This window comes from Pseudomonas sp. NPDC078416 (genome assembly GCF_050268485.1).
GTDB lineage: Bacteria > Pseudomonadota > Gammaproteobacteria > Pseudomonadales > Pseudomonadaceae > Aquipseudomonas.
In genome coordinates this window covers 230,510-273,609 of record NZ_JBNNGV010000003.1, presented here as the reverse complement: position 1 = coordinate 273,609, position 43,100 = coordinate 230,510, and the positions used below count along the sequence as shown (strand labels likewise).

Here is a 43,100-nt window from a genome sequence, read left to right as displayed (position 1 = left end):
CCAGTATCAGATCGTCACCTGACGGAGATGCCCTCGATGACTGCCACATCCGTTTCTTCCACCGCGCCCGACGCCCGTAATCCAGGTCAGCCATGTGGGTGCACACGCTGTTGAGGAAGTGACGGTCGTGAGAAATGATGATCATCAGGCTGGAGCGCTGGGTCAGGATGTTTTCCAGCCAGCGAATGGTGTTGATGTCCAGGTGGTTGGTCGGTTCGTCGAGCAACAGCACTTCAGGATCGGAGAACAGCGCCTGGGCCAGCAACACGCGCAGTTTCCAGCCCGGCGATACTTCGCTCATCGGGCCGTTGTGCTGCTCGATGCCGATGCCCAGACCGAGCAACAGCTCACCGGCACGGGATTCGGCGGTGTAGCCGTCCATTTCGGCGAACTCGGTTTCCAGCTCGGCGACAGCCATGCCGTCTTCTTCAGTCATTTCCGGCAGCGAGTAGATGCGATCGCGCTCGGCCTTGACCTTCCACAGCTCTTCGTGACCCATGATCACGGTGTCGATGACGGTGAAGTCTTCGTAGGCGAACTGGTCCTGGCGCAATTTACCCAGACGCACGTTCGGCTCGAGCATTACCTGGCCGCCGGACGGCTCCAGGTCGCCGCCGAGGATCTTCATGAAGGTGGACTTGCCACAGCCATTGGCGCCGATGAGGCCATAGCGATTGCCACCGCCGAATTTGACCGAAACGTTCTCGAACAGCGGCTTGGCGCCAAACTGCATGGTGATGTTAGCTGTGGAAATCAATTACCTTACCTATTAATGATTTGCGGGTTGCTGGATGTGACCGTGGGCCAATCCTGAGACATTTCCGAGTTTTTCCATTTCCTCCCAGTCGCCGCTGGAGCTGAGCCAGCGCGCATATGTCGAGAGCAGCATCTGGACCGGGCGTCCGAGCTGTTGGGCGATAAAGGAGGGATTCGTTCCAGACATTGCGCGTAGTGTCGCATAAGTATGACGACAGTTGTATGGCGAACGCTGGAACAAATGTCTGGAGGACCTGTCAGCTAAATGCGTGAAGGTGGCTCTGCGCTGGGCTCTGTACTGGCCAGAGTCGCTTGAATCTCCCTGTGATCATTTCTGGAATTGACTATGTTGAATAAATGGAATTTACCCTCCGCCACGAACCGATTGATGAAACAAGCCGCGCTAAGTCTGACTCTGGGGCTGGCCGTATCAATGACCGTTGGCGTCACGGCCGCTCTGGCGGCCTCACCGCCTGCAGAGGCGCAGAGCAGTTACACCGCCCAGCAAGTCTCGATGCTAGGGGGCAAGCTTTCAGTCAACGTACCGGCCGGGTTTGTCAAAGATCCCACGCCGATCGACCCTAGAGCGACTGCCCTGGGCATGACCGGCGCCAACTACCTCAACAAAGCAGAAAAAAGCGTGCTGATTACCGGGCAGGTTCCCCTTGCGACAGCCGTCGACTCCGACAACGACGAAACCGCCTTGAACGGTCTGCTGACCGGCACGGCGCTGCAACAACGTACCGATTACCAGGACTATAAAAAACTGGGGGAAAAAAGCATCGTTAAAGCCAGTGGGTTGGGCTTGCGTCAGCTCGATGCCTCATTCATTGCGGGCGGCAAGCCGATGCTCGCGACTACCGTGGCCGCTGCTTCTGGTACACAGTCCGCAGTCGTCACAGTGATCACCAACGCGGACAACCCCAAAGGCCACGCTGCACTTGTGAAAACTGTTACCGGGGAGTGAGTAAAGGCCATCGCTGGCGCTCACGAGCCAGGACGCCACGTCACCGATGAGGTGACGTGGCCTGATGAGGATGGATAATCGAGAGCGGCAATGACCCCGCCGAACTGCATCACCTGCTCAAGCGTGCTCGACCTGCGTCCTGACTTTGTTCACCGTGCTGTAATGGGAGAACACGATGCAGCCGATCAGTCGGGAGAACAGGCCCAGGGTTTCGACCAGGTCGGGGTTTTCAAAGGTGCTGGCTTTGGAATCAAGCAGGCACAGCGCGCCGAACAGTTGGCCGTCGGGCAGGCTGATCGGTACGCCGATGTAGCTCTCGATCGCGTATCGCTTGACCACCGGGCGACCCGCATAGCGCTCGCTCTGGCTGATGCTGGGGATGATCAGCGCCTTCGGGTTTTCGATCAGCTCGTTGCACAGGGTGGTTTCCAGCTCCAGCACTTCGCCTTCCTGGATACCGATGTGAATTTCATCATAGACCGCGCAGGCGACCCACTCGGCGTCGGTGAACTTGGCAATGCCGGCGAAGCGCATGCCGGTCAGCCGGGTCACGAGCCTGAGGATGTTCGTCGTCGCTTCAACCTCGGCGATCGCCGAACGCTCTGCAATGGTCAGCAAATCCGGGCAGAGCAGGGAATCCAAAGCCATTGTCGGCTCCATATCGATGTGTAGTGGCGTACTGGCCTGGGCCATGCATAGGGCGCAGATTAGCATTTTGTAGGGCAAGCGTATCTTCCGCTCGGCATGCTGCGACCATTTGTCATGGGGCACACGAGCCCAAGGCGCGGGTGGCCGCTGTCAAAGTTGGTGGGTAAAGCGCTGCACCGCCCCAACAACTTGCCGCGCGCCTTCCTGAATTTCCACGATCACGCTGCCGGCCTGGTTGGCCAGCGACAGGCCCTGTTCGGCCTGGACCCGCGTGCTGCCCATGTCCTTGACCACGTCATCCACCAGTTTCTGGTTCTGTTGCACCACGGCGACGATTTCTTCGGTCGCGGTGCTGGTGCGCCCGGCCAGTTGACGCACTTCATCGGCGACCACGGCAAAGCCACGGCCTTGTTCACCGGCGCGGGCGGCTTCGATGGCGGCGTTGAGGGCCAGCAAATTGGTTTGTTGGGCGATGCCGCCGATGGTTTGCACGATGGTGCTGATCAACAGCGACTGCTTGCCCAGCGCTTCCATGCCATGGGAGGCGGAAAGCATCTGGTCGGCGATGCCGTTCATGGTTTCCACGGTGTTGTTGATCACCGCCGCGCCGCGCTGCGCTGAAACATCGGTGCGCTGGGAAATCTCGAATGCGGTGCCCGCAGCGATGCTGATGTCCGCCTCGCGGCGTACCTGATCAGTGATGACGGTGGCGAATTTCACCACTTTATAAAGCTCGCCCTGGGTATCGTGCACCGGGTTGTAGGTCGCTTCGAGCCAGACCTCTTCGCCCCGGCTGTTGATGCGCTTGAACCGGTCGGCGACGAACTCCCCATTGTTCAGGCGTTTCCAGAACGCTTTGTAATCTTCGGTACCGGCAAACTTCGGGTCGCAGAACAGGCTGTGGTGCTTGCCGAGTATCTGATCCTGGCTGTAGCCCATTTCCTTGAGGAAAGACTGGTTGGCTTTCAGCACGTGGCCGCCGAGGTCGAATTCGATGACCGCTGTCGAGCGCAGCAGGGCGTTGATGAACGACTCGTTTTCCCGGGCCTTGTTGATTTCGTTGGTGACGTTGGTCGCCAGGCATTTAAGTGCGAAGAGGCGACCTTGCTCATCCTTCAACGGTGACCAGGTGGCGTGAATCCAGATCAGAGAGCCATTCTTGCTGATGAACCGGTAGTCGTCGGTCACTGCCGTGCCGCTGGTGGCTGCCGCCTTGAAGTTGCGGAAGCACGGCAGGGTCGCCACATAGGAGGGCACGAACTGGGCAATGGGCTTGCCGACCAGTTCGTCGTGGGCGTAACCGATTGCTGCGCAGAACTTGCCGTTCGCGTCCGTGATGCGCAGGTCGGAATCCACTGTCAGCGACAGCATTTCCTGCATGAGGGCGTCGTGAAAATTTTTAAGTGTGACCAGCTCCGAGCTCAGTGTGGACACTTGCTTTTTGATTTTGGAATTAAACATCTGCCGCTCCTTGGATGTGCTCACTTAAATGTCGGCGTCCGAATGCCGAAATTAAGCCCGGTCGTCAGAATGTTTATAGATCATGGGCGGGCAGAAGGAAGGGGCTGACAAGGAATTTTGGACAAGAAAAAGCCCGCGATGGGGGGTGCGGGCTTAAAGTCAGTCTTGGAGGAGCAAATGAAGCCTACCGCCCTCGATGTGAAAAACCTGTGAACGCCTCTCAACAACAGCTAATAAATAGCGTTGGTCAGAAACGCCTTCACGATGGACTTCGCCGCCGGGCTGACTTTCTGATCGCCCAGCTCTTTGCTGGTGAACCACTTGCAGTCGGCGATTTCGTTGTGGGGGGCAGGGGTGGCGATCATCGTGACCGATACTTCGAACACGTGATGCAGCACGGTGCCGCCTTCAAAGCGTGTGATGTACGCCAGGTCTTCGAGAATCAGCCCGGTCTCCTCACGTAATTCGCGGGCAGCCGCCTGCGCAGGCGATTCATCGGCCTCAACCTTGCCGCCCGGCAGGTTCCAGCGGGCATTGGATTTGCGCACGTAGAGGATCTGGTTGTCCCTGCGGCAAATGACTGTGGCTCGTTCTTTCATTGGCGTTCCTCCAGCGTGAAACCCGTAAAAGCGCCTGCCGTCCGTGCATGTTTATACGGTTGTCACAAAACCTTCATAAAGACGTTTGAAGCAGTAACGGTGCCAATGTTCCCTTGACCCACATAAATCGGCCGGTATTTAAAAAACCATAGCTCGGTTGAGAGGCGTTTCGGGACAACCGGCCCAACGGCGTGCCGTGCGCGTGGGGTGAGCATGCCGAGAATACAAAATGCCACTACTTAAATGACGCGCTGATTGGGTTCTGCACCAGGCGAATCGTGCCCTTGGCGCGATGAGCGGTCCATCGGCACAACCGTGATGCGCGTTATTGGAGCGAGACGCCCATCGATGGGGCCCGTTGCTCATTGCGTGGGGTGATCCGTAGCGCTTCGGCCTGTTGGCCTGCGCGAGGTTTAACCCTGCTCGCACCCGCCTTTGAACCCATGTGATTGAAAACGCCGGCGATTTTTGCGGCTTCTTTTCCCGCCCGACTCTGTGGCACACTTTCTGCTGTCTATTCCGTTGTGGCACACAGCGTTCCGCTATAGCGGAATAAATACCATCGGCGGAGTTTCTCTCATGCGGCGCGGATCCCTTTCTTTGAAAGCTTGTGCATTGGCCCTGATAACGGCAGCAACGTTTGCAACAGCGGCGCACGCCGCCGACAGCAAGCTTGACAGCGTCCTGCAGCGCGGCCATCTGATCGTGGGTACGGGCAGCACCAATGCCCCGTGGCATTTCCAGGGCGCAGACGGCAAGTTGCAGGGTTTTGATATCGACATCGCGCGCATCGTCGCCAAAGGTCTGTTCAATGACCCGAGCAAGGTCGAGTTCGTGGTCCAGTCTTCCGACGCCCGGATCCCGAACCTGTTGACGGATAAAGTCGACATGAGCTGCCAGTTCATCACGGTCACCGCCAGCCGCGCCCAGCAGGTGGCGTTCACCCTGCCTTACTACCGCGAAGGCGTCGCGCTGCTGCTGCCGACCAACAGCAAGTACAAGGAAATCGACGACCTGAAAGGCGCCGGCGATGGCGTCACCGTGGCCGTGTTGCAAAACGTCTACGCCGAAGAGCTGGTGCATCAGGCGCTGCCCAAGGCGAAGGTCGATCAGTACGACAGCGTCGATCTGATGTACCAGGCCATCAACTCCGGTCGTGCCGATGCGGCGGCCACCGATCAGTCGTCGGTGAAATACCTGATGGTGCAGAACCCCGGTCGCTATCGCTCGCCCGCGTTCGCCTGGAGCCCGCAGACCTACGCCTGCGCCGTCAAACGTGGTGATCAGGACTGGCTGAACTTCGTCAACACTGCCCTGCATGAAGCCATGACCGGGGTTGAATTCCCGATGTATGCCGAGTCCTTCAAGAAGTGGTTCGGCGTGGACCTGCCGACCCCTGCGATCGGTTTCCCGATGGAATACAAATAACCCGCGTCGCTCACTGAAGGGGGCGAGGACGGCCGTGGTGCCGTCCCGTCCCAGGGACTGCTGACCATGAATTATCAGCTGAATTTTGCAGCGGTCTGGCGGGATTTCCCCAGTCTGCTGGCAGGGCTGGGGCTCGGTCTGGAACTGGCCCTGATCTCCATCGCCATCGGGTGCGTGATCGGCATGATGGCCGCGTTTGCGATGCTGTCGCGCTACCGGGCCCTGCGCATCGTGGCGTCGGTTTACGTCACCGTCGTGCGCAACACGCCGATTCTGGTGCTGATCCTGCTGATCTACTTCGCCTTGCCAGGGCTCGGTATTCGGCTGGACAAGATCCCGTCGTTCATCGTCACCCTGTCGCTGTATGCCGGGGCGTACCTGACCGAAGTGTTTCGCGCAGGCTTGTTAAGCATTCACAAGGGCCAGCGCGAAGCAGGGCTCGCGATCGGCCTCGGCGAATGGCAGGTGCGTGCGTACATCGTGGTCCCGGTAATGCTGCGCAACGTGCTGCCGGCGTTGTCGAACAACTTCATTTCGCTGTTCAAGGACACGTCCCTGGCCGCCGCCATCGCGGTGCCGGAACTGACCTATTACGCGCGCAAGATCAACGTCGAGAGCTACCGGGTGATTGAAACCTGGCTGGTGACCACGGCGCTGTATGTCGCGGCCTGTTACCTGATTGCCATGCTGCTGCGTTACCTCGAGCAGCGTCTGGCGATTCGCCGCTAGGAGCCCCGGACCATGTACGAACAACCCAGTTGGTTGCATGAATTGTGGATTGCCCGGGAGGCGCTGTGGGCGGGGTTTCTCACCAGCGTGCAGTGCGCGGGCCTGGCGATCGTGTTCGGGACGGTGATCGGCGTGTTCGCCGGGCTGATCCTGACCTACGGCAAATGGTGGGCGCGCCTGCCGTTTCGCGCCTACGTCGATCTGATTCGAGGCACTCCCGTGTTTGTCCTGGTGCTGGCCTGCTTCTATATGGCGCCGGCGCTGGGCTGGCAGATCGGCGCGTTCCAGGCCGGTGCGTTGGGGCTGACGCTGTTTTGCGGCTCCCACGTCGCCGAGATCGTGCGCGGTGCCTTACAGGCCATACCCCGCGGGCAGCTGGAAGCCGGAAAGGCCATCGGCCTGACATTCGGCCAGTCCCTCAGTTACGTCCTCTTGCCTCAAGCGTTACGGCAGATATTGCCGACCTGGGTCAATTCGTCGACGGAGATCGTCAAGGCCTCGACCCTGCTCTCGGTGATCGGCGTGGCTGAGCTGCTGCTCAGCACTCAGCAGGTGATCGCGCGCAACTTCATGACCCTTGAGTTTTACCTGTTCGCCGGCTTTCTCTTCTTCGTCATCAACTACGCCATCGAGCTTCTTGGGCGGCAAATCGAAAAACGGGTGGCCCTGCCATGACACAGACTCAAACTGCACCTGCCGCCCCGGCTCTGTTGAGCATCGAAGGGCTGCACAAATCCTATGGCCCGGTCGAAGTGCTCAAGGGCGTCGACCTGAAGATGAACAAAGGCAACGTGGTCACGCTGATAGGCTCCAGCGGCTCGGGCAAAACCACGCTGCTGCGTTGCGTCAATCTGCTGGAAGAGTTTCAGGGCGGGCACATTCGTCTCGAAGGTCAGGACATCGGCTACAGCGACGTCAGTGGCAAGCGCGTTCGCCATCCTGAAAAGCTCATCGCCCGGCACCGGGCGATGACCGGGATGGCGTTTCAGCAGTTCAACCTGTTCCCGCACCTGACAGCTCTGCAGAACGTCACCCTCGGCCTGCTCAAAGTGAAGAAGCTGCCCAAGGATCAAGCCATCGCACTGGCCGAAAAGTGGCTGGAGCGTGTCGGCCTGCTGGAGCGGCGCAATCACTTTCCTGGTCAGTTGTCCGGCGGCCAGCAGCAGCGCGTGGCGATTGCCCGGGCCATTGCGATGAACCCCAGCCTGATGCTGTTCGACGAAGTCACCTCGGCCCTGGACCCGGAGCTGGTGGGTGAGGTGCTCAGCGTGATCAAGGGCCTGGCCGAAGAGGGCATGACCATGCTGCTGGTGACCCACGAGATGCGCTTCGCCTATGAGGTGTCCGATCAGATCGTGTTCATGAACCAGGGCCGCATCGAAGAACAGGGCCCGCCCAAGGCATTATTCGAACAACCCAAGTCAGCGCGTCTGGCTGAATTCCTCAAGAACATTCGTTTTTAAGACGCTCGATCAAAGGAGATTTTCATGAGCATTACTCGTTACGGCGCCGGCAGTACCGCAGGTGGCGGCCAGCCACGTCCCTTCGCCCGCGCCGTCGAAGCCGATGGCTGGCTGCATGTGTCGGGTCAGGTGCCGGCCGAAAACGGTGAGATCATCAACGGCGGGATCGTCGAGCAGACCCACAAGACCCTGCAGAACCTGGTGGCGATCCTGACCGAGGCCGGTTATGGCCTGGAAGACGTGGTGCGCGTCGGCGTGTGGCTGGAAGACCCGCGTGATTTCTGGAGCTTCAACAAGGTCTTCGGCGAGTACTTCTCCCCGGAACACGCCCCGGCCCGCGCCTGCGTGCAGGCCAACATGATGGTCGACTGCAAGGTCGAGATCGATTGCATTGCCTACAAGAAGAAGGCGTAAGTAAAGTCAGGCACGCATCCTTGTAGGAGCGCGCTTGCCCGCGATTGCGATGTGTCTGCAAACGAATTATTGCCTGACCCACGGCAATCGTCCGGATGCGGCCCAGACCAAGCGCGCTCCTACAGCCAGTGCCATGCCTGTAAATTGCGCGCCAGGAATTAACCGCCTCAATGGACAACCCCCACCATGACCGAAGACACCATCAAACGCCGGGCCCGTGGTTTAGACCGGGCGTTCGATATTCTCGATTTTCTCAAGGAAACCGGCACGCCGTTGCGGCCAAACGAGATCGCCAGCGGCATCGACAGCCCCAAATCGACGGTGTATGAGCTGGTCAGTTCGCTGCTGGAGCGGCGCATTCTCGAGACCGTCGGCAAAGACGGCCATGTGTACCTGGGCCGGCAGTTGTACTTCCTCGGGCAGGCGCATCTGCGCCATTTCGACTTCACCCGCGAGGCTGAAGTCAGCCTGGGTGAGATCGTCGAGCAGACCCGGGAAACCGCGCAGATGTGCCTGCTTAACGGGCGTAAATACACCGTTGCGCTGATGAAAGAGGGCGCACGGCATTTTCGTATTTCGTCGGACATCGGCGAGGACGCACCGATTCCGTGGACGGCCTCGGGCCGTCTGCTGCTCGGGCACCTCACCGATCAGGCGATCATCGACCTGATCGACGACGAGGATTTCATCCTCCCGGACGGCAAGCGCCTGCCGATCGAGACGTTTCTGGCCGAGATCCGCAAGGCCCACGACGACGGCTTCTTTTCCTTCGACAGCATCGCCGACACCTTCACCCATTGCTTCGCCGCCCCGGTGCGGGACAAACAGGGTATCTGCATCGCGACCCTGTGCATCGTCGCCCCGCGGGCCGACGCCACGGCCCACTACGACCATTACCGGCGTGTGCTGATCGACAGCGCCAACGGCCTGGCCCGGCGCGTCATCGAATAGCCTCGCCGCACACACGAACAAAAAATTTCAGGGGAACAGAGATGAGCATTGCCGCGATTGAAAAGGGCGCCACGCAACCCGGCGACCACCTGGTGCGCGACGTCAGCCTGCCCGCGCTGGTGATCCACGACACGGCGCTGGAGCACAACCTGCGCTGGATGCAGAAGTTCGTCAGCGACAGCGGTGCCGAGCTCGCGCCCCACGGCAAGACCAGCATGGTGCCGGCGCTGTTTCTGCGGCAGTTGCAGCATGGCGCGTGGGGCATGACCCTCGCCACGGCAGTGCAGACCCGCGCGGCCTATGCCCACGGCGTGCGTCGGATACTGATGGCCAACCAACTGGTCGGCGCACCAAACATGGCGATCATCGCCGAGATGCTCACTGACGGCATATTCGACTTTCACTGCATGGTCGATCACCCGGACAACGTCAAGGCGCTCGGCGAGTTCTTCGCCGCCAAGGGCCTGAACCTGAATGTGATGATCGAGTACGGCGTGGTCGGTGGACGCTGCGGCTGCCGCAGTGAATCCGACGTCATGGCTCTCGCCGAAGCCATCGCGGCACAACCGGCGCTGAAGCTGACCGGCATAGAAGGCTACGAAGGCGTGATCCACGGCGACCAGGCCGTGAGCGGTATTCGTGCGTTTGCTACATCGCTGGTGCGGCTGGCCGTGACGCTGCAGGACAAGGGCGCGTTTGCGCTGGAGCGCCCGATTGTCACGGCCTCAGGCTCGGCCTGGTACGACCTGATCGCCGAAGAATTCGACAAACAGCAGGTGCGCGAGCGTTTCCTCAGCGTGCTGCGCCCCGGCAGTTACGTGGTCCACGACCACGGCATCTACAAAGACGCACAATGCTGCGTGCTCGACCGCCGCCACGACCTCAGCGAAGGCTTGCGGCCGGCGATGGAAGTCTGGGCCCACGTGCAGTCGATGCCCGAGCCGGGTTTTGCGGTGATTGCCATGGGCAAGCGCGACGTGGCGTTTGACGCCGGCATGCCCAACCCGATAAAGCGCTACGCGCCGGGGTCGGTGCCGGCGATTGGCGAGGACGTCAGCGCTTGCAAGGTCACAGCGGTAATGGACCAGCACGCGTTCATGACCGTCGCGGCCGGTTGCGATTTGAAGGTCGGCGATATCATTTCGTTTGGCACCTCGCACCCGTGCCTGACCTTCGACAAATGGCGCACGGGTTGCCTGGTCGGCGATGACCTGCGCGTCATCGAATCCTTCGATACCTGCTTCTGACAGGAGTCTGCGATGAGTGAAATGGTCAGTCACAGCTATCCGCGCGTCGCGCTGATCGGCGAATGCATGATCGAGTTGCAACAGCACGCCAACGGCACGCTCAAGCAGAGCTTCGGCGGCGACACGCTGAACACCGCGGTGTACCTGTCGCGCCTGCTGGGTTCGGCGGCGCAGGTGGATTACGTCACGGCGCTGGGCGACGACAGTTTCAGCGACGCCATGTGCCAGGTCTGGACGCAAGAGGGCATTGGCCTGAGTCGGGTACAGCGCTTGCCGGGGCGACTGCCGGGTCTGTATTGCATTCAGACCGACGCCAATGGCGAGCGGCGCTTCCTGTACTGGCGCAACGAGGCAGCGGTCCGCGAATGCTTCACCACCCCGGCGGCCGAGCCGGTGCTGGCCGCGCTGCCGGATTACGACGTGCTGTATTTCAGCGGCATCACCCTGGCGGTGCTGGGTGAAACGGGCAGGGCGCGGCTGTTGTCGACCCTTGGCGATGCCCGGGACCGTGGCGCGCGGGTGGTGTTCGACAACAATTACCGCCCGCGCTTGTGGCGCAGCGTTGAGCAAGCGCGGCAGGCCTATCGCGCGGTCATGCACGAAGTGGATCTGGCCCTGCTCACCGAGGAAGACGAGCAGGCATTGTTCGATTACGCCGACGGCGATCAGATTTTGCAGACCTATCGGGACTTGGGCGTCAGCGAGGTGGTGGTCAAGCGCGGTGCCCAGAGCTGTCTCGTCAGCGTCGATGATCGGCGCTATGAGGTGCCTGCCCATGCCGTGCAGAAAGTCATCGACACCACGGCAGCGGGGGATTCGTTTAGCGCGGCCTATCTGGCCCGGCGTTTAAGGGGTGGCAGCCCGAAAGATGCGGCCGACGCCGGGCATCAACTGGCGAGCCTGGTGATTCAGCACCCGGGGGCGTTGATCCCGAGGAGTGTGATGCCGGTCTGAAGAAGCCCATTATGTCCACGCGTACTCTGTGGGACCGGCTTTAGCCGGGAAGGCGTCGGGTGTCACACCGCGAAATCGAGGGTGTGCATTCGGGCATCTTCCCGGCTAAAGCCGGTCCCACAAGGGGGCCGCGTTTCTTCAGCTGGCCCTTACCACCCATCCCACTGAATGCACGCCATGCTTTAGTGGGACCGGCTTTAGCCGGGAAAGGGCCCGGGAGATCGCTGCCAGGGTTGCGGCTGTACCCCTCAATCCCGATAAAAGACCTGCACCAAGTGATACCCGAACTTGCTTTTGACCGGACCATGCACGGTCCGCAACGGCTTTTTGAAGATCACCTGGTCAATCGCGCCGACCATCTGACCCGGCCGTACCTCACCCAGGTCGCCGCCGCGCTTGCCGCTCGGGCAGGTCGAATATTTCTTCGCCAGCACGTCAAACGCCTCGCCTTTGGCAATGCGCTGCTTCAGTTGCTCGGCTTCTTCAGCGGTCTTGACCAGAATGTGGCGGGCTTGGGCTTTCATGATGTGCAGGACGTCTCGATAAAAAAGCCGCGCATTATGCCTTTGCTGCGCGATTTCGGGTAATTTCCCACACATTGACCGGACGAACGTGTAAATCGGCGCTCAGACAGGCCTGACCCGGCTACTTAGACAGCCCTGACCCGGCCAGTCAAACATCCCTGACCCGGAGCGTTAAAGAGCGCGAACGTTAAAACCGGCCGAAGGTCGACACACTGTAGGCCTGCTGTCTCCTCAAATCTCTTGTGTGGTGTTGCCTTATGGATTTTCCGGCGTTGTTGAAAGTGCTTGCCACCCAGGATGGATCGGACCTCTACCTGTCCACCGGCGCGCCCCCTTGCGCCAAGTTCAATGGCGTGCTCAAGCCGCTGGGTACTGAAGCGTTCAAGCCCGGTGACGTCGCGGTGATTGCCAACGGCATCATGGATGCCGAGCAGCGCGTGGATTTCGAACGCGAGCTGGAGATGAACCTGGCGTTCTCCCTGTCCGGTGTCGGGCGATTCCGGATCAATATCTTCAAGCAGCGCAACGAAGTGTCGATCGTGGCGCGCAACATCAAGCTCGACATCCCCAAATTCGAAGACCTGCACCTGCCACCGATCCTGCTCGATGTGATCATGGAAAAGCACGGCCTGGTGCTGTTCGTTGGCGCCACCGGTTCGGGTAAATCGACCTCGCTCGCCGCGCTGATCGATCACCGCAATCGCCACGCCAGCGGCCACATCATTACCATCGAAGACCCGGTGGAGTTCATCCACAAACACAAGCGCTCGATCATCAATCAGCGCGAAGTGGGCGTCGACACGCGGAGCTTCCACGCGGCACTGAAGAACACGCTGCGTCAGGCGCCGGACGTGATTCTGATCGGTGAGATCCGCGACCGCGAGACCATGGAGCACGCCCTGGCGTTTGCCGACACCGGCCACCTGGCCATCTCGACGCTGCACGCCAACAACGCCAACCAGGCGCTGGACCGCATCATCAACTTCTTCCCCGAAGAGCGCCGCCCTCAGCTGTTGCATGACCTGGGCAACAACCTCAAGGCGTTCGTCTCCCAGCGGCTGGTCAAGACCACCGACGGCAAGCGCCGTGCGGCAGTGGAGGTGATGCTGGGCACGCCGACGATTCGTGACCTGATCCACCGCAACGAGCTGACCGAGCTCAAGGGCATCATGGAGAAGTCCACCAACCTGGGCATGCAGACCTTCGACAACGCGCTGTATGACCTGGCGGTGGAGGGCGCGATCACCGAAGACGAAGCCCTGAAAAACGCCGACTCGGCCAACAACGTGCGCCTGCGGTTGAAATTGCACAGCGAGGACGGGCCATCGACCATCGCCACCGCGCCGCGTGCGCCCCAGCCTGCCGCGCAGGTGAACGTCAAGGATTGGGGCCTGGTGGATGAGCGGGACGAACCGGGGAATTGAAAGATAAGTCTCGCGGCCTGCTGCGCGGCAAGCGGAAGATCACCCACGATCCGTAGGAGCCGGCTTGCTGGCGAACGCGGCGGGTCATTCACATTTTCGTATCTGACACACCGCCTTCGCCAGCAAGCCGGCTCCTACAGACCACGCATCAGCCAGCAATTGCCTGTGCCCGGGAGGCATTCGACAGAGCTGGCGCCTACCGCGCCAACCACCCCCCATCGATATTCCACGCCGCACCACGCACCTGCGCGCCCGCTTCACTGCACAGAAACAACGTCAGCTCACCCAGCTGCGAAGGCGTCACGAATTCCAGCGATGGCTGCTTCTCCGCCAGCAAGTCATGCTTGGCCTGTTCCAGGTCGCCAGTCTCGGCGGCGCGGTCATCGATCTGCTTCTGCACCAGCGGCGTCAGCACCCAGCCCGGGCAGATGGCGTTACAGGTGACGTGACTGGCCGCCGTCTCCAGCCCGACCACCTTGGTCAGACCAATGACGCCGTGCTTGGCGGCCACATAGGCTGCCTTGCCCGTCGAACCCACCAGGCCATGCACCGAGGCAATGTTCACGATTCGCCCCCAGCCCTTGGCACGCATGGCCGGCAGGCATAACCGCGTGGTGTGAAACACCGACGACAGGTTGATGGCGATGATCTTGTCCCAGCTCTCCACCGGGAAATCTTCCACCGCATCAACGTGCTGGATCCCCGCGTTGTTGACCAGGATGTCGACGCCGCCGAATTCGCGCTCGGCATAGGCAATCATGTCGGCGATCTGCGCCACATCACTGACGTCCGCGGGATGATGGCCGACCTTCCCGCCGTACTGTTTGACCTGTTCGATCACGGCCGACGCATCGCCGAAGCCGTTGAGCACCAGGCTTGCGCCGGCCTTGGCCAGCGTCAGCGCGATGCCCAGGCCGATGCCGCTGGTGGAGCCGGTGACCAGTGCGGTTTTGCCTTGCAGACTCATGTTCAATTCCTCATACGATGCCGGTTGCATAGAAAACGCCGATCACCACGAACACCGCCAGGGTCTTGATGATGGTGATGCCGAAGATGTCCTTATAGGCTTCGCGGTGGGTCAGGCCGGTGACCGCCAGCAGGGTGATGACCGCGCCATTGTGCGGCAGCGTGTCCATGCCGCCACTGGCCATGGCCGCGACGCGGTGCAACACCTCCAGCGGAATGTTCGCCGCGTGGGCCGCCGCGATAAAGCTGTCGGACATCGCCGCAAGGGCGATGCTCATGCCCCCGGACGCCGACCCGGTGATGCCGGCGAGCAGCGTCACGGTAATCGCTTCGTTGACCAGCGGATTGGGAATGCTCTTAAGCCCGTCGGCCAGCACCAGGAATCCCGGCAACGAAGCAATCACAGCGCCAAAACCGTATTCCGACGCCGTGTTCATCGCCGCCAGCAGGGCACCGCTGACTGCACCCTTGGTGCCCTCGGCCAGCTTGGATTTCACCGTCCTGAAAGCGAACACCAACACAAAGACGATGCCCACCAGCAACGCCGCTTCCACGGCCCAGATCGCGGTGATTTTGGCGATGTCGGTCTGCACCGGCGTGGCCATGCCCGGCAGCGCCAGGGTGTGAGTCTTGCCGTACCACTGGGGAATCCACTGTGTGAACAGCAGGTTCATGACGCCCACCAGCAACAGCGGCGCCAATGCGATCCACGGGTTGGGCAGCGCGATGTCGGCCGGAGTGTCCGGCTCGTTGCGCAGTTCGGAGCCGTAGCCTTCGCCCGCACGTTGAGCCCGGTTGCGCTGGCGCTGCAGAAACAGCATGCCGGCGCTGAACACGAACGCCGTGCCGATCAGACCCAGCCACGGCGCAGCCCACGCCGTGGTGTTGAAGAAGGTCGACGGGATGATGTTCTGAATTTGCGGCGTGCCGGGCAGGGCGTCCATGGTGAACGAGAATGCACCCAGGGCGATGGTCGCCGGAATAAGACGCTTGGGAATGTTGCTCTGACGGAACATCTCGGCGGCGAACGGGTAGACCGCAAACACCACCACGAACAACGACACGCCGCCGTAGGTCAGCAGCGCGCAGACCAGCACGATCACCAGCATCGCCTGGCGTGTACCCAGCAGGCGAATGGCAGCCGCCACGATGGAGCGCGAGAAACCGGACAGCTCGATCAGCTTGCCGAACACGGCGCCGAGCAGAAACACCGGGAAGTAGAGTTTGACGAAGCCGACCATCTTGTCCATGAACACGCCGGTGAAGGCGGGCGCTACGGCAGAGGGATCGGTGAGCAGTACGGCGCCGAGGGCCGCGATGGGGGCAAAGAGGATGACGCTGTAACCCCGGTAGGCAGCCAGCATCAGCAGCGTAAGCGCCGCTAAAGCGATGATCATACTCATCGAGTGTCTCCTGTTGTTTTTGTTTTGGGTGCGGCGAGGCCGCGCAACAGGAGGTATAGCTACTTTCGTGCCATTGCGCTAACTGGCTGATTCTTAAGCGATTTGTCCAATGTTGCTGAGGGGTGAATTTTGTTCCGTCCCAACAATGAGACTGTCGCGGCACGATCAAGGGGTGCTAAAGGCTGACTCTTCCAGGCCGAAACCGCTCTGGAACAGGCCTCCTAAAGGTTGATCCCGGATCGTAGACAATAAGTCTCTTTATTGAGACTCGACGATCCCCAGCGCGGCCATCTTCTTGTACAGCGTCGAACGCCCCAACCCCAATTGCCGAGCCGCGAGAATCACGTTACCCGCGCACTGCGCCAGCTTCGCCTGAATCAGCTCTCGGTCGAAATGCTGCCTGGCCTCGCTGTAGGTCTGATCATTGGACGCTGACCACGCCGCCACTGGAGGGCTGGCGACCGGTACCAGCGTGCCGATGGCGGCGCGGATGTCGGCGGGGCTGAGTTGCAGATCGTCGCCGAGCAGCGCGGCACGCTCCAGCACGTTACGCAGCTCACGGATATTGCCCGGCCAGGCGTGTTGAGCGAGGGCCACCACAGCAGCGGGCGCCAGTTCGTGATGGCTGTGGAGGTCCTCGAGAATCGCTTCGGCCAGCGCTGGAATGTCATCCAGACGCTCGCGCAATGGGGGCACTTTTATGGGCAATACACTCAGCCGGTAATACAGGTCGGCGCGAAACTCGCCCCGCTTGATCGCCGCTTCGAGGTCGGTGGAGGTCGCGGCGATCACCCGCACATCGCTTTTGATCATCACGTTGGAGCCCACCGGCTCGTACTCTTTTTCCTGCAGCACGCGCAGCAGCTTGCTCTGCAGCGGAAGGGGCATGTCGCCGATCTCGTCGAGAAACAGGGTGCCGCCCTCGGCCAGGTGCAATTTGCCGTTGCGCCCCTTGCGGTCGGCGCCGGTGAACGCACCCGGGGCCGTGCCGAAGAACTCCGCCTCCAGCAGCGCCTCGGGGATGGCAGCGCTGTTGATGCTGATGAAGGGTTTGTGCGCCCGTGGCGAGCTGTTGTGCACGGCGTGGGCGAGCAACTCCTTGCCGGTGCCGGTCTCGCCGAGCAGCAACACCGGGGAATCGGTACTGGCGCTGCGACGTGCGCGGCGTTTGACTTCCAGGCTGGCGGCGCTGGTGCCAATGAAGTGAGCAAAACTGTATTTGGCCTGGCGTGCGCGCAGCAGCGAGCGGGTAGAAGCCAGCTCTTGCTGCATGCTCGAATAGCGTTTGAGCAGCGGCGACAGGGCATGCAACTCATCGAACAGCGCAAAGCCGATGGCACCGATCACCGCGCCGCCGTCGTCGTGGATCGGAAGGCGCATGACTACCAGCGGGTCCTTCGCCGTGTCCATCATGTCCAGCAAAATCGGCTGTCCGTTGCTCGCCACCTGCCGCAGCAGGCTACCGGGAATCACTTGCTCACACGGCTGACCCACCGCGCGGCTCGGGTCTTCGAGGCCAAAACGACGGGCGTAGCGCTCGTTGATCCAGACGATGCGGGCGTCGCGGTCAACGATGACCGTGCCTTCACTGGACTGCTCGATGATCTCGAACAGCGAACGGATTGCCAGTCGCCGAACGCGCCGGTAATCCTTCAGGCTTTCGTTGTCGTTCATGTGCGGTTCCATCCTTCCTGTTCCTCGGCATCTGGCCGCACAGACTACTGTTTGGTAAGCGCGTCAATTGAAACCGGGGTGCGCCGCCGCCAGCAATTCCCGGGTGTAGGGATGCTGCGGCGCATCGAATACGTCGTGGCTCGCGCCGCGCTCGACCACTTTGCCGTCCTTGACCACGATCAGGTCATGGGCCAGCGCCTTGACCACGGCCAGGTCGTGGCTGATGAACAGGTAGGTCAGGCCGTGCCGTTCCTGCAATTGACGCAGCAACGCGACGACCTGCTTTTGCACGGTGCGGTCCAGCGCAGAGGTCGGTTCGTCGAGCAATATCAAGGCAGGTTTGAGCACAAGGGCGCGGGCAATGGCGATGCGTTGACGCTGCCCCCCGGAAAACTCATGGGGGTAGCGGTGCCGGCTCGACGGGTCGATGCCGACTTCCTCCAGCGCGCGAATCACTTCGGCCTCGCAACTGGCCTTGTCCAGGTCGCTGTGAACTTCCAGGCCCTCGCTGATGATCTGTGCCACCGACATGCGCGGGCTGAGGCTGCCATAAGGGTCCTGGAACACCACCTGCATCTGCTTGCGCCATGGGCGCATCTGCTTCTGATTCAGGCTGTCCAGCCCATGACCCTTGAAGCGGATACTGCCACGGGATTCCAGCAAGCGCAGGATGGCCTGACCAAGTGTCGACTTGCCCGAGCCGGATTCGCCGACGATGCCCAGGGTTTTGCCGCGCTCGATGCTCAGGCTGATGTCGTCGACGGCTTTCAGGTATTCGTGGTGCCGGTTGAAAATTCCGCCGCCGAGGGAGAACCAGACGCGCAGGTTATCAACCTCCAGCACCTTCTCGCGGGTGTCGCGGGGCAACGGCTCGCCCGCCGGTTCGGCGTCCAGCAGCAAACGGCTGTAAGGGTGTTGTGGGTTCTTGAACAGCGACTGGCAGTTGGACTGCTCGACGATTTCCCCGGCGCGCATGACGCACACCCGCTGGGCAATGCTGTGCACCAGATTCAGGTCGTGACTGATCAGCAACAGCGACATGTTCAGCCGTTGCTGCAGCTGTTTGAGCAGCAGCAGGATCTTGCGCTGCACCGTCACATCCAGCGCCGTCGTGGGCTCATCGGCAATCAGCAGTTCCGGCTCGCAGGCCAGGGCCATGGCGATCATCACCCGCTGGCGCTGGCCGCCGGACAATTCGTGGGGGTAGGCCTTCAGGCGCTTTTTCGGGTGCTGAATGCCGACCAGCTCCAGCAGCTCGATGATCCGCGCCTGGGCCGCCTTGCCCGCCAGGCCTTTGTGCAGCAATAAGGTCTCGCCGATTTGTCGGGACACCGTGTGCAGCGGGTTGAGCGAGGTCATCGGCTCCTGGAAGATCATCGCGATCTGATTGCCCCGCAGTTCGCGCATGACGTTGCCATCGGCGCCGAGCAACTCTTTGCCGCGATAGCGAATGCTGCCGGTGCTCAGCGTGCCGGCCTGGGGCAGCAGTTGCAGGATGGAGTGGGCGGTTACCGATTTGCCCGACCCCGACTCGCCGACCAGTGCCAGGCACTCGCCGGCCGGGATGTCGAGACTGAGATGCTTGACCACGGTGTGGCCGTTGAACGACACCGAGAGGTCGCGGATTTCGATCAGGTTTTCGGACATCTCAGGACCTCGGGTCGAAGGCATCCCGCAGGGCCTCGCCAATAAACACCAGCAGCGACAGTATCAGCGCCAGTGTGAAAAATGCCGTGAAGCCCAGCCACGGCGCCTGCAGGTTCTGTTTGCCTTGGGCGATCAGCTCGCCCAGTGACGCGCTGCCGGCGGGCATGCCGAAACCGAGGAAGTCCAGCGCCGTCAGCGTGGAGATCGCCCCGGTGAGAATGAAAGGCAAGTAACTGAGGGTCGCGTTCATCGCGTTGGGCAGAATGTGCCGCAGGATCACCTTGCGATCACTCAGTCCCAGCGCGCGCGCCGCTTTGACGTATTCCAGATTGCGCCCGCGCAGGAACTCGGCGCGCACCACGTCCACCAGCGCCAGCCACGAAAACAGCGCCATGATCCCCAGCAGCCACCAGAAGTTAGGCTCGACGAAGCCCGACAGAATGATCAGCAGGTACAGCACCGGCAGGCCGGACCAGACTTCCAGCAGACGCTGGCCGATCAAATCCACCCAGCCGCCGTAATAGCCCTGCAATGCGCCGGCAGCGATGCCGATCAGCGCACTGATAAACGTCAATGCCAAGGCGAACAGAATCGACACCCGCGCACCGAAGATGACCCGGGCGAGCACATCCCGGGCCTGATCGTCCGTGCCCAGCCAGTTGATCGAGGAGGGCGGGCTCGGCGCGGGCTTGTTCAGGTCATAGTTGGGTGTGTCATCGCTGAACGGGATCGGCGGAAACAGCATCCAGCCGTCGCCCTTGCTGATCAGCTGGCGCACGTAGTCGCTGCGGTAGTCCGGCTGAAACGGCAGCTGGCCGCCGAATTCCTGCTCCGTGTGGCGCTTGAACGCCGGGAAGTACAGCTCATGCTGATAACTCAGCACCAAGGGTTTGTCGTTAGCAATCAGCTCGCCGCACAGGCTGAGCACGAACAGCCCGCAGAACAGCCACAACGACCACCAGCCCCGGCGGTTATTGCGGAAGCGCTCGAAGCGACGGCGAGCGACCGGAGACAATCTGCGCATCACGCATTCCTCGCGCTGAAGTCGATTCGGGGGTCGACCAGGGTGTAGCAGATGTCCCCGACCAGCTTTATCAGCAACCCGAACAGCGTGAAGATGAACAGCGAACCGAACACCACCGGATAGTCCCGGGACACCGCAGCTTCGTAACTCATGCGGCCGAGGCCATCGAGGGAGAAGATCACTTCGATCATCAACGAACCGGCAAAGAACACACTGATGAATGCCTGGGGAATGCCGGCAACGATCAGCAGCATGGCGTTGCGGAACACGTGGCCGTAGAGGACGCGCCGCTCGCTCAGCCCTTTGGCGCGGGCGGTGACCACATACTGGCGGGTGACTTCGTTCAGGAAGGAGTTTTTGGTCAGAATGGTCAGCGTCGCGAAACCGCCGATCACCAGTGATGTCACCGGCAACACCAGGTGCCAGAAGTAGTCGGCGATCTTGCCCAGGGTGCTCAGTTGATCAAAGTTCTCGGACACCAGCCCGCGCACCGGGAACCAGCTCAGCGACGTGCCGCCGGCGAACAGCACCACCAGCAGCATGGCGAACAGAAAGGCCGGCATCGCGTAGCCGATGATGATGGCCGTGCTGCTCCAGATATCAAAGTGGCTGCCGTGCTTGACCGCTTTACGGATGCCCAGCGGGATCGACACCAGGTAGGTGATCAGCGTTGCCCACAGCCCCAGCGAGATGGACACCGGCATCTTCTGCAGGATCAGGTCCGTGACCTTGGCGCCGCGAAAGAAGCTGTTGCCGAAATCCAGTTGCGCGTAGTTCTTCAGCATCAGCCACAAACGCTCATGCAGGGGCTTGTCGAACCCGTATTGGTGCTCGATCTCCTTGATCAGCTTGGGATCGAGCCCGCGACTGGCCCGGGACTGACCGGCGTTCATGGTTTCGGTGTGGCCGGCGCCAATCGTGCCGCCCGCGACGCCTTGCAGCTTGGCGATGGCTTGTTCCACCGGGCCGCCGGGCGCGGCCTGCACGATGAAGAAGTTGACCAGCAGAATGCACAGCAGCGTCGGAATGATCAGCAGCAGGCGCCTCATCAGGTAGCCGAGCATTACTTGACCTCCGAGGGGATGGCCGAAGCGCCCCGTTGCTGGGCGAACTCTTCGTTGGTCAGTGCCTGGGGGCTGACTTCCCACCAGGTGTCGATGGCCTCACTGTTGCTGGCCTGCACCTTGGGAATGCCGAAGCGGTTCCACCACACCGTGGAAGAGCCGGGCGGGTAATAGTTGGGAATCCAGTAGAAGCCCCATTGCAGCACCCGGTCCAGGGCATGGGCGTAATCGATCATCGCCGGCTTGCTGTCGGCTTTGGCCAGGCCCTCGATCAGGGTGTCAACGGCCGGGTCGCGCAAGACCATGTAGTTGCTGGACCCGGGATCGGTGGCGACCTTCGAGCCGAAGTTGTTGTACAGCTCCATGCCCGGGGAGGTCGAAACGCCGTAGCCGGTGACGATCATGTCGTAATCCCGGGCCATGACCCGGTTCAGGTACTGCGCCGAGTCGATGCGGCGGATCTCGAAATCGATGCCGATCTGCGCCAGATTGCGCTTGTACGGCAACAATATTTTCTCGAAGCCGCTCTGACCGTTGAGGAAGGTAAAACTCAACGGTTCGCCCTGGGCGTTGACCAGCTTGTCACCCTGGGGCATCCAGCCTGCTTCTTCGAGCAACGCCAGGGCTTGCAGTTGTTTGTCGCGGATGAAACCGCTGCCATCGGTTTTCGGGGTATGGAATACCGTGGTGAAGACTTCCGGCGGCATCTGACCGCGCAGTGGCTCGAGGATCTTCAGCTCGGACGCGGTGGGCAATGCCGTCGCCGCCAGGTCGCTGTTGGAGAAGTAGCTGTTCTGGCGTACATAAACGTTGCGCATCATCTGTTTGTTGGTCCATTCGAAATCCCACAGCATCGCCAGCGCCTGACGCACGCGGCGGTCCTGAAACTTCGGGCGGTCCAGATTGAATATAAATCCCTGTGAGCTCTGCACGGCGCCCTTGGCCAGGTGCGCCCGCTGCAGACGGCCTTCGGTCAAGGCCGGGCTGTCATAGCCGATGGAATAGCCGGTGGCGGAATATTCGCGGTTGTAGTCGTAACCGCCACCGCGCAGCACCTGACGGGCGACGTCGGTGTCGCCGAAGTACTCGACGCTGAAGTGATCGAAGTTGTACTGGCCGCGATTGACCGGCAAGTCCTTGCCCCACCAGTCTGGGTTGCGTTCGAAGGTAACGCTGCGACCCGGGTCGACCTTGCCGATGCGATACGGGCCGCTGCCCACCGGAATCTCGAAGCCGCCGCCGTTGGCGAAGTCGCGGTCCTTCCACCAATGCTCGGGGAACACCGGCAGCGAGGCGAGATCCAGCGGCAGGGTGTGGCTTTCGTTGCTCTTGAAGTCAAAACGGATCTGCGTCGGCGACTCGACCTCCACGCCTTTGACGTCTTGAAACTCGGTGCGGTACGACAGGCTGCCCTGTGTCATCAGCAGGTTGTAGGTGAAGCGCACGTCTTCGGCGGTGATGGCCGAGCCGTCGGAAAATTTGGCCTTGGGGCTCAGGTAGAAACGCAATGACATGCCGTCGGGGGCACGTTCCATTTTCTCTGCGATCAGGCCATACACAGTGTACGGCTCGTCCAGCGACTTCACCGCCAGCGGCGAGTACAGCAATCCATTGACCTGGGCGACGCCGGTGCCTTTGTCGAGGTACGGCATGATGTGGTCGAACTGACCGATTTCCTGCGCCGAGCGGCGCATGCTGCCACCTTTCGGGGCGTCGGCATTCACGTAATCGAAGTGTCCGAAATTTGCCGGGTAGCGCGGCGCCTCGCCGTAAACGGTCAACGCGTGTTGAGGGGCGGCGGACAGAACCTGAAAACCTGAAACGAGAACGAGTGTTGCAACCATCAGCGATGACAAAACAAAACGCATTGCACGAATCCTGACTGACATTGGTGACCAATATCAGGGTTGAAGGTCATGACGGCGCGGGTGGCCGGTCCGGTTTTTTTATTGATTACCCCGGTGGCAAGGTACCGCAAAGCCGGGCTCTTTGTAACCGGACAATGCTGCACTGGAGCAAGGATCCCATAAACAAACGGCCCGCTTTCAAGGGCGGGCCGTTCGTGCAGCAGCGCGGGGGATCAGTCCTGGCGGCTGGTCACTTCCAGCAGGTGGTAACCGAACTGGGTTTTCACCGGGCCCTGGACAACGTTCACCGGTGCGCTGAACACCACGGTGTCGAATTCCTTGACCATTTGACCCGGGCCGAAGGAGCCGAGGTCGCCGCCTTGACGGCTGGACGGGCAGCTGGAGTTGGATTTTGCGACTTCGGCAAAATCAGCGCCGCCTTCGATCTGTGCTTTGAGTTCGTTGCACTTCTCTTCGCTGGATACGAGGATGTGGCGGGCAGTGGCTTTGGCCATTTGAGTGACTCCTGTGAAAAAAAGAAACGAGCGTACTCGAATAAGTGCCGCGTTTCCCGAGAAAGTTCAGGCGCCTTTGTCTGGTCGTGACCGATGACATCGTCGGTTAAAGACCTTTGCTGAACAGGAGGGCAGCGTGGTCCACATACAGCTTCACCGGATCGACCTGCTTGCGCACCAGGCCGGCACTCTGATTGATGGAGTCCACGTGGTCCATGGGGTAGTCGGAGCGGATCACCTTGCCCAGATGGGAGCTGAAGCGGCCGACCAGGCCGTCATTGGACGCGGCTTCCTTTTCGAATAGCAGCGCGTAACTGCGCAGCGCCAGGTGCAGCGGGTCTAGCGCATTGCGGCCTTCGGACAATAACGAACCGTCGATGCAGCCGCTCCAGGAGTAATAGTGAACGCCGTTGACCCGTTCAGCGCCTTCACCGCCCCACGTCGAGGGCAGCCCTTGGGAATACTTGCGATTAAATGCGGCTACGCCGTCGGTGGTCAGCGCATCCAGTGCCTGAATCGGGTCTTGAGGGAGCGCCGAGTTACCACTCAGTAGCGCAAGGAAGTGGGCAAAACCTGCGGTCAGCCGCGATGCCACCGCTTCAGGCATCTGCCCGGGCGTCAGCGCCCGACGCACCCGGTCGGCCACTTCCGAACCGTGATTGGGGCCGCTCACGGAAGTGACCGACGCCACGATATCCGGACGCAACGCAGCGGCATAGCGGGAGGTCAGCGCGCCCTGGCTGTGTCCGATCAGGTTGACTTTCAGGTAACCGGTGCGGCGCAGAAAGCGTTCGATCTGATCGATCAACTGCTCGCCGCGGGTTTCGTTGTCGTGGACGCCGGACAGCGCCGGCACGTGAACCCTGCAGCCGGCTTTCTCCAGTGCCTGGGGGATGCCGTGGAACATGTCCACCTTGCCGATCCGGTTAAAACCAAACAGGCCGTGGATCAGCAAAATCGGATACTTGGTGGTGACGTCCTGGTACATGCCGATCATTCCTTCGATATAAAAGAAGGATCGAGCTTAACCAGCGCAAATCATGGGCGGAGGGCCCGGCGGGGTATGGCGAAGGGCCGGTTGGTAAAGAGTGCGGAGAGCGTTGCGCCGCTGTAGACCTTGTGTGCCGGGGAGGCTGGAAAAGGCGCTGGCGGTTTGGTGCAAACGCGTCGGGTGCGAGAGACGATTTCCCACGATGGGCGTCTTCACGGTGACGGACCGTTGCTGACAACGACGACGATTCTTAGGGAAACCGGAGACATGACTGCCACCGGCTTCCTGTTTGCAAACGTTACTGCAAACGTTACTGCACAACTTACCTGTAGCGCCTTACCTTTAGCGCAGTTTGTTCACGGCGTCGCGCAGCAGACGCTCGGTGGAATCCCAGCCCAGGCACGCGTCCGTCACCGACACGCCGTATTTAAGGGAAGCACTCAGCGGCTGGCAGCCTTCGAACACATGGCTCTCCAGCATCATGCCGATCAGTGTCCGGTCGCCGGCCAGTCGTTGCTGCAGCACGTCGTTGAAGACCGCCGGCTGGCGCAGCGGATCCTTGCCGCTGTTGGCGTGACTGCAATCGACCATGATGCGCGCGGCCATGCGGTGCGTCGCCAGGCTGGCATTCACCGCTGCAACGCTGGCGGCGTCGTAGTTGGGACCGCCGTGACCGCCGCGCAGCACGATGTGGGTGTCGGGATTGCCCGACGTTTCGATAATCGCCGGATGGCCGTGGGAGTCCATGCCGAAATGGCGATGAGCGTGGGCCGCCGAGCGGATCGCGTCGCACGCCACGGAAATGCTGCCGTCGGTGCCGTTCTTGAAGCCGGTGGGCACGCCGAGGCCGCTGGCCATTTCCCGGTGGATCTGCGATTCGGTGGTTCTCGCGCCAATGGCCACCCAGCTCAAGACGTCATCGAAGTAGCCTGCCGCCATCGGTTGCAACAACTCCGTGGCGACCGGCAAGCCAAGGCGGACCATGTCACGCATCAACTGCCGCGACAGGGCGAGGCCTTCGGCCATGTCGTCACTGCCGTCCAGCGCGGGATCGTACGCCAGGCCTTTCCAGCCAACCGTGGTGCGCGGCTTCTCGACGTAGGCGCGCATCACCAGCAGCATCTGGTCGCTGACCTCGGCAGCCAGGCGCGCCAGGCGCTCGGCGTAGTCGAGGGCGGCGTGGGGATCGTGGATTGAGCACGGGCCGACAACGACCAGCAGGCGGGAATCTTCACCGTTGAGAATGGCGTGAATCGACTGGCGATGGGCAGCGACCTGTGCGGTCGAGGCAGCATCCAGCGGCAGCTGATGTTTCAGCGCGAACGGTGTTGGCAGGCGTTTCGGGGCAGGGCGGCTGTCACTTAGTGTGACGGCGCCGGACGGCAGATCGATGAGGGTGTTGCTGACGACGGGCGAATTCATGTGCTGGCTTCCTGGTCGGCGGGTATTCCCGCGCGGACCTACTGGGGTGTTCGACAATTGGCCGGATTGGCTGTGAGCAGGGCGATGCCACCTGTCAGTGACCGGTCGGAGGCGGCAGGCTGTCCCGAACGGAGGTTGCTAAATCGCCAGGCGAAGTCGGTGTCGTTGCGGTAATAGTGGTTGCGGTTCATGTGTTGCTCCTGGAATCAGTCAGTCAGAAATGTGTGGCCCAAAAAAACAAAACCCCCGGTCGGGAAGCCGACCGGGGGTGAGAGTTAACTCTGGTGGGCGACCCGAAGTTCAGGGCGCCGTTTGGGTATCAGGCGCGCCAGTGGCTAAACCAATACCCATAAAAATAAGAGGCAGGAGCGGTAGATGCCGTCGCATTCCAGGCAGCCGCACGCTCGGCCAGACGTGAACCGTCTGCAGCGTTGAACAACTGGGTGGAAAGCAAAGGCAACATGGTCTGTCTCCGTGGAATGCCGCCGAGCTTACTTCAGTCCCGTCGGGTTCTTCAATTGGAAATTGCAATGGGAGTGATTGGGGTGGCCTGCTTATAAGCAATGCCTAAACTGCGACAGGCCGACTCAGTCCTCAGGCATTTCCGAAGAGGCGACGGCAGGGGGGATCACGCCGATCTTCATGCCCAGCAGCACCGCGACTTTGTGGGATTCGCCCCGGCGCCCCTTCTTTCGGCCGGACAACACTTGATAGGTCGTCGCGGGGTCCACGTTGTGCTCCCTGGCAAACTCTTGAACCGATTTGCCCTGCTGTTCCAGCCAAGCCCTGGCTTGTGCGGCGGTACGGATTCCGGGCATAGTTCAAAACCGTTCAAGTTCGTTCAAATTATATCGATTCTATCACTCAAAAGAGTGATGTCAACAAGGCTATACATCCAAATGAGTGGAATAAGTGCCCGAATTAGGGAAGAGCGCGAGCGCTTGGGGCTCTCACAACGCGCATTCGGTGAAATCGGTGGCGTGGAAGCCAACGCGCAGGGCAAGTACGAAAACGGCGAACGCACCCCCAAGGCCGATTATCTGGCCCGCGTCGCCCATCGCGGTGTAGATGTGCTGTACGTGCTGACGGGGTCCCGCACCCCGGTGCCCATCGTCGGCCTGAGCGAAAACGAGGAGTGGATGGTGGGCAGTTACCGCACCCTGGGAAAGGAGGAACAGGATGCCATCTGCCGGTTGACCACGACCTTGGCGGAATACCAGAGCAGTTATGCCCCGGACAAGAAGTTATAAGGCATTCCGCGGGGTGCAGCAGTCGTGCGTTTGAAGATTTTTACCAAGTGTTGCGGTCGATGATGATAGGTTGTCGGCATCGTTGTAGATGAACTGTTACATATGCACAGCAGTGATCCAGTGCTGGTCGGTTACTTTCTTTTTGCTAACGTGGCGAGCAGTCGTCACGAATTGTTCGGTGAGGTGTCTGCTTGATTAGGGTGCTGGTTGTCGATGACCACGATCTGGTTCGGACAGGTATCACGCGCATGTTGGCCGACATCGAAGGCTTGCAGGTGGTGGGGCAGGCCGAGTCCGGCGAAGAGTCGTTGCAGAAGGCCCGCGAGCTGAAACCCGACGTCGTGCTGATGGACGTCAAGATGCCTGGCATCGGTGGACTCGAAGCCACGCGCAAACTCATCCGCAGCCACCCCGACATGAAGGTGGTGGCGGTGACGGTGTGCGAAGAGGACCCGTTCCCTACGCGCCTGCTGCAAGCGGGCGCGGCGGGATACATGACCAAGGGTGCCGGTCTGACGGAGATGGTTCAGGCCATTCGCCTGGTGTTCGCAGGGCAGCGTTACATCAGTCCACAGATCGCCCAGCAACTGGCGCTCAAGTCATTCCAGCCGCAGACCAGCAATTCACCGTTCGATCTCTTGTCCGAGCGGGAAATCCAGATTGCCCTTATGATTGTCGGCTGCCAGAAAGTGCAGACCATTTCCGACAAGCTTTGCCTGTCCCCCAAAACCGTGAATACCTACCGGTACCGCATATTCGAGAAGCTGTCGATCAGCAGTGACGTTGAGCTGGCCCTGCTGGCCGTCCGTCACGGCATGGTCGACGCCAGCGCATAAATGACCCAACCGTTTGATCCCAGTGCTTTTCTGTCCACCTGCAGTGGCCGCCCCGGCGTATATCGGATGTTCGATATCGACGGCAAGCTGCTGTACGTCGGCAAGGCCAAGAATTTAAAGAAGCGCCTCGCCAGCTATTTCCGCAAGACCGGCCACGCCCCGAAAACCGGTGCATTGGTCGCGCGGATCGCTCAGGTTGAAACCACCATCACCGCCAACGAAACCGAGGCGCTGCTGCTGGAACAAACCCTGATCAAGGAGTCGCGCCCGCCGTACAACATCCTGTTGCGCGACGATAAGTCCTACCCCTATGTGCACTTGTCCGACGGCGAATTTCCCCGGCTGAGCATTCATCGTGGTGCCAAAAAGGCCAAGGGCCGCTACTTCGGGCCTTACCCCAGCGCGGGCGCGATTCGCGAAAGCCTGAGCATTCTGCAGAAGACATTCCACGTGCGTCAGTGCGAAGACAGCTTCTATAAAAACCGCACGCGGCCTTGCCTGCAGTATCAGATCAAGCGCTGCAAGGCGCCGTGCGTGAACCTTGTCGAGCCGCAGATCTACAACGAGGACGTGCGTCACTCGGTGATGTTCCTCGAAGGCCGCAGCAATGCCCTCACCGACGAACTCAATGCGCTGATGGAAAAGTCGGCGATGAACCTCGATTTCGAGCACGCTGCCGAGCTGCGTGACCAGATCGGCCTGCTGCGTCGCGTTCAGGACCAGCAGAGCATGGACGGCGGCACCGGCGACGTCGATGTCGTGGCGGCGTTCGTCAACCCGGGCGGCGCCTGCGTGCACCTGATCAGCGTGCGTGGCGGGCGGGTGTTGGGCAGCAAGAACTTCTTCCCGCAGGTCGGGATCGAGGAGGAGGTGGGCGAAGTCATGTCCGCGTTCCTGGCCCAGTATTTCCTGGGCGGCGGCGAGCGCGAATTGCCGGGCGAGGTCATCGTTAACGTGGTCAGCGAGGATTTCCCCGCGCTGATCGACGCGATCGATGCCTCGCGCGGCCGCGAAATCATCATCAGCCACCGGGTCCGTGGCACCCGTGCGCGCTGGCAGCAACTGGCCGTGACCAATGCCGAGCAGGCGTTGATGGCGCGGCTCGCCAATCGTCAACACGTCACCGCGCGCTTTGAAGCGCTGGCGCAAGTGCTCAAGCTGGATGAACCACCGCAGCGCCTGGAATGCTACGACATCAGCCATTCCAGTGGCGAAGCAACGGTGGCGTCGTGCGTGGTGTTCGGTCCAGAGGGCCCGATCAAGTCCGATTACCGCCGCTACAACATTGAAGGCATCACGGCAGGGGACGACTATGCTGCGATGCATCAGGCACTGACGCGTCGCTTCAGCCGCATCAAGGACGGCGAGGGCAAGTTGCCGGACATCTTGCTGGTGGATGGCGGCAAGGGCCAGTTGAGCATGGCCCGCGATGTGATGAACGAACTGGCCATCCCCGACCTGATTCTGTTGGGTGTCGCCAAGGGCGCCACGCGCAAGGCAGGTTTCGAGACGCTGTACTTGAACGATGCGGCCCATGAGTTCACCCTCAGGGGCGATTCCCCCGCGCTGCACTTGATCCAGCAAATCCGTGACGAAGCTCACCGGTTTGCCATCACCGGACACCGGGCGCGACGCGGTAAAACCCGTCGAACATCAACCCTGGAAGGTGTAGCAGGCGTGGGCCCGACCCGGCGTCGCGATTTGCTCAAGCACTTCGGCGGCCTTCAGGAATTGTCCCGGGCCAGCATCGAAGAAATCGCCAAGGCGCCGGGAATCAGCAAAAAGCTCGCAGAGTCGATTTATGCAAACCTGCACAGCGAGTAGAATGCTCGCTCACCTCGTAGCCAGTTGTGCCGATGAATATCCCTAATCTGATTACCGTATTACGTGTCCTGCTGATTCCGATCTTCATTCTGTTGTTCTATCTGCCGTACTACTGGAGCTACATGGCCGCCAGTTCGGTATTCGCTCTGGCAGCCGCGACCGACTGGCTGGACGGATACCTGGCAAGACGCCTGGAGCAAAGCACACCGTTCGGGGCGTTTCTCGATCCGGTGGCTGACAAGCTGATGGTGGCCGTTGCGCTGGTGTTGCTGGTGCAAGCCCATGCCAATCTCTGGTTGACCCTGCCGGCCGCCGTCATCATTGGCCGCGAGATCGTCATTTCCGCTTTGCGCGAATGGATGGCCGAACTGGGGGCCCGGGCACAAGTGGCCGTGTCGAACCTGGGCAAATGGAAAACCGCTGCGCAGATGCTCGCGCTGGTGATTCTGCTGGCCAACCCGCCGGCGTTTACCTTCTGGGTCGTGTTGGGTTACGTGCTGCTGATGATCGCGGCGGGCCTTACGCTGTGGTCGATGGTGCAATACCTGCGCGCGGCATGGCCGCATCTGCGTACGACCACCGATGAAAAATAAGTATTTTTAAATCAAGGGGTTGACGGGGTCATTTGAGTGTATAGAATGGCGCCCACACAAAGCGGGAATAGCTCAGTTGGTAGAGCACGACCTTGCCAAGGTCGGGGTCGCGAGTTCGAGTCTCGTTTCCCGCTCCAGTTTGTATGCGTTTAGCGGTAGTGGTTGGATCGTTGAGCGTTTGAGGCCGAGTAGCAAAATGGTTATGCCGCGGATTGCAAATCCGCTTACGCCGGTTCGATTCCGACCTCGGCCTCCACATTTAAAGCCCGTAAGATCAACGTCTTACGGGCTTTTTTGTGTGCGGTGATTAGTGAATCACTTCCGCAATGCTGACCTTCGTTTCCGCAACACGCTAAGAAACGATTGATCACATCCCGAGCCACTCTTTTCTGTCACCGGTTCAGCTGAGCTCAGGCAGGTTTCAGTTCGGTCAGATAACCCCGCACGCCATGCGATCACCGCCACCGCCCAATGGCATGGGCATATCGGAGTGGTTGTCGCCGCCGACATGGATCATGAGCGCGTGACCTTTGACGTCGGAAATCTTCTTCAGGCGTGGTGCGAGCACAGGGTAGTTGGCCAAACCATCGGCATTGACGTAGACCGCCGGCAGATCGCCCATGTGGCCATCGCCGTACGGCCCCAGATGCTTGCCGGTGTTGGCTGGGTCAAAGTGGCCGCCTGCTGCAAGTGCCGCGACCTTTTTGCCGTCTTTCATGCCCGGATCGCAACTCGCTTTTTCGTGAACATGAAAACCGTGAATCCCGGCGGGTAGAGATTTCAGCTCGGGGGTGAAGACCAGCCCGTAAGCGGTCTCGCTGATGGTGACTTCGCCAACAGGCTGTGGGGCGCCATCAGCACTCACCAGGTTCATCGGGACATTCAGCGATGCCGCCTGAGCGCTCACCGTAAATGCTCCAATCAGGCCAAGCCACAAAGCGGATTTCATAGACACCTCATTGAGTTCGTCAAAAGAAAAGGGGAAGACGGCAACCCAAGCGAGTCACCCTGTGCTGGGAGAGAGCATAGACAGGGTATCGAGGTTGTGACGATAAACAAACGTAACCAATTGAATCCGAAAGCTTTGAACTTGCCTCCACGGCTGCGGGTGTATATATTCCCCACTCTTGTCAGCTGGCCCCGCGATACGACGCGCGAAGGTCTAGGTTGATATGTGCTACCGCCCTGATGGTGAAATTGGTAGACACACCGGACTTAAAATCCGTCGTCCGAAAGGATGTGCCGGTTCGACTCCGGCTCGGGGCACCATTCAGAATCAGGCGCTTACGGAGCAATCCGAAGCGCCTTTTTTGTGCCCAGATTTCCGCAATCGAGAATGCTTTCCGCAATTCACTTTGTTCAGGCATTCCTCCGCGCTCAAGGCTTCGAGTACCGCTTTCGCTGCCCCCGAGAAAGCTCCATCTGCTTTCTTGGCGCTGCGCCGCCTGCCAGCGATTCATGAAGCCCAAAGGGCCGATACTTTCGAGGTGCCGTGAGTGAGTGGCTTCGACAGGAGCTTGGTTCTGGTAGTGAATCGGGGTCACACGCAGCGAATGCCTAGGATCCCGTAAGCCGGCAGGCTCAAAGTGAAAGTGTGGACGCCGGCATTCGCAATGCAATACCGTCTGGTGACGACACTGGTATGGGTTGATCTGCGATGTTTGTGCTGCTGGGGATTGCCCTGTGGGCCATGGCTATTTACTTGCTCTCCATTGACTTGAATGCTTCAGCGGCAGCCCTGTTCCTATTCGGTCTGGCCATGATTTGGCCAAGCACGTTCTATGGCCGCGCCGGTAGTTCCCGCTTCGTAGGCTGGTACGAGTCCTTGAAGATCCTCCTGAGAGGCTGGCTCTGAAAGTCGGTAAGTTCTCCGGCGGAAACCGATAGGCGTCCGGACAGATGGCCAATGGGTAGTCGTTGCAAACCAGCTTGCCGTTCCAATTGCCCAGAGAGTTACGTGCATGTTCGTCGGCCCCTTACCGACTTGGCGCACCCTCGGTTGTCTAAGGCCGGAGCGTTCCAGAGGACTGTCTCTCAGGTAGAGCTACTACGGGCAAATGGATTTGTAGGAATTAGTCGTAGATCCCTGTTTTCCTGGCTTTTCCAGCAGCCTGACGGTTTGTATGGCACGACTAAGCGCGTAACATCCTTGCTCGGAAATCACTACACAACGGAATGCGAAGATGCATTCAGAGCTTCGCATTGTCGCCTCGGTGTCGGGGGCGAGCGTGTAGGGACACATCAGACGATCGGCAGCGCGAGCCTCTATGCCGAAGATAAGGTTTGATTAACATCAGTTTTCCACGCCATCAGGATTGCCACGCTCTATCACTCATAAGGATGTCGAAGTGTTCGTATATAAAATGGTGCAGGTTCCGCCAAATGTCGAAGTCCAGGCGAAGAATCAAAAAGGGAATGAAGCCGCTGCGTATCTACAGAATGTGGTCAATCAGCACGCAGGGGACGGCTGGGAGTTTTATCGGATCGACACGATTGGGGTAGCGGTTCAACCCGGATGTTTCGCAGGACTTTTCGGGCAAAAAGCTGAGCTTTCTCAATATTATGTCATTTCTTTCCGGCGCCCTGGTTGATGGCTCGACTGTCTGTATCTGCGATTCACCTCTACCAGCGCTTTGCTCCACATCGCCTTAGATCCACCTGCCGATATGAGCCGTCTTGTTCTAACTACGCAATATTGGCAATTGAAAAATATGGCGCTGGAAAAGGGTGGCGACTGGCTCTGAATCGCATCTATCGGTGCAAAGCCCCTAACGGGGGAACTGACTATCCGTAAATTAACACCCGCTCGGGCGGGGTTTTTACGCCCGGTGAAAAGCATGGGCTCAGCTGAAAACCGACACCCGTGGCGCCGAGGGCAGCGATAGCCCAAAGCGCCTATCTCATCAGCCGACAGGCTTACCCCCGCAACACCTTCCGCAAAAACGGCGCCGTCCGGCTCTCTTCCACCTCGGCAACCTGTTCAGGCGTACCACACGCCACAACATTCCCGCCCTTGTCCCCAGCCCCTGGGCCGATGTCGATCACCCAGTCACTTTGCGCAACCACGCGCATTTCATGCTCCACCACAATCACACTATGCCCCGCATCCACCAACGCATTCAGCTGCGTCAGCAGCCGATCCACATCGGTGGGGTGCAGGCCAGTGGTCGGCTCATCAAGCACATACAAGGTGGCGCCGCGCTGGCTGCGCTGCAGCTCGGTGGCCAGTTTGATGCGCTGCGCCTCGCCGCCGGACAACTCAGTCGCCGGCTGGCCGAGTCGAAGATAGCCCAACCCGATATCACGCAGCACGGTCAGCGAGCGCAGCACGGCGGGCTGCTCGGCGAACACGTCCACCGCTTGTTCAACTGTCAGCTGCAGCACGTCGGCGATGCTCAAACCATTCCACTTGATCGCCAGGGTGTCTGGGTTATAGCGCGCGCCATGGCAAGTCGGGCAGGGCGCGTAGACGCTGGGCATGAACAGCAATTCAACGCTGACGAATCCTTCGCCTTCGCACACCGGGCAACGGCCCTTGGCGACGTTGAACGAGAACTGCCCGGCGTCGTAGCCGGCCTTCTGCGCGTCGGGCGTCGCGGCGAACAATTTGCGCACGTTGTCGAACAGCCCGGTGTAGGTCGCAAGGTTGGAGCGCGGGGTGCGGCCGATGGGTTTCTGGTCAACCTGCACCAGACGCTTGATCGCGCTCAGTCCGCCCGCAATGTGGCCGCCAGTGGGTTGCGGTGCATCGTCTTCCAGGCTGGACTCTTCCGCGTCGGCCTGCGCAGCAGGTCGGCCCAATTCTGCCCCCACCAACTCCAGCAATGCCTGGCTGACCAGGCTTGATTTGCCCGAGCCGGAGATGCCGGTCACCGAGGTGAAGCACCCCAGCGGAAATTCAGCGCTCAGTTCGTTGAGGTTGTTGCGGGTGATGCCTTCCAGGCGCAACCAGTCAGTGGGCTGCCTTCTCGCGACGCGCAGTTCGGTGTGTTCAGCGAACAGATGCCGGCGGGTTTGCGACGCTTCGATCTCCGCCAGGCCTTCGGGAGGGCCGCTGTACAGCACGTGTCCGCCATGCTCGCCGGCAGCCGGGCCGACGTCGATGAGCCAGTCGGCACGGCGCATGGTTTCCAGATCGTGCTCGACGACGAACAGCGAATTGCCGGACGCCTTCAGCTGTTGCAACGCGGTGAACAGAGATTCACTGTCTGCCGGGTGCAGGCCCGCCGACGGTTCGTCCAGCACGTAGATCACGCCGAACAGTTGCGAGCCCAATTGCGTCGCGAGGCGCAGGCGCTGCAGTTCACCGGACGACAGTGACGGCGTGCTGCGATCCAGCGCCAGGTAACCGAGGCCCAGATCGGTGAGGGTGCTGACCCGCGCCAGCAGATCCTGAGCAATGCGCTGAGCGGCGAGGCGTTTTTCGACGGACAGGTTCGGCGTCGCACGGACATCGGGCGCGGCATCGTGGGCCGAGCCGCCTGCAGTGACGCGCTTCTTTTTCGCCTCGGCCATCTGCTTGCGATCAAGCACCGCGGTTTCGCGACGCTCATCAGCGAAAACGCCCGCTGCCACGGGCCGCAGGACCTCGGCCAGCCGCAGCAGCGGCATCTGCGCCAATTCGCCAATATCGAGGCCGGCAAAGGTCACCGACAACGCTTCGCGCTTCAGGCGTTTGCCATCGCACAACGGGCACGGGCTGCCGCGCATGAACCGCGAAACCCGCTTTTTCATCAGTGCGCTCTGGGTGGTGGCAAAGGTGTGCTGCACGTAGCGGCGAGCGCCGGTGAAGGTGCCGTGATAGCTGGGTTCGAGTTTTCGCTTGATCGCCAGACGGGTTTCTTCCGGGGTCAGGCCCGCGTAAACCGGCACGTTAGGCTGTTCGTCGGTGAACAGAATCCAGTCGCGGTCCTTTTTCGGCAGATCGCGCCAGGGGGTGTCGACGTCGTAGCCCAGGGTGACCAGGATGTCGCGCTGGTTCTGGCCGCCCCACGCCAGGGGCCAGGCGGCGATGGCGCGCTGGCGGATGGTTAGCGAATCGTCCGGCACCATCAGTTCTTCCGGAATTTCATAGACCCGGCCCAGGCCGTGGCACTCAGGGCAGGCGCCCTGGGGCAGGTTGGGCGAGAAGTCTTCGGCGTAAAGCATGGGCTGGCCCGGAGGATAAGTGCCGGCGCGGGAATAGAGCATGCGAATCAGACTGGACAGCGTCGTCACGCTGCCGACCGAGGAGCGCGTGCTCGGCGTCCCTCGTTGCTGCTGCAGCGCGACGGCGGGCGGCAAGCCTTCGATGGAATCCACGTCGGGCACGCCCACCTGATCGATGAGGCGTCGGGCGTAGGGCGCGACGGACTCGAAATAGCGGCGCTGGGCTTCCGCATACAGGGTGGAGAACGCCAGCGAGGATTTGCCCGACCCCGAGACGCCGGTGAACACCACCAGCGCGTCGCGGGGGATGTCGACGTCCACGTTTTTGAGGTTGTGCTCACGGGCACCACGAACCCGGACGAATCCGGGGCGGTTGGCATCGACGGTGAAGGAAGAAGGGCGGGCGTGGTCTGTCAGGTGCGGCGGTGTGGTCATGGGTGAGGCCTTTGAATCCTTGAAAGCGGGAGCGGTTTACTCGGCGAGGGGCACTTTGGGCGTGTGCCCGGCGTCGTCGTGATCGCCGCCGGTCAGCGGCTCGTCTTCACGCACGTCGTCGGTGCGCTCGCGATCATCGGCCACATCGGCAGGGCGTGCGTCCGGGTCGTTGAGTTTTTCGCCCGGGATGTGAGCGTCGTGGCGGGTCATGCTGTTTCTCCTGTCAGTTCTTCGGATGCTTCACGAATGACCTCGGCGGCCTGCAGGCCCTGGAGGAAACCGGCCAGCGCCACTTCCTCCAGACGCAGGCCTTTGCGCTGGCGGATGCGCGGCAGCTTGGCCAGTTCGCCCATGGCGAAGGCTTCCAGCACGGCCGGGTGGATGTAGCACTTGCGGCAGACCGCCGGGGTATTGCCCAGCAGCCGCGCGACTTCCTTGACCATGGACACGACGTGCTTCTTCGCGTCCGCTTCCGGCTCCCAGTGCAACTTGCGCAGGGTCGCCAGCGCCATGGCGCTGCCGGCCCACGTGCGGTAGTCCTTGGCGGTGAAATCGGCACCGGTCAGTGTGTGCAGGTACTGGTTAATGTCGTGGGAGGAAACGGTATGTCGCTGGCCGTCGTCATCCAGGTACTGGAAGAGGTTCTGGCCGGGCAATTCCATGCAGCGCTTGATGATGTTCGCCAGGCGGCGGTCAGTGACGCTGAGCCGGTGCTCGACGCCGCTCTTGCCACGAAACTCGAAGTAGATCTTGCTGCCTTTCACGTCGACGTGTTTGTTGCGCAGCGTGGTCAGGCCGTAGGAGCGGTTGTCCCGCGCGTACTGGCTGTTGCCGATGCGGATCAGCGTCTGGTCCAGCAACGACAGCACCGCCGCCATGACCTTCTCGCGGCCCATGCCGGGTTTGGCCAGCTGGGTTTCCAGCTGTTTGCGCACCTTGGGCAGCGCCTCGCCGAAGGCGATCATCCGCGAGTATTTGTTCTCGTCGCGGATCTCGCGCCAGCGGGGGTGATAGCGGTACTGCTTGCGCCCGCGCGCGTCGCGGCCGGTGGCTTGCAGATGGCCCTTGCGGTCGGCGCAGATCCACACGTCGGTGTACGCCGGCGGGATCACCAGCGCGTTGATGCGCTTGATCTCGTCCTCGTCGCGGATGCGTTGGCCGTCGGTGTCGAAATAGGCGAACTTGCCGCGCAGAATCTTGCGGGTAAATCCGGGCTGGCTGTCGTCGACGTAGTGCAGATCTTTGGGCAGGTCTTCGCTGTGGATTGTGTCCGGCATGAAAGGCAGTCCTGAATGCGGGTCTTTTTGCATTGACCCCTGCGCTGCGCAGTCGTGCCGAATAAATGCGTTCCTGAGAGATGGGATGCGTGATCGGCCTGGCCTAGGCCAGCAGCGCCACTGACTTGATCTGTGCCCACAGCCGCTGCCCGGGCGCCAATTGCAGCTGATCCCTGGAATACCGGGTGATCCGCGCCAGCAGCGGGGAGCCGTCGGCATCGAGGCGGACCATCACATGGGCGGTGTTGTCGGCGGCGATCTCTTCGATGACCGTGACCGGCAGGCGATTGAGGATGCTGCTTTGCGCGTCGGATTGCAGGCTCAGACTTACGTCCCGCGCCTGCACTTTGAGGCGCAGCGGCTTGCCGGGCAGCAATGCGGAATGGGCGACGCGGATGCTCAGTTGGCTGCGCGGCAGTTGGACGGTGATGAGCTGATACGCAGCGTCATAGGCCAGCACGCTGCCTTCGATCACCACGCCCGCGTCGTCGCCCATCGCCAGCGGCAGATCCAGCCGCGCCAGGGTTTCGCCGATGGGGCCGCTGGCCAGGGCCTTGCCGTCGCTGAGCAGCACCAGATGGTCGGCCAGTCTGGCCACTTCATCCTGGGCGTGACTCACGTAGATCACCGGAATATCCAGTTCGTCATGCAAACGTTCGAGGTACGGCAGGATTTCGCTCTTGCGTTGCGCATCCAGCGCCGCCAGGGGTTCGTCCATCAGCAAAAGTTGCGGGCTGGTCAGCAGCGCGCGGGCGATGCCGACCCGCTGACGCTCGCCGCCGGACAGTTTGTCGGGAGCGCGATGGAGCAGATGATCGATGCCCAGCAATGACGTTGCCTGCTGCAACGTGATGCGCCTGTCACGTCCGGGGATGCGCTTGAGGCCGAAACGCAGATTGCCCTCGACGTCGAGGTGTGGAAACAGGCTCGCTTCCTGGAACACGTAGCCCAGGGAGCGTTTGTGCGGGGGCAGAAAGACATTGTTGGCGCTGTCCTGCCAGACCTCGCCGTTGACGCGTATGTACCCGTCGGCCGCCTTTTCCAGCCCTGCAATACAACGAAGGCAGGTGGTTTTGCCGGAACCGGAATGGCCATACAGCGCCGAGACGCCGCGACCGGGCAGGTTGAGGTCGACAGCCAGGGCGAACTCGGCAAACGCCAGATTCAATCGAACATCAATCGTCGAACTCATGGGCCGCTCCACGCCGAACGAGCCTTGCCGCTGGAATACAGCGCCAGCAGCACCACAAAGGAAAACACCAGCATCGCCCCGGCCAGCCAGTGGGCCTGGGCGTATTCCATCGCTTCGACGTGGTTGTAGATTTGCGTGGAGACGACGCGGGTTCTCTCCGGGATATTGCCGCCGATCATCAGTACCACCCCGAATTCACCCACGGTGTGGGCGAAGCCCAGAATCGCGCCGGTGATGAAACCAGGGCGCGCCAGGGGCAGGATCACTGAGAAGAACGTGTCCCAGGGGCCTGCTCGCAGCGTAGCCGCCACTTCAAGGGGGCGAGGGCCGATGGCGACGAAGGCGTTCTGCAAGGGCTGCACCACAAACGGCAGGGAATACAGCACCGAGCCGATCACCAACCCGGTGAAACTGAAAGTCAGGGTGCCGAGCCCCAGGCTTTGGGTCAGTTGCCCGATTGCGCCGTTAGGCCCGAGCAACAGCAACAGATAAAAGCCGATCACCGTGGGCGGCAGCACCAGAGGCAGCGCCACCACCGCGCCGATCGGGCCTTTCAGCCATGAGCGGGTGCGCGCCAGCCACAGCGCGATGGGCGTGCCGACGATCAGCAGAATCACGGTGGTCAGGGACGCCAGTTTCAGCGTCAGCCAGATGGCCGCGAGGTCGGCACTGCCCAGCAGCATTTACAGTTGATACCCGTAGGACTTGATGATCGCAGCGGCTTTCGGGCCTTTGAGGTAGTCCATCAGCGCCTTGGCCGCGGTGCTGTCTTTGCCTTTGTTGAGGATCACCGCGTCCTGCTTGATCGGCTCATGCAGGTTGGCGGGCACGATCCACGCCGAGCCACCGGTCAGCTTGCCGTCCTTGAACACCTGGGAGAGGGCGACGAAACCCAGTTCCGCGTTGCCGGTCTGCACGAACTGATAGGCCTGGGCGATGCTCTGGCCTTCGACGATCTTGCTTTTGGTTGCGTCGGTCAGGCCCAGTTTGTCGAGGGTCTGGGTGGCGGCGAGGCCATACGGAGCGGCTTTCGGGTTGGCAATCGACAGGTGTTGAAACTTGCCGTCCTTGAGCACTTGGCCTTTGTCGTCGACGTAGCCGTCTTTGGCCGACCACAGCGCCAGGGTGCCCACCGCGTAGGTGAAACGCGAGCCTTTGACGGTCTCGTTTTCGCTTTCCAGTTTTGCCGGTGTGGTGTCATCGGCGGCGAGGAACACTTCGAACGGCGCGCCATTTTTGATCTGGGTGTAGAACTGGCCGGTGGCGCCGAACGAGGCCACGAGTTTGTGACCCGTATCCTTTTCGAAATCCGTGGCGATGGCCTGAATCGGCGCGGTGAAGTTGGCGGCGACGGCCACCTGAACCTCATCGGCGAACGCTGTGCCCGACGACAGCGCCGCCAAGGCGATGACCAGCGAGGTGAGGGTGAAGCGATTTGAAACTGTGCGCATGGACGGCTCCGGGCTAGCGAACGGAATAAGAAAGAACGCCAACCGGACGTCGGTTTAACGCTATGCAGCGAAATATATAGCGACTCTTCTCCGCGCGGAAGCCGGATCTTGCCGCGCAGGGGGTTTTATCTCACCGACTTAGCGCCCGGCCAGCCGTTCCAGGGCGCCGATGGCCAGGGTCCGGGTGAGTTCTTCTGCTGACAGCGAGTGCTTGATGCCCACTGCCTGACCCGCCCAGAGGTTCATGAAACCGTCGTCGCCCCGGGTCTCGGCCTTGCTGCGCAGCGGCATCAGTGCGCCGCCCGCGGTGGGGAAGGCCGGCGCGGCATCGGCCATGGGCCCGATCTCACCCATGATGCGGTTGACGATGCCCCGCGCCGGGCGACCGGTGAAAATGTTGGTGATGGCGGTCTGGCTGTCCTGCGCGCGCCTTAATGCAGCCTGGTGCAACGTCGAGGTCTTTGCTTGCGGGGTGAAAAGATAGGCGGTGCCGATCTGCACCGCGGACGCGCCCAGCATGAACGCGGCGGCAATCCCGCGACTGTCGGCAATGCCGCCGGCGGCGATGACCGGAACCGTCACGGCATCGACGATCTGCGGCACCAAGGCCATGGTCCCGACCTGGGTGTGAAGCTGATCGCTGAGGAACATCCCGCGATGGCCGCCGGCCTCGTAGCCCATGGCGATGATCGCATCGCAACCCCGCGCTTCGAGCCACACGGCTTCTTCCACGGTCGTCGCTGAGGAGAGCACCTTCGCACCGGCGGCCTTTACTCGCGCCAGTAATGTGGGATCGGGAAGGCCAAAATGGAAGCTGACCACTTCAGGCTTCAATTCCTCCACCAGCGCGCAAGCGGCTTCGTCAAACGGCGCGCGGTTGGACGTGGGCGTGGGTGCATCGAAGTCCGCGCCCAGCTCGTCGTAATAGGGCTTGAGCAGGTGTTTCCAGTCTGCATCCGCCTGCGGGTCGGCGGGCGGAATCGAGTGACAGAAGAAATTCAGGTTAAGCGGGGCGTGGGTGCCTGCGCGTATTCGCGCCACTTCTTCGCGAATCTGCGCCCGGGTCAGCATGGCGCAGGGCAGCGAGGGCAGGCCGCCGGCTTTACCCACCGCGACGGCCATGGCCGAACCGGACGCACCGGCCATGGGGGCCTGCAGGATAGGCAGTTCGATGTCCAGCAGTTTGAGCAGGCGGGTGTCGGGCCAGGCAATCATCAGCAGGTCTCCATCGCGAAAAAGCAGCAAAAGCAAAGATGCGGTTGATTTAATAGACGCTCGGTCTAATATGCAACCCCATGAACGACATCATTGCAAAACCCAGACGCCCCGGCCGCCCGCCCAAAGTGGCCCGCCCCGATGACTTCGACACCCGCGAGGCGCTGATCCGTTGCGGGGTCGAGGTGCTGACCGAGCAGGGCTTCATGGCCACCGGCATCGACGGCATCCTCAAGCGCGTCGGCGTGCCCAAAGGCTCTTTCTACCACTACTTCGCCAGCAAAGAGGTGTTCGGGCTCGCGGTGCTCGACAGCTATGCCGGCTACTTCGCCCGGCGCCTGGACCGCTGGCTGCTCGATGAAACGCTGTCACCGCTGGAACGGCTGGCCGGGTTCGTTCAGGAATCAAAGGTCAACATCGCCCGTCACGATTTTCGGCGCGGCTGCCTGGTGGGCAACATGGGCCAGGAGGTGAGCGTCCTGCCAGCGGGCTTCCGTGAGGCGCTGGAAAAGGTTTTCCTCGACTGGCAGGCGCGCCTGACGGTGTGCTTCAAGGCAGCGATTGCGGCGGGCGAACTGCCGGCGCGCACCGACTGTTCAGAACTGGCGGCGTATTTCTGGATCGGCTGGGAGGGCGCCGTGCTGCGGGCTCGACTGGTGCAGAACGAGCAGCCGCTCAATACCTTCATCATCGGATTTCTGCGCGGATTGCCGCGCTGATGTTCTCAGGTCTGGTTATAGACGAGCGGTCTAAATAGGAGAGGGGCAATGTTCAAAGGCATCCTGATCAACAAAGACGATAAAGGCTACCGTGCCGAGCTGACGGACATCGACCACAGTCAGCTGCCCGAGGGCGACGTGACTGTTCGCGTCAGTCACAGCACGCTGAATTACAAAGACGGCCTGGCGATCACCGGCAAAGGGCCGATCGTGCGGCAGTTCCCGATGGTGCCCGGGGTGGATCTCGCCGGCACGGTCGAGGACAGCAGCGATCCTGACTTCAAACCCGGCGATCAAGTGCTGCTCAACGGCTGGGGCGTGGGCGAAGGGCACTGGGGCGGGCTGGCGCAGAGAGCACGGTTGCAGGGCAAATGGCTGATCCCGCTGCCGGGCGCGTTCACGCCAGCCCAGGCAATGGCCATCGGCACGGCGGGCTACACCGCGATGCTGGCGATCATGGCGCTGGAGAAAAACGGCGTGACCCCGGACAAGGGCGACGTGCTGGTGACCGGGGCCAACGGCGGAGTCGGCAGTTTCGCCATCGCACTGCTGGCGAAGCTCGGTTATCGCGTCGTGGCCTCCACCGGCCGCTTGGGCGAAAGCGAATACCTGACGTCCCTGGGGGCGGCAGAAATCATCGACCGTGCCACCCTTGCCGAGCCCGGCCGGCCGTTGGCCAAAGAACGCTGGGCCGGGGCAATCGATTCGGTGGGCAGTCACACCTTGGCCAACATCTGTGCCAGCACTCGGTATTGGGGCACGGTCGCAACCTGCGGTCTGGCCCAAGGCATGGACTTTCCGGCATCGGTGGCACCCTTCATTCTGCGCGGCGTGACCCTCGCCGGTATCGACAGTGTCATGCGCCCGCGCCAGGACCGCATCGACGCCTGGGCGCGTCTGGCCCGGGATCTGGATCCGTCGCTGCTGCCGTTGATCAGCCGGGAGATTGGCTTGAGTGAAGTGGTTGAAACCGCGCACCTGTTGATGGACGGGCAGGTACGCGGGCGTATCGTGGTCGACACCCAGCGCTGATCAGCCGCAG

General features: G+C 61.2%; 44 protein-coding genes, 3 tRNA genes and 3 pseudogenes (1 of these 50 cut by a window edge). 21 read left to right on the top strand and 29 right to left on the bottom strand.

Annotated features, from left to right (window positions below):
• The coding region (locus ACQKEN_RS06755; RefSeq protein ID WP_427684580.1) for an ATP-binding cassette domain-containing protein at positions 1-757 on the bottom strand (757 nt) is incomplete at its 3' end.
• A gap of 12 nt (positions 758-769) precedes the next feature.
• Positions 770-991 (bottom strand): annotated as a pseudogene (locus ACQKEN_RS06750) (site-specific integrase); the annotation flags it as partial.
• Between the two features lie 111 nt (positions 992-1,102).
• Between ACQKEN_RS06750 and ACQKEN_RS06745 the strand changes: the two are divergent.
• Entirely contained in the window at positions 1,103-1,723 is a 621-nt protein-coding gene (locus ACQKEN_RS06745; protein WP_427684579.1) for a polyribonucleotide nucleotidyltransferase, read from the top strand.
• Between the two features lie 117 nt (positions 1,724-1,840).
• Here the strand turns inward: ACQKEN_RS06745 and ACQKEN_RS06740 are convergent, their stop codons facing one another.
• From ACQKEN_RS06740 to ACQKEN_RS06725, 4 genes and pseudogenes are all read right to left on the bottom strand, one after another.
• Positions 1,841-2,371, bottom strand: coding sequence for a GAF domain-containing protein (locus tag ACQKEN_RS06740; RefSeq protein WP_427684578.1), 531 nt, complete (start codon positions 2,369-2,371; stop codon positions 1,841-1,843).
• A gap of 150 nt (positions 2,372-2,521) precedes the next feature.
• Positions 2,522-2,953, bottom strand: a pseudogene (locus tag ACQKEN_RS06735) (methyl-accepting chemotaxis protein); the annotation flags it as partial.
• A gap of 105 nt (positions 2,954-3,058) precedes the next feature.
• A pseudogene (locus tag ACQKEN_RS06730) lies at positions 3,059-3,742 on the bottom strand (PAS domain-containing protein); the annotation flags it as partial.
• A gap of 320 nt (positions 3,743-4,062) precedes the next feature.
• The gene (locus tag ACQKEN_RS06725; RefSeq protein WP_427684577.1) at positions 4,063-4,431 is read right to left on the bottom strand and encodes an NUDIX hydrolase; all 369 of its coding nucleotides are present in this window, start codon (positions 4,429-4,431) and stop codon (positions 4,063-4,065) included.
• A gap of 579 nt (positions 4,432-5,010) precedes the next feature.
• Between ACQKEN_RS06725 and ACQKEN_RS06720 the strand changes: the two genes are divergently transcribed.
• From ACQKEN_RS06720 to ACQKEN_RS06685, 8 genes are all read left to right on the top strand, one after another.
• Positions 5,011-5,859 carry a transporter substrate-binding domain-containing protein gene (locus tag ACQKEN_RS06720; RefSeq protein ID WP_427684575.1) on the top strand — a complete coding sequence of 283 codons (849 nt, stop codon included), beginning with the start codon at positions 5,011-5,013 and terminating at the stop codon, positions 5,857-5,859.
• A gap of 66 nt (positions 5,860-5,925) precedes the next feature.
• On the top strand, positions 5,926-6,588 hold the full coding sequence (locus tag ACQKEN_RS06715) for an amino acid ABC transporter permease (RefSeq protein WP_427684574.1): 663 nt from the start codon (positions 5,926-5,928) through the stop codon (positions 6,586-6,588).
• Positions 6,589-6,600: 12 nt separating this feature from the next.
• Positions 6,601-7,263: an amino acid ABC transporter permease gene (locus ACQKEN_RS06710; RefSeq protein ID WP_282372235.1), complete on the top strand. Its 663-nt coding sequence runs from the start codon at positions 6,601-6,603 to the stop codon at positions 7,261-7,263.
• Positions 7,260-8,051, top strand: a complete 792-nt coding sequence (locus ACQKEN_RS06705; protein ID WP_427684573.1) for an amino acid ABC transporter ATP-binding protein — start codon at positions 7,260-7,262, stop codon at positions 8,049-8,051. The genes ACQKEN_RS06710 and ACQKEN_RS06705 overlap by 4 nt, the downstream gene beginning before the upstream one ends.
• Before the next feature lie 24 nt (positions 8,052-8,075).
• A complete protein-coding gene (locus tag ACQKEN_RS06700; RefSeq protein WP_133774954.1) occupies positions 8,076-8,465 on the top strand; it encodes a RidA family protein in 390 nt (129 codons plus the stop codon).
• Between the two features lie 186 nt (positions 8,466-8,651).
• On the top strand, positions 8,652-9,416 hold the full coding sequence (locus ACQKEN_RS06695) for an IclR family transcriptional regulator (RefSeq protein ID WP_427684572.1): 765 nt from the start codon (positions 8,652-8,654) through the stop codon (positions 9,414-9,416).
• Positions 9,417-9,457: 41 nt separating this feature from the next.
• Complete coding sequence (locus ACQKEN_RS06690) at positions 9,458-10,663, top strand: amino acid deaminase (RefSeq protein WP_427684571.1); 1,206 nt, start codon at positions 9,458-9,460, stop codon at positions 10,661-10,663.
• Positions 10,664-10,675: 12 nt separating this feature from the next.
• Positions 10,676-11,617 carry a sugar kinase gene (locus ACQKEN_RS06685; protein WP_427684570.1) on the top strand — a complete coding sequence of 314 codons (942 nt, stop codon included), beginning with the start codon at positions 10,676-10,678 and terminating at the stop codon, positions 11,615-11,617.
• 248 nt (positions 11,618-11,865) lie between these two features.
• Here the strand turns inward: ACQKEN_RS06685 and ACQKEN_RS06680 are convergent, their stop codons facing one another.
• Positions 11,866-12,141: a peptidylprolyl isomerase gene (locus tag ACQKEN_RS06680; protein WP_037009819.1), complete on the bottom strand. Its 276-nt coding sequence runs from the start codon at positions 12,139-12,141 to the stop codon at positions 11,866-11,868.
• A gap of 257 nt (positions 12,142-12,398) precedes the next feature.
• On the opposite strand from ACQKEN_RS06680, the gene ACQKEN_RS06675 reads away from it, so the two are divergent.
• Positions 12,399-13,565, top strand: a complete 1,167-nt coding sequence (locus tag ACQKEN_RS06675) for a PilT/PilU family type 4a pilus ATPase (protein WP_272634615.1) — start codon at positions 12,399-12,401, stop codon at positions 13,563-13,565.
• Positions 13,566-13,761: 196 nt separating this feature from the next.
• On the opposite strand, the gene ACQKEN_RS06670 is transcribed toward ACQKEN_RS06675, so the two are convergent.
• The 13 genes from ACQKEN_RS06670 to ACQKEN_RS06610 form a co-directional block, all read right to left on the bottom strand.
• Positions 13,762-14,532 (bottom strand): 3-hydroxybutyrate dehydrogenase, encoded by a 771-nt coding sequence (locus tag ACQKEN_RS06670; RefSeq protein ID WP_427684568.1) that lies wholly within the window; start codon positions 14,530-14,532, stop codon positions 13,762-13,764.
• Positions 14,533-14,542: 10 nt separating this feature from the next.
• Positions 14,543-15,934 (bottom strand): GntP family permease, encoded by a 1,392-nt coding sequence (locus ACQKEN_RS06665; RefSeq protein ID WP_427684567.1) that lies wholly within the window; start codon positions 15,932-15,934, stop codon positions 14,543-14,545.
• A 258-nt stretch (positions 15,935-16,192) separates the two neighbouring features.
• Positions 16,193-17,608: a sigma-54 interaction domain-containing protein gene (locus ACQKEN_RS06660; RefSeq protein WP_427684565.1), complete on the bottom strand. Its 1,416-nt coding sequence runs from the start codon at positions 17,606-17,608 to the stop codon at positions 16,193-16,195.
• Positions 17,609-17,671: 63 nt separating this feature from the next.
• On the bottom strand, positions 17,672-19,255 hold the full coding sequence (locus ACQKEN_RS06655) for an ABC transporter ATP-binding protein (RefSeq protein WP_133774968.1): 1,584 nt from the start codon (positions 19,253-19,255) through the stop codon (positions 17,672-17,674).
• Position 19,256: 1 nt separating this feature from the next.
• Positions 19,257-20,279: an ABC transporter permease gene (locus tag ACQKEN_RS06650; RefSeq protein WP_065990436.1), complete on the bottom strand. Its 1,023-nt coding sequence runs from the start codon at positions 20,277-20,279 to the stop codon at positions 19,257-19,259.
• Complete coding sequence (locus ACQKEN_RS06645; protein ID WP_192131888.1) at positions 20,279-21,343, bottom strand: microcin C ABC transporter permease YejB; 1,065 nt, start codon at positions 21,341-21,343, stop codon at positions 20,279-20,281. Before ACQKEN_RS06645 ends, ACQKEN_RS06650 begins: the two co-directional genes overlap by 1 nt.
• The gene (locus ACQKEN_RS06640; protein ID WP_427684562.1) at positions 21,343-23,211 is read right to left on the bottom strand and encodes an extracellular solute-binding protein; all 1,869 of its coding nucleotides are present in this window, start codon (positions 23,209-23,211) and stop codon (positions 21,343-21,345) included. Before ACQKEN_RS06640 ends, ACQKEN_RS06645 begins: the two co-directional genes overlap by 1 nt.
• Before the next feature lie 212 nt (positions 23,212-23,423).
• Positions 23,424-23,705: a peptidylprolyl isomerase gene (locus tag ACQKEN_RS06635; RefSeq protein WP_027898593.1), complete on the bottom strand. Its 282-nt coding sequence runs from the start codon at positions 23,703-23,705 to the stop codon at positions 23,424-23,426.
• 106 nt (positions 23,706-23,811) lie between these two features.
• A complete protein-coding gene (locus ACQKEN_RS06630; protein WP_427684560.1) occupies positions 23,812-24,693 on the bottom strand; it encodes an esterase/lipase family protein in 882 nt (293 codons plus the stop codon).
• A 345-nt stretch (positions 24,694-25,038) separates the two neighbouring features.
• Positions 25,039-26,118, bottom strand: a complete 1,080-nt coding sequence (locus tag ACQKEN_RS06625) for a 3-deoxy-7-phosphoheptulonate synthase (RefSeq protein ID WP_427684558.1) — start codon at positions 26,116-26,118, stop codon at positions 25,039-25,041.
• A gap of 38 nt (positions 26,119-26,156) precedes the next feature.
• The gene (locus ACQKEN_RS06620; protein WP_427684556.1) at positions 26,157-26,309 is read right to left on the bottom strand and encodes a hypothetical protein; all 153 of its coding nucleotides are present in this window, start codon (positions 26,307-26,309) and stop codon (positions 26,157-26,159) included.
• A gap of 128 nt (positions 26,310-26,437) precedes the next feature.
• The gene (locus tag ACQKEN_RS06615; RefSeq protein WP_427684554.1) at positions 26,438-26,581 is read right to left on the bottom strand and encodes a hypothetical protein; all 144 of its coding nucleotides are present in this window, start codon (positions 26,579-26,581) and stop codon (positions 26,438-26,440) included.
• A 124-nt stretch (positions 26,582-26,705) separates the two neighbouring features.
• Complete coding sequence (locus ACQKEN_RS06610) at positions 26,706-26,936, bottom strand: DNA-binding protein (RefSeq protein WP_427684552.1); 231 nt, start codon at positions 26,934-26,936, stop codon at positions 26,706-26,708.
• 81 nt (positions 26,937-27,017) lie between these two features.
• Between ACQKEN_RS06610 and ACQKEN_RS06605 the strand changes: the two genes are divergently transcribed.
• The 6 genes from ACQKEN_RS06605 (at position 27,018) to ACQKEN_RS06580 (ending at position 30,877) form a co-directional block, all read left to right on the top strand.
• Entirely contained in the window at positions 27,018-27,368 is a 351-nt protein-coding gene (locus ACQKEN_RS06605; RefSeq protein WP_427684550.1) for a helix-turn-helix domain-containing protein, read from the top strand.
• Positions 27,369-27,559: 191 nt separating this feature from the next.
• Entirely contained in the window at positions 27,560-28,204 is a 645-nt protein-coding gene (gacA, locus tag ACQKEN_RS06600; RefSeq protein WP_065990451.1) for a response regulator transcription factor GacA, read from the top strand.
• Positions 28,205-30,028 carry an excinuclease ABC subunit UvrC gene (gene uvrC / locus ACQKEN_RS06595; RefSeq protein ID WP_427684548.1) on the top strand — a complete coding sequence of 608 codons (1,824 nt, stop codon included), beginning with the start codon at positions 28,205-28,207 and terminating at the stop codon, positions 30,026-30,028.
• Positions 30,029-30,060: 32 nt separating this feature from the next.
• Positions 30,061-30,621, top strand: a complete 561-nt coding sequence (gene pgsA, locus ACQKEN_RS06590) for a CDP-diacylglycerol--glycerol-3-phosphate 3-phosphatidyltransferase (RefSeq protein WP_427684547.1) — start codon at positions 30,061-30,063, stop codon at positions 30,619-30,621.
• A 61-nt stretch (positions 30,622-30,682) separates the two neighbouring features.
• Positions 30,683-30,758 (top strand) — tRNA-Gly (locus tag ACQKEN_RS06585).
• Between the two features lie 45 nt (positions 30,759-30,803).
• Positions 30,804-30,877 (top strand) — tRNA-Cys (locus ACQKEN_RS06580).
• 174 nt (positions 30,878-31,051) lie between these two features.
• Here the strand turns inward: ACQKEN_RS06580 and sodC are convergent.
• Positions 31,052-31,570, bottom strand: coding sequence for a superoxide dismutase [Cu-Zn] SodC (sodC, locus tag ACQKEN_RS06575; RefSeq protein ID WP_427684545.1), 519 nt, complete (start codon positions 31,568-31,570; stop codon positions 31,052-31,054).
• A gap of 233 nt (positions 31,571-31,803) precedes the next feature.
• Here sodC and ACQKEN_RS06570 point away from each other — a divergent pair.
• From ACQKEN_RS06570 to yidD, 3 genes are all read left to right on the top strand, one after another.
• A tRNA-Leu gene (locus ACQKEN_RS06570) sits at positions 31,804-31,890 on the top strand.
• Between the two features lie 1,079 nt (positions 31,891-32,969).
• A complete protein-coding gene (locus ACQKEN_RS06565) occupies positions 32,970-33,212 on the top strand; it encodes a DUF4177 domain-containing protein (RefSeq protein WP_172612060.1) in 243 nt (80 codons plus the stop codon).
• Positions 33,212-33,415, top strand: coding sequence for a membrane protein insertion efficiency factor YidD (gene yidD / locus ACQKEN_RS06560; protein WP_427684542.1), 204 nt, complete (start codon positions 33,212-33,214; stop codon positions 33,413-33,415). Before ACQKEN_RS06565 ends, yidD begins: the two co-directional genes overlap by 1 nt.
• 122 nt (positions 33,416-33,537) lie before the next feature.
• Here the strand turns inward: yidD and ACQKEN_RS06555 are convergent, their stop codons facing one another.
• The 7 genes from ACQKEN_RS06555 to ACQKEN_RS06525 all read right to left on the bottom strand — a co-directional run bounded on the left by ACQKEN_RS06555 (position 33,538) and on the right by ACQKEN_RS06525 (position 41,339).
• Positions 33,538-36,204: an excinuclease ABC subunit A gene (locus ACQKEN_RS06555; RefSeq protein WP_427684541.1), complete on the bottom strand. Its 2,667-nt coding sequence runs from the start codon at positions 36,202-36,204 to the stop codon at positions 33,538-33,540.
• Positions 36,205-36,240: 36 nt separating this feature from the next.
• On the bottom strand, positions 36,241-36,414 hold the full coding sequence (locus ACQKEN_RS06550; RefSeq protein WP_427684539.1) for a hypothetical protein: 174 nt from the start codon (positions 36,412-36,414) through the stop codon (positions 36,241-36,243).
• A complete protein-coding gene (locus ACQKEN_RS06545) occupies positions 36,411-37,481 on the bottom strand; it encodes a DNA topoisomerase IB (protein ID WP_427684537.1) in 1,071 nt (356 codons plus the stop codon). The genes ACQKEN_RS06550 and ACQKEN_RS06545 overlap by 4 nt, the downstream gene beginning before the upstream one ends.
• A 103-nt stretch (positions 37,482-37,584) precedes the next feature.
• Positions 37,585-38,673, bottom strand: coding sequence for a molybdenum ABC transporter ATP-binding protein (gene modC / locus ACQKEN_RS06540; RefSeq protein ID WP_427684535.1), 1,089 nt, complete (start codon positions 38,671-38,673; stop codon positions 37,585-37,587).
• A complete protein-coding gene (modB, locus tag ACQKEN_RS06535) occupies positions 38,670-39,356 on the bottom strand; it encodes a molybdate ABC transporter permease subunit (protein WP_427684533.1) in 687 nt (228 codons plus the stop codon). The genes modC and modB overlap by 4 nt, the downstream gene beginning before the upstream one ends.
• A complete protein-coding gene (gene modA, locus ACQKEN_RS06530) occupies positions 39,357-40,124 on the bottom strand; it encodes a molybdate ABC transporter substrate-binding protein (protein WP_427684531.1) in 768 nt (255 codons plus the stop codon).
• A gap of 138 nt (positions 40,125-40,262) precedes the next feature.
• On the bottom strand, positions 40,263-41,339 hold the full coding sequence (locus ACQKEN_RS06525) for an NAD(P)H-dependent flavin oxidoreductase (protein ID WP_427684529.1): 1,077 nt from the start codon (positions 41,337-41,339) through the stop codon (positions 40,263-40,265).
• 80 nt (positions 41,340-41,419) lie between these two features.
• Between ACQKEN_RS06525 and ACQKEN_RS06520 the strand changes: the two genes are divergently transcribed.
• Positions 41,420-42,058, top strand: a complete 639-nt coding sequence (locus tag ACQKEN_RS06520; protein ID WP_122537191.1) for a TetR/AcrR family transcriptional regulator — start codon at positions 41,420-41,422, stop codon at positions 42,056-42,058.
• A gap of 48 nt (positions 42,059-42,106) precedes the next feature.
• Positions 42,107-43,090 (top strand): MDR family oxidoreductase, encoded by a 984-nt coding sequence (locus ACQKEN_RS06515; RefSeq protein WP_427684526.1) that lies wholly within the window; start codon positions 42,107-42,109, stop codon positions 43,088-43,090.
• Here the strand turns inward: ACQKEN_RS06515 and ACQKEN_RS06510 are convergent, their stop codons facing one another.
• Positions 43,091-43,100: the 3' end of an RES family NAD+ phosphorylase gene (locus ACQKEN_RS06510; protein ID WP_427684524.1), read on the bottom strand. Its footprint extends 434 nt past the window's final position; 10 of the gene's 444 nt are visible here — the last part of the coding sequence; its start codon lies off the right edge, out of view; it ends in the stop codon at positions 43,091-43,093.

Coding starts and splice junctions, on each gene's coding strand:
- modB (WP_427684533.1), bottom strand. CDS start 39,356: ATGCTGCTGGGCAGTGCCGACCTCGCGGCCATCTGGCTGACGCTGAAA.
- ACQKEN_RS06745 (WP_427684579.1), top strand. CDS start 1,103: ATGTTGAATAAATGGAATTTACCCTCCGCCACGAACCGATTGATGAAA.
- ACQKEN_RS06725 (WP_427684577.1), bottom strand. CDS start 4,431: ATGAAAGAACGAGCCACAGTCATTTGCCGCAGGGACAACCAGATCCTC.
- ACQKEN_RS06650 (WP_065990436.1), bottom strand. CDS start 20,279: ATGCGCAGATTGTCTCCGGTCGCTCGCCGTCGCTTCGAGCGCTTCCGC.
- ACQKEN_RS06685 (WP_427684570.1), top strand. CDS start 10,676: ATGAGTGAAATGGTCAGTCACAGCTATCCGCGCGTCGCGCTGATCGGC.
- ACQKEN_RS06655 (WP_133774968.1), bottom strand. CDS start 19,255: ATGTCCGAAAACCTGATCGAAATCCGCGACCTCTCGGTGTCGTTCAAC.
- ACQKEN_RS06630 (WP_427684560.1), bottom strand. CDS start 24,693: ATGTACCAGGACGTCACCACCAAGTATCCGATTTTGCTGATCCACGGC.
- pgsA (WP_427684547.1), top strand. CDS start 30,061: ATGAATATCCCTAATCTGATTACCGTATTACGTGTCCTGCTGATTCCG.
- ACQKEN_RS06615 (WP_427684554.1), bottom strand. CDS start 26,581: ATGTTGCCTTTGCTTTCCACCCAGTTGTTCAACGCTGCAGACGGTTCA.
- ACQKEN_RS06720 (WP_427684575.1), top strand. CDS start 5,011: ATGCGGCGCGGATCCCTTTCTTTGAAAGCTTGTGCATTGGCCCTGATA.
- ACQKEN_RS06645 (WP_192131888.1), bottom strand. CDS start 21,343: ATGCTCGGCTACCTGATGAGGCGCCTGCTGCTGATCATTCCGACGCTG.
- ACQKEN_RS06690 (WP_427684571.1), top strand. CDS start 9,458: ATGAGCATTGCCGCGATTGAAAAGGGCGCCACGCAACCCGGCGACCAC.
- ACQKEN_RS06670 (WP_427684568.1), bottom strand. CDS start 14,532: ATGAGTCTGCAAGGCAAAACCGCACTGGTCACCGGCTCCACCAGCGGC.
- ACQKEN_RS06610 (WP_427684552.1), bottom strand. CDS start 26,936: ATGCCCGGAATCCGTACCGCCGCACAAGCCAGGGCTTGGCTGGAACAG.
- ACQKEN_RS06545 (WP_427684537.1), bottom strand. CDS start 37,481: ATGCCGGACACAATCCACAGCGAAGACCTGCCCAAAGATCTGCACTAC.
- modC (WP_427684535.1), bottom strand. CDS start 38,673: ATGAGTTCGACGATTGATGTTCGATTGAATCTGGCGTTTGCCGAGTTC.
- ACQKEN_RS06520 (WP_122537191.1), top strand. CDS start 41,420: ATGAACGACATCATTGCAAAACCCAGACGCCCCGGCCGCCCGCCCAAA.
- modA (WP_427684531.1), bottom strand. CDS start 40,124: ATGCGCACAGTTTCAAATCGCTTCACCCTCACCTCGCTGGTCATCGCC.
- ACQKEN_RS06555 (WP_427684541.1), bottom strand. CDS start 36,204: ATGACCACACCGCCGCACCTGACAGACCACGCCCGCCCTTCTTCCTTC.
- ACQKEN_RS06665 (WP_427684567.1), bottom strand. CDS start 15,934: ATGAGTATGATCATCGCTTTAGCGGCGCTTACGCTGCTGATGCTGGCT.
- ACQKEN_RS06515 (WP_427684526.1), top strand. CDS start 42,107: ATGTTCAAAGGCATCCTGATCAACAAAGACGATAAAGGCTACCGTGCC.
- sodC (WP_427684545.1), bottom strand. CDS start 31,570: ATGAAATCCGCTTTGTGGCTTGGCCTGATTGGAGCATTTACGGTGAGC.
- ACQKEN_RS06620 (WP_427684556.1), bottom strand. CDS start 26,309: ATGAACCGCAACCACTATTACCGCAACGACACCGACTTCGCCTGGCGA.
- ACQKEN_RS06715 (WP_427684574.1), top strand. CDS start 5,926: ATGAATTATCAGCTGAATTTTGCAGCGGTCTGGCGGGATTTCCCCAGT.
- ACQKEN_RS06680 (WP_037009819.1), bottom strand. CDS start 12,141: ATGAAAGCCCAAGCCCGCCACATTCTGGTCAAGACCGCTGAAGAAGCC.
- ACQKEN_RS06695 (WP_427684572.1), top strand. CDS start 8,652: ATGACCGAAGACACCATCAAACGCCGGGCCCGTGGTTTAGACCGGGCG.
- ACQKEN_RS06705 (WP_427684573.1), top strand. CDS start 7,260: ATGACACAGACTCAAACTGCACCTGCCGCCCCGGCTCTGTTGAGCATC.
- ACQKEN_RS06740 (WP_427684578.1), bottom strand. CDS start 2,371: ATGGCTTTGGATTCCCTGCTCTGCCCGGATTTGCTGACCATTGCAGAG.
- yidD (WP_427684542.1), top strand. CDS start 33,212: ATGGCTCGACTGTCTGTATCTGCGATTCACCTCTACCAGCGCTTTGCT.
- ACQKEN_RS06710 (WP_282372235.1), top strand. CDS start 6,601: ATGTACGAACAACCCAGTTGGTTGCATGAATTGTGGATTGCCCGGGAG.
- ACQKEN_RS06525 (WP_427684529.1), bottom strand. CDS start 41,339: ATGATTGCCTGGCCCGACACCCGCCTGCTCAAACTGCTGGACATCGAA.
- ACQKEN_RS06675 (WP_272634615.1), top strand. CDS start 12,399: ATGGATTTTCCGGCGTTGTTGAAAGTGCTTGCCACCCAGGATGGATCG.
- uvrC (WP_427684548.1), top strand. CDS start 28,205: ATGACCCAACCGTTTGATCCCAGTGCTTTTCTGTCCACCTGCAGTGGC.
- ACQKEN_RS06605 (WP_427684550.1), top strand. CDS start 27,018: ATGAGTGGAATAAGTGCCCGAATTAGGGAAGAGCGCGAGCGCTTGGGG.
- ACQKEN_RS06550 (WP_427684539.1), bottom strand. CDS start 36,414: ATGACCCGCCACGACGCTCACATCCCGGGCGAAAAACTCAACGACCCG.
- ACQKEN_RS06640 (WP_427684562.1), bottom strand. CDS start 23,211: ATGCGTTTTGTTTTGTCATCGCTGATGGTTGCAACACTCGTTCTCGTT.
- ACQKEN_RS06700 (WP_133774954.1), top strand. CDS start 8,076: ATGAGCATTACTCGTTACGGCGCCGGCAGTACCGCAGGTGGCGGCCAG.
- ACQKEN_RS06660 (WP_427684565.1), bottom strand. CDS start 17,608: ATGAACGACAACGAAAGCCTGAAGGATTACCGGCGCGTTCGGCGACTG.
- ACQKEN_RS06625 (WP_427684558.1), bottom strand. CDS start 26,118: ATGAATTCGCCCGTCGTCAGCAACACCCTCATCGATCTGCCGTCCGGC.
- ACQKEN_RS06635 (WP_027898593.1), bottom strand. CDS start 23,705: ATGGCCAAAGCCACTGCCCGCCACATCCTCGTATCCAGCGAAGAGAAG.